This is a genomic window from Sedimentimonas flavescens (assembly GCF_025154035.1).
Lineage (GTDB): Bacteria > Pseudomonadota > Alphaproteobacteria > Rhodobacterales > Rhodobacteraceae > Rhodobacter > Rhodobacter flavescens.
Map to the genome: position 1 here is coordinate 1 of NZ_JAOALJ010000007.1, position 53,367 is coordinate 53,367.

Genomic DNA, 53,367 nt, shown 5'->3' on the forward strand with positions numbered 1-53,367 from the left:
CCGTTGCAGCGTCTGCCGCGTCGGTGAGGGGCTATTTACGGATCACCGACAACCTCCGCAAGGCCCTTTTTCAAAAATCACAAACTTTTCTCTCTCAAATCACAAAAATCCCTTGTTTCGTTGGGAAAAGAAAAAGCCGGGTCAGATGGCTCGGGTCATCCGCAGCCCGTACGCCCCCCCTCCCCCAAGGGGCCTGAGGGCCGGAATCGGGGTATCAGCGGCGAGTCGGCAAGGCCCGGGCGGCGACTCGCGCCACCATCAGCGCCGTGAAAGCGGCGGCCCAGGCCCATCCCTCGGCCGTGACGACCTTCATCTGCATCAGATAGTGAACCACCCCCAGCCCCACGGCCGGGTACACCAGCCAGTGCAGGCGTCGCCAGTTACGTCCCAGCTTGCGCACGGACCGATTGTTCGAGGTCAGCGCCAGCGGGATCAGCGCGGCAAACCCGGTGAGGCCAAGATAAAGATAGGGGCGTTTGACCAGATCGCGCAGGGCCTGCTCCCACAACAGCGTCATATCGAGCACAACCCAGGCGGTCAGGTGCAGGCAGAGATAAAAGAAGGCGATCAGGCCGATCGCGCGGCGATAGCGGATCAGGTTCAAACCGAAAAACCGGCGCGCGGGGGTGATGGCCAGCCCGCCCATCAGGAACCACAGCGCCACCTTGCCCAGTCGGTGCTCGATCTCCTTGACCGGATCAACGCCCAACCCGTTCGACAGGCCAAGCCAGACGATCCAAGCCAGAGGGATCAGCCCCGCCAGATAGATCCAGCCGGGCGAGACCCTGCGCAGACTGCCATTCACCGTTGCGGCCATCATCAATAGTTCACCCTCAGGTCCATCCCGGCATAGAGGCCGGCGACCTCATCGGCATAGCCGTTGAACATCAGCGTCGGCTCGCGCTTGGCAAAGAGGCCCGCACCGATCCGGCGCTCGGTCGCCTGCGACCAGCGGGGGTGATCCACCTCCGGGTTCACATTGGCGTAGAAACCGTATTCGCGCGGTTGCAGGGCTTTCCATGTGGTGCGCGGCATCGCATCGGTCAGGGTGATCCTGACGATGCTCTTGATCGACTTGAAGCCATACTTCCACGGCACGACCAGTCGCAGCGGGGCGCCGTTCTGCTTGGGCAGCTCTTCGCCATATAGCCCCGAGGCAAGTATCGTGAGCGGATGCATCGCCTCGTCGAGGCGTAGCCCCTCGACATAGGGCCAGTCGATCCCGCCGCCGCGCTGGCCGGGCATTTCCTCGGGGCGCAGCAAGGTCTCGAACGCCACATATTTCGCACCGGGCTGCACGCCCGCGCGGTTCAGCAGGTCGGCCAGCGGGAAACCGATCCACGGGATCACCATGGACCAGGCCTCGACGCAGCGCAGCCGGTAGATCCGCTCTTCCAGGGTCACGTTCTTCAGGATGTCATCGAGCGCATAGCTGCCGGGGCGCTCGACCAGTCCGGCGATCTCGACCGACCAGGGATCGGTGCGCAGCTTGCCCGCATGGCGGGCCGGGTCAGTCTTGTCCCAACCGAACTCGTAGAAGTTATTATAGGTGGTGATCTCTTCGAAGGTATTGGGCGTGGCATCGGTCGAATAGGCCGAGGGTCGCGCCGCGATCTTGGCCTGCGCGGGTAGCGCGCCGAGCACCGCACTTGCCCCGATCCCCGCCAGCAGCGTCCTGCGCTGCAGGAATTGGGCCTTGGGGGTCACATCGGACCAGCTCAGCTTCGCGCGTTCATGTGCCATCGGAACTCCTCCTGTCGGGACTATAAAAGGAATACGTTCCCAACAGGCCCGCCGTTACACAGCTAGCGCGATTGTTACCTCTTCCCACGGCGCTTAAATATATTAAAAATGGAATACGAAAGCCGCCGCAGCGGCAGGGAAAAGGGAGAAATCATGAAACACCCGATACTGGCCGCCGTCGCGGCCTGTGCCCTCGCGGGGGCCGCGCAGGCGCAAGATGCCCATAGCTGGGACGTCGAGGACGATTTCGGCAGCGTCGCCTTCGCGGTCGAGAACGCGATCATCGGCGCAGGCCTTGTGGTCGATCACGTCAGCCATACCGGCGCGATGCTGGAGCGCACGCGCGCCGATGTCGGCTCGGACAAGGTGATCTTCACCGCCGCCGATGTGTTCTCGTTCTGCTCGGCCAAAGTGTCGCGCGCGGTGATGGAGATCGATCCGACGAATGTGCAGTTCTGCCCCTACAACATCTTCGTCTATGAAACCCCCGAGCGCCCCGGCGTGATCACCGTGGGTTTCCGGGACTACCCCGAGGGCGAGATGGACATGGTCGAGGAGATGCTCGGCGGCATCGTCGCCGAGGCGCTGATGCTCGATCCGTAAGCTCAACCCTCGCCTCGTTTAAGGTGCGCCTGCAACTGGCTCAGGCGCACCTGACGCAGCGCCTCGACCAGAAGCGCCGTCAGCAGGCCGATGTTCAGCAGACCATTGGCCGCCGCCATCCCCCCGAGGATGCGCCATTCATGGGTCAGCAGGATGTCGCCGTAGCCAAGCGTCGTGTAGGACACGAGCGCGAAATAGACCGCGGCCTCCATGGTGATGAAGATCCCGAGCGCGCGGAAACAGAAGGCCCAGAGCCAGACCCCCGCCGTTACCATGGCCAGCGCCCAAAGCGCGGTGACCAGCACCACCAGGATGAGCTTGGGCCGGTGCGGCTCGCGCAGCAACCAGGGACGCGAGCGCGCAAAAGCCCACTCCATCCCCCAGGCGCTGAGAGCGGCGATGATCACGGTCATCACCATGATGACCGACCCGATGAACAGCTGCAGAAACATGCGATCTCTCCCTGAATCGCGCCTATACGTTGCGGGGCGCGGCGGTCAAGGTCCGCGCTGTCGCACTGGACAGATGCCCTGCCCTGCCCTATCTCGGTGTGACCATGGCCCAGAAGTCCGATCCCAATTCCAAGCTGATCGCCGAAAACCGGCAGGCGCGTTACCACTATGCCGTCGAGGACACGCTCGAGGCGGGCATCGTGCTGACCGGCTCCGAGGTGAAATCGCTGCGCACCGGACAGTCGAACATCGCCGAAAGCTATGCCTCGGTCGAGAATAGCGAGCTGTGGCTGATCAACTCCTACATCGCCGCCTATAAGGAGGCGGGCGTCTTCGGCCACGAAGAGCGCCGCCACCGCAAGCTGCTGGTCTCCAAGCGCGAGCTGTCGCGACTGTGGCAGGCAATCGGGCGCGAGGGGATGACCATCGTGCCGCTCAAGATGTATTTCAACGACAAGGGGCGGGTGAAGCTGCTCCTGGGCATCGCCAAGGGCAAGAAGGTGGCCGACAAGCGCGAAACCGAGGCCAAGCGCGACTGGAATCGGCAAAAACAGCGCCTGCTCAAGCAGCATAGCTGACCCAGAGACAGTTGCGGGCCGCTTTTCGCTCTCGGACCGCCCAGAACTCTTGCCTCCCTTGGCCCTCTGAGGCTAAGGACGTTGAAGCAAACGGAGGGCGCGCAATGGCGATGGATGATCCTAAAACCCTTGTTTCCACGGACTGGCTCGAGGCACATCTGCACGACCCGGATCTGCGGATTATTGACGCCACATGGTTCCTGCCGACCGATCCGCGCAATGCCAAGGCCGGCTATGACGCCGCGCATATTCCCGGCGCGCGGTTCTTCGACATCGACGAGATCGCCGATTCGCGCTCGGAACTGCCGCATATGGCGCCTCCGGTCGAGAAGTTCGTCTCGCGGATGCGGGCCATGGGCATCGGCGACGGCCATCAGGTCGTGGTCTATGATCAGGCGGGCGTGTTCTCGGCGCCCCGCGTGTGGTGGACCTTCCGCCTGATGGGCAAGACCGATGTCGCCGTGCTCGACGGCGGTCTGCCGAAATGGCAGGCCGAGGGCCGCGAGATCGAGGATCTGCCCCCGGTCATGCGCGATCGCCACATCACCGTCCAGCGTCAGGCCAGCCTGATCAAGGACGTCACGCAGGTCGCCCATGCCTCGAAGCTGGGCGATTACGAGATCATCGACGCGCGCGCCCATGGCCGCTTCATCGGCGTCGATCCCGAACCCCGCCCCGGCCTGCGCCAGGGCCATATTCCCGGCTCGAAGAACGTCCAGTGGATGGATCTGCTGACCCCGGCGAATACGCTCAAATCCCCCGATGATCTGCGCGCCGCCTTCGAGGCCGCCAAGGTCAATCTGTCGAAGCCCGCGATCTGCAGCTGCGGCTCGGGCGTGAATGCGGCGATCCTTGCGCTGGCGCTGGAACGTCTGGGCCACCGCAACTGGTCGGTCTATGACGGGGCCTGGGCCGAGTGGGGCATGTATAACGACCTCAAGGTCGCAACCGGAGAAGCATGATGTTCAACTCTCTCAAGCCGCAGGCGCCGGACAAGATCCTGGCGCTGATGGGCATGTTCCGCGCCGACCCCCGGACGGACAAGGTCGATCTCGGCGTCGGTGTCTACAAGGACGCCGAGGGCCGCACGCCGGTGATGCGTGCGATCAAGGCCGCCGAGAAGCAGCTTTGGGACAAGGAAACCACCAAGACCTATACCGCGCTGGCAGGCGAACCCGAGTTCCACGCCGCGATGGCGGGCATGGTGCTTGGCGCCGACTATCCGCAGGATCGTCTTTCCGCGCTGCAAACCGTGGGCGGCACCGGCGCCTGCCGCATGGGCTTTGAGCTTGCGCGCATGGCCAACCCGGATGTCACCATCTGGGTGTCGGACCCGACCTGGCCGAACCACCTGTCGATCCTGTCCTTCATGAAGCAGGACTACAAACTCTATCGCTACTTCGACGCGGCTTCGCGCTCGGTCGATTTCGACGCGATGATGGCGGACCTGGAGGGCGTGAAGGCGGGCGATGTTGTCCTGCTGCACGGCTGCTGCCACAACCCGACCGGGGCCAACCTGACGATCGAGCAGTGGGGCGTCGTCGCCGACCTGCTCGTGGCCAAGGGCGCGATCCCGATGATTGACCTCGCCTATCAGGGCTTCGGCGACGGGCTTGAGGCCGACGCCGCGGGCACCCGCCTGATCGCGTCGCGCCTGCCCGAGGTGATGATCGCGGCTTCCTGCTCGAAAAACTTCGGTATCTACCGCGAGCGCACCGGCTGCCTGATGGTCCTGTCCGACGCCGCATCGAAAGAGGTCACGCAGGGCACGCTGGCCTATCTGAACCGCCAGACCTACTCGTTCGCCCCCGATCACGGCGCGCGCCTGGTGACCATGGTGCTGACCGACCCGGCGCTGCGTGCCGATTGGGAGGCCGAACTCGAAGAGGTTCGCAACGGTATGCTCGGCCTGCGCGAGGCGCTGGCGGCTGAGCTGCGCCAGCTGTCGAACTCGGACCGGTTCGACTTCGTGGCACAGCACCGCGGCATGTTCTCGCGCATCGGCGCCAGCCCCGAGCAGGTCGAGAAGATGCGCCTCGACAACGCCATCTACATGGTCGGCGACTCGCGCCTGAATATCGCGGGCCTGAACGCCAAGACCGTGCCGCTTCTGGCCCGCGCGATCATCGACGCCGGCGTCTGATCCGCCAAGGGATTGAAACGACAAGAAACGCGGGGGCCGCAACGCCCCCGCGTTTTTCATTGCGGTCCTCATCAGCAATGCAATCCGCATGCTCAAAGCGCTGTCCCCATACCTTTGGGGTCCGCCGTGGAGGAGGTCGGGGGGGAAACGCAAAAAGGCCCGGATACCCCCGGGCCTTCTCATTTTTTACGTGTTGCGGATTACGAGTGGTAGGCGCTTTCGCCATGGGCCGAGAGGTCGAGGCCCTGACGCTCGTCATCGGTCGAGACGCGCAGCCCGGTAATCGACTTGGTGATGTAGAGCAGCACCAGCGAGGCAACACCCGACCACACGATGGTCACGGCGACACCCTTGATCTGCGCCGCGACCTGAGCCCCCATGGTGCCAGCTTCGACCACGAAACCCGTGCCACCCAGAGCCGGGGCGCAGAGCACGCCGGTCATGATCGCGCCGACGATGCCACCCACGCCGTGCACACCGAACACGTCGAGCGAGTCGTCGTAGCCGAACTTCGACTTCACCGAGGTCACGAAGAAGTAGCAGACCGGCGAAACCATCAGGCCCAGAACGATCGCACCGACAGGGCCGGTGGTGCCGCAGGCAGGGGTGATGGCAACCAGACCAGCGACCAGACCCGACGCCGCACCCAGCCCGGAGGCCTTGCCGCGGAAGATCGCTTCGATGGCAGCCCAGCTGACGATCGCTGCGGCGGTGCAGACAAAGGTGTTGATCATGGCAAGCGTCGCACCGGCGGTCGCTTCGAGGTTCGAACCGGCGTTGAAGCCGAACCAGCCAACCCACAGCATCGCCGCGCCAACCATGGTCAACGTCATCGAGTGCGGAGCCATCATGTCCTTGCCAAAGCCAACCCGCGGGCCGATCACGATGGCTGCGACCAGGGCCGCGACACCAGCGTTGATATGCACGACCGTACCGCCGGCAAAGTCGATGGCGCTCCAGTTGAAGATCAGGCCGGCGCCGTCCCAGACCATATGGGCGATCGGGAAGTAGACGACGGTCAGCCACATCACCGTGAACAGCATCACCGCCGAGAACTTGATGCGCTCTGCAAAAGCACCGACGACAAGCGCCGGGGTAATGGCGGCAAAGGTCATCTGGAACGCGATGAAGACATACTCAGGCAGCACATAGCCATCCGAGAAGGTCGCCGCGACCGAGTCGATCGTCACGCCGGACAGGAACAGCTTGCCCAGGCCGCCCCAGAACGGCGAAGTGCCGCCCCCGAAGGCGAAGGAATAGCCATAGAGGATCCAGACCACCATCGCCACGGCGGCGATCATGGTGCACTGCATCAGCACCGACAGCATGTTCTTGGTGCGCACGAGGCCGCCATAGAACAGCGCGAGGCCCGGCACGATCATGAACAGCACCAGCAGCGACGAGGTCATCATCCAGGCCACGTCGCCCTTGTCCACGACCGGAGCAGCGGCCTCGACGGCTGCTTCTGCGACGGCCGTGGTTTCCTGCGCGAAGGCGGGCAGGGCAGCCAGCAGCGCCGCTGCCGTCAGGCCCGTGATTTTCGAGAGGTTTTTCATTGATTCACTTCCCCTGAGCTTTACTTAGAGCGCGTCATCGCCGGCTTCGCCGGTGCGGACGCGGACCGCCTGGTTGACGTCGAGAATGAAGATCTTGCCGTCGCCGATCTTGTCGGTCTTCGCCGCCTTGAGGATCGTGTCGACAACTTCGTCAGCCAGAGCGTCGGCCACGACGATCTCGAGCTTGACCTTGGGAACGAAGTTCACAGCATATTCCGCACCGCGATAGATCTCGGTGTGGCCCGACTGCGCCCCAAAGCCCTTGATTTCGGTCACCATCATTCCGCGCACGCCGATCGAAGTGAGCGCCTCGCGCACCTCCTCGAGCTTGAACGGCTTGATTGCTGCAATGATCAGTTTCACTGGTTCGCCCTTCCCTTTGTCAGCAACTTTCGATGCCACGCAGGGCATCCATGCCCTTCAAAAGCGCGAATATGCATCTGCAGCACAAGAAATCGCGCCCGCAGAAACACGTCAAAACAGCCTGAAGCCGCTCCTATCTGCACAAATTGTGCGCATCGCCCGTTTTTTGGGCGCCAAGCAAACCGAATCGTGATCTCTTGTTGCTCCACAAGCCGAGGCAGAGCGTGTAGTGTCCCGAAAAACGGCAGGCATCGGATCACGGCAATGGCAGGAACAGGTGGGCGGCAGGGGCCGTTGGTGGCAGACAAGCGCTACAAAGCGGCGGCGCAGCCCGCTGCGCCCAAGAAAGCCGCCAAGCGCCGCAGGGCTCCGCGCGCACCGCACAAGCGCGGCCCGATCATGGGGCTCCTGCATCTGATCTGGCGCGCGATCTGGGGCATGACCTGGCGCGCCGGAGCCCTGGTTGCGATGGTCGTCGGCCTTGCCACCTTCTACTTCTACGCTGGCCTGCCCGACGTCTCGGCGCTGCTCGACGGGCGTTATCGCGGCTCGGTCACCATGCTCGACCGCAACAACCAGGTCTTTGCCTGGCGTGGCGAAACCTTCGGCGGCCAGATCACGGCCGAGAACGTCTCGCCGCATCTCAAGAACGCCGTCATCGCGACCGAGGACCGACGCTTCTATCGCCATTTCGGCGTCAGCCCGCGCGGCATCGCCTCCGCGATCAAGATCAACCTGTCCGAGGGGCGCGGCCCGCTTGAGGGTAACGGCGGCTCGACCATCACCCAGCAGGTCGCGAAACTGCTCTGCCTCGGCGTCGAATACGACCCCGCGATCTGGAAGACCGAGGCCGCCTATGAGGACGACTGCCGCTCGGGCGGGATCAAGCGCAAGATCAAGGAGATCCCCTACGCACTGGCGATGGAGGTCAAATATTCCAAGGAGGAGATCCTGACGATCTACCTCAACCGCGCCTATCTGGGCGCGGGGGCGCGCGGCTTCGAAGCCGCGGCGCAGCGTTATTTCGGCATCTCGGCGGCGAATGTGAACCCGCAGCAGGCCGCGATGCTGGCAGGGCTGCTCAAGGCACCCTCGCGCTATGCGCCCACGACCAATCTGACCCGCTCGCAAGAGCGCGCGGGTATGGTTTTGGCGCTGATGCATGAGCAGGGTTACCTGGATGACGGCGAATGGCAGGCCGCACGCGCCAACCCGGCAACGCTGTCCGAGGCCGCACAGGCCCGCGCGGGCGGCTATTTTGCCGACTGGGTGATGGATACGACGCCCGACTTCCTGTCGAAGGATACGACCGAGGACGTGATCATCCACACCACGCTCGACCAGCGCATCCAGAGCGCGGCGGAAGAGGCGCTGAAATCCGTCTTCGAAACCAAGGTCAAGGAAGGCTCCGAGGCCGAGGCCGCGATTGTCGTCATGTCGGCAGACGGCGCGGTGCGCGCAATGGTGGGCGGGCGAGCCACGAAAGTGTCGGGCGCGTTCAACCGCGCAACGCAGGCCAAGCGGCAGACCGGCTCGACCTTCAAACCCTTCGTCTATGCGGCTGGTCTCGACATGGGCATGACGCCCGATACGACCGTTCTGGACGGCCCGCTGACGGTGAACGTGCGCGGATCGGGCCACTGGTCGCCACAGAACTACACCAAGGAATTCCTGGGGCCGATCCCGCTTTGGATGGCGCTGGCACATTCGATCAACACCTCCACGGTGCGCGTGGGGCTTGAGGTCAGCTTTGACCAGGTGCGCAAGGTCGCGTCGGATTTCGGCTTTGCCTCGGATCTGGCCCCCGGCCCCGCCGTTGTGCTGGGCGTTTCCGAATCCACCCTGCTTGAGATGACGGGTGCCTTCGCGGGCATCCTGAACGGTGGCAGCTCGGTTGAGCCCTTCGGCATGAACGAGCTGCGCATCAAGGGCGATGCCGAGCCGCTTTTCGGCGCGGGCGGCGGTATGGGCGAGCGGGTGATCTCGGAAAGAGCCGCGCGCGAGCTGATGTGGATGATGCATCAGGGTATCGAGCAGGGCACCGGCCGCCGCGCCCGGATCGAGGGGCGCCAGATCGCAGGCAAGACCGGCACCACCCAGGCCGCGCGCGACGCCTGGTTCATCGGCTTCACCGCCGATTACGTGACCGGGGTCTGGATGGGCTATGACGACAACCGCCCGCTGTCGGGCGTGACCGGGGGCGGCCTGCCTGCCGATATCTGGCGCGAGGTCATGGTGCGGGTCGAAGACGGCCTGCCCGCGCGGCCCCTGCCGATGGCGGACCCGTCCGAGTGGCGCAACAGTGGCGGTCAGGTCTGGTCTTCGGGCGACCCGATCCCCGAGGGCGGCGTGCCCGTGATCAACGGCGAGCTCGTTCGCCGCAGCACCCAGCCCGACCGCAACGAAACCCTTGGTCAGGCCATCGAGAATCTGCTGCGCTCGCTTTACTAAGCGGGCTCAGCCAGCAGTCTTGAGATCCGCAATCAGCGCGTCGATATCACCCCGGCGCCGATCAAGCATGGCGCCGATCTCGGTGCGCTCGGAGGCCAGCATGTTCACCCCTTCGATGATGAGGTTGAAGAACAGATCGCGCCCCGACTTGTCCGAGACATGCCAGAGCACCTCGAACGGCGCCTGACCCGGCATATAGGCAATGGTCTTGACCTCGTAGAAGGTCTTGACCGCCCGCGCGCCTTGCACCTCGAAGCGAGAGCCGAAGAACTCGCGGAAGCGCTTGCCATACTTGCGCGACAGATACCCCCGGAAGGCGGTGGTGAAGGCCGACATCTGCGCCGAACTGGCCGAGCGCGCGGCCGTTCCAAGCGCCGAGCGCGCGATGACCGGCACATCGGCGTAACGGGTGAAGATCTTCTCGAAATCCGCGTAAAGCGCCGCGCCGCTCTTGCCCGAGGCAATCGCCGCGTTCACATCGTTGACCGCGCGCTGGATCAGCGCGCTCGCCTCGGCATCGTTCAGCGCCAGCGCCGGGGCGGGCAGCGCAAGGGCGGCAACCCCCGCGACGCCAAACGCCAGCAGGCTGCGGCGGGTCGGTTCATTCCGCATAGGGGTCCTCATAGGGGTCATAGGCATCTGCATCGTTTTCCTCCCTGCCGGAAAGCTGGTAGCGGCGGCTTTGCAGGTAAAGCAGCCGGGTCTGGGCGTAGCTATCGGCGCTTTCATGCAGCACCGAATCCACCGTGTCGCCAAAGCGCTTGCGATTCGCGATCTTGCCCGCGATCCGCACGCCGGTGACGGCAACGGCGTCCTGCCCTTCGAATGCCACGTTCACCGGGTCGAGGACGAAGTCGACGAGCCAGCCGATCGCATCGCGCTCGGTCGAGGCACCAACAACCGGCAGCACGACATAGGCGCCCTCGCTCCAGCCCCAGACATAGAGCGTCTCGCCGAAATCGGTATCTGTCTCGTGCAGGCCGAAGACAGCGCCCGCCGGGTCGAACAGACCGCCGATCCCGATGGTGGAGTTGATCACGAAGCGCAGACTGTTCTCGACCGCCGGTTCCGCGCGCCCCTGTAGCACCGAGTTGACCGCCTTGCTGGGCAATCCGAGGTTGCGCGACGCATTGGCCAAACCGTCGAAGACCGGCTCGGGCAACACGATCGGCTTGATGGCCGTCACGAAAACACGGTCGAGCTTCTTGTTGAACTCATGCGTGGAGCGATTCTGCTCTTCATGGGGGTCCCAGAACTCACCCTCATGCGGCGGTGTCCCGCCACAGCCCGCCAGCACGACGCACATGGCCAACGCCCCGGTCTGCAAGGTCAGCAACTGCATCTCACCCCCCATCCCGGCCGCCGCCGGTCAATATTCAAATGCCGGGAGTCCAATTCAACTTATCCTCTAAAGTTAGGTCTATGCATAGGCGGAAACAAGGCGTGCCAGCGTCACAACCGAGACAATAGCGCCGCAGTCGGCCAGGCATCGGCGGGCAGCCCCAGGCGCGTCTGTTCGCGCTGCACGGCGTCGCGCGTGCGGGCCCCCAGAATACCGTCGATCGCACCGACATCATGACCGCGCGCAGCCAGCTTTTGCTGCAAGACCTTCATCTGCTCGGCACTCAGGCCAGCCTCGGGGCGGCCCGGATCGAATCGAGCGGCGCCCTCCAGTCGCGTCGCGAAATAGGCTGCGGTGGTGACGTAGACGAAGCTCTTGTTCCACTCGAACAACACCTGAAAATTCGGGTAGACCATAAAGGCCGGCCCCTTGCGCCCCATCGGAAGCAGCACCGATCCCTTGCCCGACGCCAGCGCGCCTGCGCGCGCCTTGACACCCATGCGCGCCCATTCGGATGTATCGAGCGCGACTTTCATTCCCGTCTTCGACCAGTCGAGCCCCTCGGGCACCACGATCTCCTGCATCCAGGGCTCACCCTTGCGCCAACCCAGATCGCGTAGCATCCGCGCCCCCGACATCAGTGCATCAGGCGCCGAGGTCTTGAGCGTTACATGCCCGTCGCCATCGCCATCGACCCCGTTGCGCAGGATATCTTCGGGCAGCATCTGCACCTGCCCGATCTCGCCCGCCCAGGCACCGATAGTGCGCTGCGGGTCGAAATCGCCGCGCCGGAACAACTCTGCGGCCGCCAGAACCTGCGGCCGGAACAACTCGGGGCGGCGGCAATCATGGGCCAGCGTGACCAGCGCATCGCGTGTGTTGAAATCGCCCTGCACCGCGCCGTAATCGGTTTCAAGCGCCCAGAACGCCAGTAGCACCCCGCGTGACACGCCATATTCGCGCTCGATCCGGTCGAAGACCGCCTTGTACTTCTGGCTGTTCTTCGCCCCGTTCGTCAGTCGGTTCTGGCTGATCAGAGATTGTGAGAACTCAATGAAATTCTTGCGAAAAACGCCCTGCGCACGATCGGCTTTCAGAACGCGCGCATCCTGGCGCACACCACGCAGAAAAGCGTCCGCCTGCGCCTCGCTCAGCCCCTGAGCGCGGATCTCGGCCTTGAGGCCCTGCACGAAGGTGCCGAAATCGCCCCCGCATTGCGCGGCCACGGGTAAAGGCAGGCAAAGGCCCCAGATCAGGGCCGCAACAAAGGGACGCATGAAATCCTCCGGTAGTCGAATGGCTCAAGGCTAGTCGCTGCGCGGCAGCATCGCAACAGCGTTGCGCTCAGACCCCGCATCACCCCGATCTCAGCGTCATACTTTTGATAAACTTGATTTTTATACAGTCAGGCGCAGGATGTCCCCTAGGGGGATTCGTCGTAGGAGGGGGAGATGGAGTTTCTGCCGAAAGATCTCGTGGCGGCTCTGCGTGCCGCCTACCGGCCCGAGGGGGGCCGCAAATCGCGTTTGCGCATTCACACCGGCGACGAGGTGCTGCCGGTGCTGCGCCGCTGGCGTGGCGGCTTTGCGCTCGATGCGACGCGGGTGACCCATCTGCGCGGGCATGTCGAGCTGTACGAAGGCGGGCGGCATATCGCCAGCGCGCTGATCGTGGCCTCGGACATCGACGGGGATGAGCTGATCTGCACGGTCAAGCGCGAAACCCCGGTGGCCGACCGCGCGCCGCTGGATTTCGTGCGCCCCGACGATGCGCCGGTTGGATATCTGCCCTCGGCCTGAGGGCTCAGGGCAGGATCTCGACGCGCGCACCCACGGGGGTTGCTGCGAACAGCTCCTCGATCTCGGCATCGGCCAGCGCGATGCAACCGGCCGTCCAGTCATGGCCAAGCGTTATACCGCGCGGCAGGATGTTGGGCTGACCGTGAAAGAAGATATCGCCCCCCGGATCGACCCCGGCCGCTGCGGCGCGGGCGCGGTCTTCTTTCTGCGGGTAGTCGATGCCCAGTGACAGGTGATAGGCGCTGGAGCCATTGCGCCGGTCGATACGGAAGACGCCCTCGGGTGTGCGCCCGTCGCCCTCGCGCAGCTTGTCGCCCTCAGGCGCGAAGCCGAGTCGAATGCGATAGACCCGCGCCACCTGATCGCCGGTATAGACCGTCATCCGGCGCGCGGCCTTTTCAACGACAATACGGCTGACCGGTCCCGCAAGCGGCGGCAAAGGCGGCTGCGGGCGCGGCAGCACAATCGCCACCACGCCCGCCAATAACACCGCCAGCGTGAACGCTGAAAAGATCCGCGCCAGCCGCCGCAGCATCACTGCAAGTCGGCGAAGGCGTCTTTCAGCCGCGCCACGGCCTCTTCGACACGGGCGCGCGGCGTCGCCAGGTTGAAGCGCAGGAAATTCTCGCCGCCCAGACCGAAGGTGACGCCATGGTTGGCGGCGATCTTCGCATCTTTCTCAACCCGCGCGATGAACTCGGCCGGTTCCATCCCGGTATCGGCGAAATCAACCCAGGCGAGATAGGTCGCCTCAAGCGGCATCGAGCGCAGGCCAGGGATCGCGTTCACGCCAGCATCGAAGATCTTGCGATTGCCGTCGATATAGGCCAGCAGCGCATCGACCCAGGCCGCACCCTCGGGCGAATAGGCCGCCGTGGCCATCGCCAGACCAAAGCTGTTGGGCGAAATCCCCATCGCCATCATGCGCGCGCCGAACCGCTTGCGCAGTTCGGGGTCGGCGATGATGACATTGCCCGTCAGACCGCCCGCGATGTTGAAGGTCTTGGTGGTGGCGGTCATCATCACCAGCGGCATGTCGGGCTCGACCACGGCCATCGGGATATGCTTGCGCCCGCCCGGCATCACCAGGTCATGGTGGATCTCGTCCGAGACCAGCACGAGGTTGTGGCGGCGTGCGAAATCGGCGGCGGCGCGCAGCTCATCCTCGGTCCAGACCCGGCCACCGGGGTTATGCGGCGAGCACAGGATCATCATCTTGGCCGAGCCGTCCATCTGCGCGTCCCAGGCGTCGAAATCCATCTCGTAGCGGCCATCGACGCGCTTGAGCGGGCATTCCACCACGGTGCGCCCGGCGGCGCGAATGACGCGTGCAAAGGCGTGATAGACCGGGGTCATCAGCACCACCCCATCGCCCTGCGCGGTGAAGGCATCGACGCAAAGCGCGGTGCCGTTCACGAGGCCATGGGTGGTAAAGATCCACTCCGGCTCGACATGCCAGCCGTGGCGGTTGGCCATCCACCACTGGATCGCGGCATGATAGGCGCGGTTGTCGCCCCAGTAGCCATAGACCCCGTGCGCCGTCATGCCCTCAAGCGCGCGCTGCACGCAGGCGGGGGGGCGAAAGTCCATGTCGGCGACCCACATCGCGATCCCTTCGCGCGGGCTGACGCCGTAGATGCCTTGCATTCCGTCCCATTTGGACGAATGGGTGCCCACCCGGTCGATCACTTCGTCGAAATTCGGGGCGGCCGTCAGGGCGGCACGATTCGGGGCCTGGTTCATGTCTCCACCTTTCCAGAGGCAAGATTTTCCTGATTTGCTAGGTAATATAGCACACCCTCCCAATGCATCATAAATTATTGGAACTTTGTTCCTATATCACCAGCCATGATGGAAAATCATTCCATCCGAACCCGACCATTGCACCATGGGCGCCCATCGCCTAAATCACGGGCTATGACCATTCGCCCGATCCTGATCCATCCCGACCCGAGGCTCAAGAAGCTTTGCGACCCCGTCGCCTGCGTGGACGACGAGATTCGCAAGCTTGCCGACGACATGCTGGCCACCATGTATGACGCGCCCGGCGTGGGCCTTGCCGCGCCGCAGGTGGGCGTGCTCAAGCGGGTTTTCGTGATGGATTGCGTCAAGGACAACACCGCCGCGCCGCAGCCCATGGTGCTGATCAACCCCGAGATCACCTGGACCTCGGAAGAGACCAACGTCTATGAGGAAGGCTGCCTGTCGATCCCCGAGCAATATGCCGAGGTCACCCGCCCGAAAGAGGTGCGGATGCGCTGGCTGGGCCTTGACGGGCAGATGCACGAGGAACAGTTCGACGGCCTCTGGGCAACCTGCGCGCAGCATGAAAACGACCATCTCAACGGCAAGCTCTTCATCGACTATCTGGGCGCGATGAAGCGCTCGATGATCACGCGCAAGATGGAAAAGCTCAAGCGCGAGCGGGCGCGCGGCGTGAAGGAAGCCTGATGGCCGTCCGCCCCTTCATCCCCTACGAGGACAAGCGCCTGCACACCGCCGCAGAACCGGTTGAGCAGATCACCGAGACCGTGCGGATGATCTGGGACGACATGATCGAGACGATGGAGGCGATGCCCGGTGTCGGCCTTGCCGCGCCGCAGATCGGCATCATGATGCGTCTGGCCGTCGTCGATGCCTCGGACAAGCGCGGCCAGGCCGTGCGTATGGCCAACCCCGAGGTGCTGCATGCCTCGGTGCAGATGCGCCGCCATGATGAGGCCAGCCCCAACCTGCCCGGCATCTTCGCCACGATCGAGCGCCCCCGTGCCGTCACCGTGCGCTTCCTCAACTACCAGGGCGAGATCGAAGACCGCGATTTCGTCGGCCTCTGGGCAACCTCGGTGCAGCACCAGATCGACCATCTGAACGGCAAGACCTTTGTCGATCACCTCTCGCCCCTGCGGCGCAAGATGCTGGTGCAGAAGTCGGCCAAGCTTTCGAAAAGGTAAGCCATGCGCGTGATCTTCATGGGCACTCCCGATTTCTCGGTTCCCGTGCTTGAGGCGCTGGCGGCCGAACATGAGGTTGTCGCCGTCTATTCGCAGCCTCCGCGCCCGGCGGGCCGGGGTAAGAAGGAACGCCCCTCGCCCGTCCATGCCCGCGCCGAGGCGCTTGGCATCGCGGTGCGCACGCCGCTGAACTTCAAGGCTGAGGAAGACCGCGCCGCTTTCGCCGCGCTGCACGCAGATGTGGCCGTCGTCGTGGCCTATGGGCTGATCCTGCCGCAGGCGGTGCTGGACGCGCCGCGCCGTGGCTGCCTGAATATCCATGCCTCGCTCTTGCCGCGCTGGCGCGGAGCCGCGCCGATCCATCGCGCGATCATGGCGGGCGACGCCGAGACCGGCATCTGCATCATGCAGATGGAGGCGGGCCTCGACACCGGCCCGGTCCTGCTGCGCGAGGCCACGCCGATTGGCGAGACCGAAACCACCGGCGCGCTGCATGATCGCCTTTCGACCATGGGCGCGCGGATGATCCTTGAGGCACTGGATCGCCTTGAGACCTTGACGCCCGAACCGCAGCCCGAGGCGGGCGTGACCTACGCGTCGAAGATCGACAAGGCCGAGGCTCGGATCGACTGGTCCCGCCCCGCGTCCGAGCTGGTGCGGCAGATCAACGGCCTTTCGCCCTTCCCCGGCGCCTGGTGCGAGATCGCGGGCGAGCGGGTCAAGATCCTGCGCGCCGCACCGACCACAGGCCAAGGCTCGCCGGGTGAGGTTCTGGGCGGCTTCACCGTCGCCTGCGGCCAAGACGCGCTTGAGGTGCTCGATGCGCAGCGCGAGGGCAAGCGTCCGATGCCCGCGGCCGAGGTTCTCAAGGGTCTGAGCCTGCCCGCGCGGCTCTGAGCGGCCCGGAACGGGGGAAATCCTGACCCCCGCTCCCCTTTTCGTGCGGCCCTCCCTGCCCCATATTGATCGGACCAACGGAGGCGCCCATGAACATCATCGCTCTCATCATCATCGGCGCGGCGGCGGGCTTTATCGCCACGCGCGTCATGAAACTGGAAACCGATATCCCGACGACCATCGCGATCGGGATCTTCGGCGCGCTGATCGGCGGGCTGACACTGCGCTTCTTGCTGATGGTCACCGGCTGGATGTCAGGCTTTGCGGGCGCTGTGCTGGGGGCGATGGCGCTGATCTGGCTCTGGCGCCGTTACGTGGCGCGCTGATGCCCGCCTTTCTTGCGATCCTCGGGCTCGGCGCCTCGCGCCTTGTGCTCTGGATCATCGCCATCTCGATCTGGCTGATCAGCCGCCCCGGTGGCTGGGCGGTGCTGGCCGTTCTGGCGCTGGTGGGGGTGAAGCTGCTGCCCGCGAAATAGGCCTTTTCAGAGTTTTGCTGCGCCCGCATAATCCCGGGCGAATTTTGAGGGAGACATAGTCCATGCCACTTGAGACCATCAGCGGCGGCAATATCGTACTTCTGGCGCTTGCCGGCTTTATTGCCCTCGCGGTATTTCTGGGCGTCCGCATCGTTCCGCAATCCGAAAAGCACGTGGTCGAGCGTTTCGGCCGGTTGCGCGCCGTTCTGGGGCCGGGCATCAACTTCATCGTCCCCTTCCTTGACCGGGTCGCGCATCGCATCTCGATCCTTGAACGCCAGCTGCCCTCGACGCGGCAGGATGCGATCACCGCCGACAACGTGCTGGTGCAGGTCGAAACCTCGGTCTTCTACCGCATCACCGAGCCGGAAAAGACCGTCTACCGCATTCGCGACGTGGACGCGGCCATCGCCACCACCGTGGCGGGCATTGTGCGCTCGGAGATCGGCAAGATGGAACTGGACACCGTGCAGTCGAACCGCGCGGGGTTGATCGGCACGATCCAGGACAACCTCGCCAACGTCGTCGATGACTGGGGGATCGAGGTCACCCGCGCCGAGATCCTCGACGTGAACCTAGATGAGGCCACCCGCGCCGCGATGCTGCAGCAGCTTAACTCCGAACGCGCCCGTCGCGCCCAGGTGACCGAGGCGGAGGGCCGCAAGCGCGCGGTCGAGCTGCATGCCGACGGCGAGCTTTACGCCGCCGAGCAACAGGCCAAGGCCCGCCGCATTCTGGCCGAGGCAGAGGCTTTTGCTACCGGCGTCATCGCCGAGGCCATCGCCAAGAACGGACTTGAGGCCGCGCAGTATCAGGTCGCACTCAAGCAAGTCGAGGCAATCTCTGAGGTCGCCAGCGGCAATGGCAAGCAGACCGTAATCCTGCCCGCCGCCGCGCTAGAGGCCTTCACCAATGCGTTCACGCTGATGAAGGGGAAATCGTGATGCTGTGGCAACAAGCCTGGTTCTGGGTCGCTGCCGGGGTCGTTCTGGGCGCGCTTGAGATGCTGATCCCCGGCTTCTTCCTGCTGGGTTTCGCGATCGGCGCGCTGGTTGTGGGCTTTCTGGTCTGGCTCGACCTCATGGGTTCCAGCCTGCCGGCATTGCTGCTCGTGATGGCGGCCACTGCCGTGCCCGCCTGGCTGATCGCGCGGCGCATCGCCGGGGTGCGCAGCGGCCAGAACAAGATCTGGGATCGCGACATCAACGAGAACTGATGCAGCGAAAGAAGAAACGGCGGCCCTCGGGCCGCCGTTCTTGATTCAGACTGCGCGGATCTCTGACAAGATCGCCTGCGCGGCGGCCACCGGATCGGGCGCATCCCAGATCGGGCGACCCACCACCAGATGATCGGCCCCGGCGGCCAGCGCCGTCGCCGGCGTCTCGACCCGCTTCTGGTCACCGAGCGCCGCACCCGCGGGGCGCACGCCCGGCGTCACGATCAGCTTGCCCGCTGCCTGCGGCAGCGCGCGGATCACCGCCGCCTCACGCGGCGAAGCGATCACGCCATCCGCCCCGGCCTCGAACGCGCGCGCGGCGCGTTCGGTCACCAGATCGGCGATCTCGCCTTGCTTGATCAGCGCCCCGTCCAGATCGCTGCGGTCGAGCGAGGTCAGGATCGTCACCGCCAGGATCTTGAGGTTCTTGCCCGACGCGCCCTCTTTGGCGGCCTTCACCACATAGGGGTCGCCATGCACCGTCAGGAAATCCAGATCGTATTGCGCGATGCCCTTCACGGCCTTCTCGACCGTCGCGCAGATGTCGAAGAATTTCATGTCGAGGAAGATCTTCTTGCCGAGTTCGAGCTTGAGTTCGTTGGCCAGCGCCAACCCCCCGCCCGTCAGCATCCCCAGACCGATCTTGTAGAACGACACGCTGTCACCAAGCGCCTTGGCCAGCTCCAACCCGGCAAGGGCGTTCGGCACATCAAGGGCGACAATCAGCCGGTCGTCGGCGGGCAGCATCTGGGTCATGGCAATTCTCCGGGGGAAGGGCAAACGGTGGCCTTTTGCGCCCGAACCGCGCGCCGGTCAAGAAAAAGCCGCCCGCGCGCCGGGCCAACTTTTTGCCGCACACCCGGTCGCACCCCCTTGAACCGGTGCCGCGCAAAAACCAACTCAGTCTCAAGACCCGGAGCGGGGCGCGCCAGAATTGGGCGCCTCAAGGACCGGGGGCTTTAGGAAAGGAGATACCCGATGAACATGGAAAAGTTCACGGAACGGTCGCGTGGTTTCCTGCAGGCAGCCCAGACCATCGCGATGCGCGAGGGACACCAGCGCGTGGTTCCCGAACATCTGCTCAAGGCACTCATGGATGACGAAGAGGGGCTGTCGGCCAACCTCATCCGCCGCGCAGGGGGCGAACCCAAGCGCGTGCAGGAAAGCGTCGATCTGTTCGTCTCGAAGCTGCCCAAGGTCTCGGGCGGCGACGGTCAGGTCTATGTCGAGCAATCGCTGGTGCGTGTGCTTGATGAGGCCGAGAAAATCGCCAAGAAGGCGGGCGACAGCTTCGTGCCGGTCGAGCGGGTGCTGATGGCGCTGGCCGTGGTCAACACCAAGGCCAAGGACGCGCTGGATGCGGGCGCGGTTACCGCGCAAAAACTCAACACCGCGATCAACGATCTGCGCAAGGGCCGCACGGCCGACTCCGCCTCGGCCGAAGAGGGCTATGACGCGCTCAAGAAATATGCCCGCGACCTCACTGAGGCCGCCGAAGAGGGCAAGATCGACCCGATCATCGGCCGCGACGACGAGATCCGCCGCACCATGCAGGTGCTGTCGCGCCGCACCAAGAACAACCCCGTCCTGATCGGCGAGCCCGGCGTGGGTAAAACCGCCATCGCCGAGGGGCTTGCCCTGCGCATCATCAACGGCGACGTGCCCGAAAGCCTGCGCAACAAGAAGCTGCTGGCGCTCGACATGGGCGCGCTGATCGCCGGGGCGAAATACCGCGGTGAATTCGAGGAGCGCCTCAAGGCAATCCTGAAGGAGATCGAGGCCGCCGCAGGCGAGATCATCCTTTTCATCGACGAAATGCACACGCTGGTGGGCGCGGGCAAATCCGAGGGCGCAATGGACGCCGCGAACCTGATCAAACCGGCGCTTGCGCGTGGTGAGCTGCATTGCGTCGGCGCGACCACGCTCGATGAATACCGCAAATATGTCGAGAAAGACGCGGCCCTTGCGCGGCGCTTCCAGCCGGTGATGGTCGAGGAACCGACCGTCGAGGACACGATCTCGATCCTGCGCGGCATCAAGGAGAAATATGAACTGCACCACGGCGTTCGCATCTCCGACTCGGCGCTGGTGGCGGCTGCGACGCTTTCGCATCGCTACATCACCGACCGCTTCCTGCCCGACAAGGCGATCGACCTCGTGGATGAGGCCGCAAGCCGCCTGCGCATGGAAGTGGACAGCAAACCCGAAGAGCTTGACGCCCTCGACCGCCAGATCCTGCAAATGCAGATCGAGGCCGAGGCCCTCAAGCGCGAGGATGACGTGGCCTCCAAGGACCGTCTCGAAAAACTCGAGAAGGATCTGGCCGAGCTGCAACAGCGCGCCGCCGCGATGACCGCCAAATGGCAGGCCGAGCGCGACGCGCTCGAAGCCTCGCGCGACGTCAAGGAAAAGCTCGACCATGCCCGCGCCCAGCTTGACCAGGCCAAACGCGAAGGCAACTTCGCCAAGGCGGGCGAGCTGCAATACGGCACCATCCCCGAGCTGGAAAAACGCCTCTCGGAAGCCGAAGGCAAGGAAGACGGCCAGATGGTCGAAGAGGCCGTGCGCCCCGAACAGATCGCCGAGGTGGTGGAACGCTGGACCGGCATCCCGACCTCGAAGATGCTTGAGGGCGAGCGCGAAAAGCTGCTGAAGATGGAAGAGGAGCTGCACAAGCGCGTCATCGGCCAGGATACGGCGATCACCGCCGTGTCGAACGCCGTGCGCCGCGCCCGCGCGGGTCTGAACGACGAAAACCGCCCGCTCGGTTCCTTCCTGTTCCTCGGCCCGACCGGCGTCGGCAAGACCGAACTGACCAAGGCCGTCGCCGAATACCTCTTCGACGACGACACCGCGATGGTGCGCATCGACATGTCCGAGTTCATGGAGAAACACTCCGTCGCCCGGCTGATCGGCGCCCCGCCCGGCTATGTCGGCTACGATGAGGGCGGCGTGCTGACCGAGGCCGTGCGCCGTCGCCCCTATCAGGTCGTGCTCTTCGACGAGGTCGAAAAGGCCCACCCTGACGTCTTCAACGTGCTCCTTCAGGTGCTCGACGATGGCGTGCTGACCGATGGCCAGGGCCGCACGGTGGACTTCAAGCAGACGCTGATCGTGCTGACCTCGAACCTCGGCAGCCATGCGCTCAGCATCCTGCCCGAGGGCTCGTCCAGCGATCAGGCCAAGGCCGAGGTTATGGAGGCAGTACGGGCCCATTTCCGCCCCGAGTTCCTGAACCGCCTCGATGAAATGGTGATCTTCGACCGCCTGACCCGTGGCAACATGGACGGCATCGTCGCAATCCAGCTCGCCCGGCTCGAAAAGCGCCTCGCGCAACGCAAGATCGCGCTCGCGCTTGATGAGGCCGCCAAGATGTGGCTCGCCGACGAAGGCTACGACCCGGTCTATGGCGCGCGCCCGCTCAAACGGGTGATCCAGCGCTCGCTGCAAGACCCGCTGGCCGAACTCATCCTGGGCGGTGAAATTCTTGACGGCGCCACCGTCACGATCACCGCCAATGAAAACGGCCTCGTGGTCGGAGGCAAGGTCTCGGCCTCGTCCCGCCGCGCCCCGGCCGATGCCATTCTGAACTGATCCGGCGAAGGGGGCTCCGGCCCCCTTCCCTTCTTCTTGGGTCAAATACCTCGGGGGTGAATTTCGCCCGCCCGGGCGAAAGAGGGGGCAGCGCCCCCTCGCTCCGGCCCCGCCAAGGCGCTAGAATGGGGCAAACCTCGGTGCCCCATGCCCGCCCTTTGCCGCGATTGTCTCACCACTTTCGACACCGCCCCCGCACGCTGCCCGCGCTGCGGCCGCCCGCGCATCCTTTCGCACCCCGAGCTCTTCTCGCTCCCCATCGCGCATATCGACTGCGACAGCTTCTATGCCTCGGTCGAGAAGCGCGACAACCCCGCGCTCTCCTCCCGCCCGGTCATCGTCGGCGGCGGCACGCGCGGCGTCGTCTCTACCTGCTGCTATGTCGCCCGCATCTCGGGCGTGCGTTCGGCCATGCCCATGTTCCAGGCCCTCAAACTCTGCCCCGAGGCCGTGGTCCTCCGCCCGCGCATGGCACATTACGCCGAGGTCTCGGCCCGCATCCGCGCACTCATGGCCGCGCTCACCCCGCTCATTGAACCCCTCTCGCTCGACGAGGCATTCCTAGACCTCACCGGCACCGAGCGCCTCCACAACGCCCCGCCCGCGCTCCTGATGGCCCGCCTCGCCCGGCAGATCGAGACCGAGATCGGCGTCACCGCCTCGGTGGGCCTTTCGCATAACAAGTTCCTCGCCAAGATCGCCTCCGACCTCGACAAACCGCGCGGCTTTTCCGTGATCGGCCGCGCCGAGACGGAAGGCTTCCTGCGCGACAAGCCGGTCTCGCTGCTCTGGGGCGTTGGCGCCGCCACCCGCGTCGCACTCGGCCGCGCGGGCCTGCGCACCCTGGCCGACATCCGCCGCACCGGCCGCGATCAGATGCTGCGCCGCTTCGGCACCCAAGGCACGCGCCTATGGCACCTCGCCCATGGCGAGGACCACCGCCGCGTGAACCCCAATGAGCCGATCAAATCCGTCTCGAACGAAACCACCTTCGCGCAGGACATCGAGGACCGCGAAGAGCTCAAGACCCAGCTCTGGATCATGGCCGAGAAAGCCGCCGCGCGGATGAAGGCCAAGGGGCTTGAGGGCCGCACCGTCACGCTCAAGCTGCGCCGCGCCGATTTCTCGGCCCTCTCGCGCCAGATGCAGCTTGAGGAACCCTCGCAACTCGCCGACACGCTCTATCGCGAAGGCACCCGCCTCCTCGACGCTCTGCCCGAACGCGGTCCCTTCCGGCTGATCGGCATAGGCTATTCCGACCTCACCACCGCCAGCGGCCGCGACCCGGTAGGCGATCTACTAGACCCGCAGGCCCGCGCCCGCGCAGGCGCCGAACGCGCCACTGACAAGATCCGCGCGAAATTCGGCAGCGACGCGATCCGCACGGGCCGCAGCCTGCGCGGGGAGGACTGATCACTCGGCCGCGATGCGCCCCTGCGCCCGGCCCAGTTCCGCGATCTGTGCGACCGCACGCCCCATCACCCCGGCGAAGGCATCGAACTGCGGCGCACGGCGCACCAGCCGCTCATCCATGTAAAGGCTGCGGCAGATCTCCAGCTGGATGACCTCCACACCCTCAGCGGGCCGCCCATAGCGCTGCGCAATATAGGCGCCCGCAAAGGGGCGGTTGCGCGCCACCCGCAACCCCAGCCCACGCAGCACAGCCTCGACCGCCGCAACCGTACTCGCCCGCGCCGTGTTGCCGTGGCGATCGCCCAGAACGATATCGGGGCGCTGCACACCGAAGGCATCCAGCGCCTCACTCGGCATCGAATGCATGTCGATCAGGATCGCGCGCCCGAACTGGCCACGCACCTCCTCGATCAGTTCCGCAAGCGCCGCGTGATAGGGGCGCCAGACCGCATCGATTCGCGCCTGCGCCTCTGCACAGCTAATCTTGCCTGCATAAATCGCCCGCCCGCTTGCCACCACCCGCGGAATCACCCCAAGCCCCGCCGCCACACGCGGCGAGACCGGCGCGCGCCGCCCCAGCCCTTCGATCAGCGCAGGGTCCAACTCATCCGCCGCCCGATTCAGATCGACCCAGGCGCGCGGCAAACGCGCCGCCAGAAGCGCGGCACCCTCCTGCGGCGCGCGCTGCAGCAGATCCTCGACAAATGCATCCTCGGAGGAACGTAGTCTGGCCTCGTCGAGCCCCGTGCGCTCAAGCAACGCCTGCGGATAGTCGCGCCCGGAATGCGGCGACGCGAAGATGACCGAGGTCGTCAGTCGCGCGGGCCGCGTCAGCCGATAGGGCAGCGTTTCTGGCATCGTCTCTCCTCGTTACCTGAGCAGCCTACACCGAATTGATTTCCCGCCAAAACCCTCTTGCAAGCCGCCCCGACTCCTTTTATAGACCCGCAGACCGACGCGGTTCCGCCCCGCGTCCTTTTCATCTGAAAGGGATGCAGCGGCAGAATCACTTAGGCTGTGGGCGGTTAGCTCAGCGGTAGAGCACTACGTTGACATCGTAGTGGTCACTGGTTCGATCCCAGTACCGCCCACCATTCGCCGCTCCCTCGGGGGTTTAAGCTTAAGGCGCACGCGCGCCGCGAAAAGGAGATGGCCAATGAAGGTCCGTAACTCGCTCCGCTCGCTCAAGCAGCGTCACCGCGATTGCCAGGTCGTGCGCCGTAAAGGCCGCGTCTACGTGATCAACAAGACGCAGAAGCGCTTCAAGGCCCGTCAGGGCTGAGGCGCAGAGCCACGGAATTTCAAGGCCGCGCAGGGGCAACCCGCGCGGCCTTTTCCATGCTGGACGCAAAGCAACGCCGCACCCGATCAAGGGTTCGCGCCCATGCCCATTCTTCTTGGAGAAAATACCTCGGGGGTGAGCGGCAGGGCCGCGAGGGGGCAGCGCCCCCTCCCCTCAGTCGTATTTGCGCAGATCGTCGATCACCTTGCCGTCGTTCGGCAGGCTGCCCGGCGCGACCAGTTCGATCACACCTTTCATCTTCAGCGCCTCGACAACGCCGCCATTGAAGCGCGCCGGGTCCGAGGCTTCGGTCTCGATCTGAACCGTCATGACGTCCATCTCGCCGTCGCGCGTGGCGATCACGCGCGCACGCGCGACCTCCGGATGAGCCGCGACAAAGGCCGCGACTTGCTCGGGGCGCACGAACATACCCTTGATCTTGGTGGTCTGATCGGCCCGTCCCATCCAGCCCTTGATGCGCTGATTGGTGCGTCCGCAGGGCGAGATGCCGGGCATGATCGCGCTCAGATCGCCGGTGGCGAAACGCACTAGCGGGTAATCGGGGTTGAGCGTGGTGACGATGACTTCGCCGACCTCGCCATCGGGCACCGGATCGCCGGTGCCGGGGCGCACGATCTCGACGATCACACCCTCGTCGAGGATCATCCCCTCCATCGCGTCGGATTCGTAGGCAATATTGCCCAGATCCGCCGTGGCGTAGCACTGAAGGCACTGGATGCCGCGATCCGCGTATTCCTTGCGCAGGCTCGGGAACAGCGCCCCCCCGCCCACGGCCGCGCGGGTAATGCCCAGGCGTTCCCCCATCTCCTCGGCCTTGTCGAGAATGATCTTGAGATAGTCAGGCGTGCCCGAATAGACCGTCGTGCCGATATCCACCGCGGCGCGCACCTGCAACTCGGTCTGCCCGGTCCCGGCGGGCAGCACCGCTGCGCCAACGGCCCGCGCCCCGGATTCAAAGATCATCCCTGCGGGCGTCAGGTGATAGCCAAAGCAGTTCTGCACGATATCGCCCTGGCCCACACCACAGGCATGCAGGAAGCGGCCCATGCGCCACCAGTCATGGCTCACATCGCCCGGCTCGTAGATCGGACCGGGGCTCTGGAAGATATGGGCAAAGGCATGGGCTGGTTTGCTGGTCAGCCCGCCGAAGGGCGCCTGCGCCTTCTGCGCGGCGCCCAGGTCCGACTTGCGCAGCACCGGCAAGCGGGCCAGCGCCGCACGAGAGGTGATCTGCCCCGCCTCGACCGGGCCCAGATGCGCCGCCATACCCGGCGCGCTCAGCGCCCGCGCGATCACCTGCGGCAGATCCCGAGCCAGCGCAGCCGCGCGCTCATCGACCGAGCGGGTTTCGAGATCGTCGTAGTAGCGGCTCATGTCGGACCCTCCATCGGGGTATAAGTCATCTTTCTGCGCAGCAGCATTCTGCGCAGCAATCGTTTGAATTCAGTCAGTTGCGTTACGCCAGCCAGCGCTTACGACGGCGATAGCTGCGTACTTCGCGGAAGCTCTTGCGCCCATCGTCCGAGACGCCCAGGTAGAATTCCTTCACATCCGGGTTCTCGCGCAGCGCCTTGGCAGGGCCGTCCATCACGACGCGGCCGGATTCCAGAATATAGCCGTAATGCGCGTAGCGCAGCGCGACGTTGGTGTTCTGCTCGGCCAGCAGGAAGGTCACGCCTTCGCCTTCGTTGACCGCTTTCACGATCTCAAAGATCTGCTCAACCAGCTGCGGCGCTAGGCCCATCGAGGGTTCGTCGAGCAGGATCGTCTCGGGGCGCGACATCAGTGCGCGGCCCATGGCGACCATCTGCTGCTCCCCGCCCGACGTATAGCCCGCCTGACTCTTGCGGCGCTCTTTCAGGCGCGGGAAGTAGTTATAGACCATCTCGAGGTCCTTCTGGATCTCGGCGCGCCCGTCGGTGCGGGTATAGGCGCCGGTCAGCAGGTTTTCCTCGACGGTGAGGTGCTCAAAGCAGTGGCGGCCCTCCATCACCTGGATCACGCCCTTGCGCACCAGATCGGCCGGGGACAGTTCCTGCACGCGCTCGCCGCGATAGATGATCGATCCTTTGGTCACCTCGCCGCGCTCGGATTTGAGCAGGTTGGAAACAGCCTTGAGCGTCGTCGTCTTGCCCGCGCCGTTGCCGCCCAGAAGCGCGGTGATACCGCCCTTGGGCACGCTCAGGCTTACGCCTTTCAGAACGAGGATGACGTGGTTGTAGATCACCTCGATGTTGTTGACCTCGAGAAGGGTCTCGGTTTTCCCGGCGTCGAGCATGGCATTCTCCGTGAATGAGGCCCCCGGCCGCGAACGGCCGGGGGGAGGTCAGCTTAGTTGCAGCGCTCGGTGATGCCGGCTTCAGCCGCGAAGGCAGCCGAGTCTTCGGCGACCAGCGGGTCAAGCACGTCGGCGTCCGAGGTGATCCAGTCCGACACCGCGTTCCAGGTCTTGCCACCGGCATCCCACTGGTAGATGCGGGCCGAACCCGGGCCACCGTGATCGGCGCAGTTCGCCGTGATCGGCTGGGCGAAATCGGGCAGGCCAAGCTCGGTCAGACGCTCTTCGGTCAGGTTGAGGTTCTCGAAGCCCTCGCGCACCTGTGCCGCGTTCACCGCCGAGGTGCCGGCGATTTCCTGCGCCTTGCGGATCGCTTCCGAGATGGTCATCGCCGCGTACATGCCGCGCGAATAGAGCACCGTGCCCACCTGATCGCCCGCACCCGAGCCCTTGCCGGCGTCGAGAACGTACTTCTTCAGGTCGTCGTTGATCGGGAAGTTCGCGCCCGTGCCGTGGAAGCTGATGGTCTTGTAGCCATTGGCGCCGTCACCGGCCGGACCCACGTCGTTCTCCGAACCCGACCACCAGATGCCGATGAAGTTCTCCATCGGGAACTTGATGTTCACGGCTTCCTGAATCGCGACCTGGTTCATGACACCCCAGCCCCACATCAGGACGTAATCGGGCTTGTCACGGCGGATCTGCAGCCACTGCGACTTCTGTTCCTGGCCAGGGTGATCGACCGGCAGTTCGACCAGCGTGAAGCCGTGCTTCTTCGACAGCTCGGTCAGGGTGCGGATCGGTTCCTTACCATAGGCCGAGTTGTGATAGACGAGCGCGATTTTCTTGCCGTTCAGATCGCCGCCGTTGACGTCGAGCAGGTGCTTGACCGCAACGCTGGCGCCGTCCCAGTAGTTCGCCGGGTAGTTGAACACCCATTCAAACACCTTGCCGTTGGCGGCCGAGGTACGGCCGTAGCCCGGGGTGTAAAGCGTGATGCCGTCGGCCGAGACCTTCGGGATCAGCTGATAGGTGATACCGGTCGAGAGCGGGTTATAGACAAGCGCGCCCATGCCCTTGGTCGACTCGTAGCATTCCACACCCTTTTCGGTGTTGTAGGCGGTCTCGCATTCCGGAACGACGACCTTCTCGCCGCCGATGCCGCCGTCACGCTCGTTGAGCAGCGTGAAATAGTCGTTGAAGCCATCCGCGTAGGGGATGCCGTTGGCGGCATAGGCCCCGGTGCGGTAGCTCATGTTCGGCACAACCAGGTCGGCCATTGCCGGAGCGGCGGTGGCGGCGATGGTCGCGGCCGCAAGTGCTGCAAAAGTCTTCTTCATACGTCAATCCTCCCAGAACGTATTCAGGTGTCGGTTGCCGGTTGCCCGGTTCTTGGCTGGCCCCTCAGTGCGGGAAGGGCCAGAGTCTCAGTTTTTCTTTCGCCACGCGCCACAGTTGCGCCAGGCCATGCGGTTCCGCGATCAGGAAGATCACGATCAGACCGCCCACGATCATCAGCTCGATATGCGCCGCCAAGTCGGTCGGCCAACCCAGCGTCCCCACGAGCACGTTCTTCAGAAGCACCGGCAACAGGACCAGGAAGGCCGCGCCTGCGAAGCTGCCGAAGATCGACCCCAGACCCCCGATGATCACCATGAAGAGGATCAGGAAGGACTTCTGGATACCGAAGGCTTCGCCCACCTCGGCCGCGCCCAGATAGACCGCGAAGAACAGCGCCCCGGCGATGCCAATGAAGAACGAGCTGACGGCAAAGGCGGTGATCTTGGTGCTCAGCGGGTTCACCCCGATGATCTCGGCGGCGATATCCATGTCGCGGATCGCCATCCACTTGCGCCCCACGGTGCCGCGCGTCAGGTTGCGCGCGATCACCGCGACGATCGTCAGCATGACCAGGCAGAACATGTACTTCGCGGTAGCCGAGGTCTGCGCACCGGTGACAAAGACACCGAAGATCGTGCGGTCGGGCGCGTTGATCTGACCCGAGGCCGAGTAGTTGTAGAACCACGGAACCTTGTTGAAGAGCCACACAAGGAAGAACTGCGCCGCCAGCGTTGCCACCGCAAGGTAGAAGCCCTTGATGCGCAGCGACGGAAGGCCGAACAGAACCCCCACGGCGGCGGTGATGCCGCCCGCGATCAGCACGTGGAAGAAGATCGACACCTCAGGAAAGGCGGTCATCAGCTTGTAGACGGCATAGGCGCCCACGGCCATGAAGCCGCCGGTACCCAGGCTGACCTGTCCGGCAAAGCCGACCAGAATATTCAGCCCGATCGCCGCGATCGAGTAGATCAGGAACGGCACGAACACAGCGTTCGCCCAGTAATCGTTGATGAATAGCGGGATCACCCCGAAGGCGACTGCCAGCACCGCGTAGTAGCGCAGGCGGTCGAACTTGATCGGGAAGGTTTGGCTGTCCTCCCGATAGGACGTTTTGAAATCACCGGCCTCGCGGTAGAACATCAGAGCCTCCCCCCGTCATTGTTGCGGGGGAAGGTCGTTCCGCCCCCGATCAGCAGCCCCGGCGCAACCGCAGCCAGGACCAGAGCCCGACCGCCGCTCCGGCGGCTGCGAGCAGCATGTTGGTGACCTGCAGCCCCATCGGTTCCGAACTCGGCGCGGCAAGCGCGATCCAGCCGAAGGCTAGTGCTGCAGCCCATCCGATAGTGAAGACAGTCGCGCAGGTTTTCATGACCGAAGGACCTCCCAATCCTTGTCGCGGCCATCTGGGGCCGCATATGGCTCCCTTCCCTTCGGCTCAGGCCTCCCTGCCCGTTTGCTGCCGAATCTGCGGCAGGATGTCGCAGCGCGGCGCCCTGATCAACAGATTTCTTTCCGTGAATGTTAGCCATATCGATCACACCCGCTCGATGATCTTTTCGCCGAACAGACCCTGCGGCCGGAACACGAGGAAGATCAGCGCCAGCACATAGGCGAACCAGTTCTCGGTCGCGCCGCCGATCATCGGACCGATGGTGAATTCGAACAGCTTCTCGCCCACACCGATGATCAGACCGCCCACGATGGCGCCCGGGATCGAGGTGAAACCGCCCAGCATCAGCACCGGCAGCGCCTTGAGCGCGATCAGCGACAGCGAGAACTGCACGCCCGACTTCGAGCCCCACATGATCCCTGCGACCAGCGCCACAAAGCCTGCGATCGACCACACGAGGATCCAGATGAAGCGCAGCGAGATGCCTACCGACAGCGCGGCCTGGTGGTCGTCTGCCACGGCGCGCAGCGCGCGGCCCTGTTTGGAGTACTGGCTGAACAGCGTCAGCGCGGTCACCAGCAGCACCGCCACGACGGTGGCCACGATGTCGAGGTTGTCGATGAAGAAACCATAGCCGAACAGGCTGTCGGTCACGCTCTCCACGGTCTCCGAGATACCCTGCGGCAGGCCGACGTCGAGCTTCTTGATATCGGCGCCCCACATGACGTCGCCGAAACCTTCAAGGAAATAAGCCAGACCGATGGTCGCCATGAACAGGATGATCGGCGCCTGGTTGACGAGGTGTTTGAGCACCAGCTTCTCGATGACGATCGCAAGGCCGACCATCACGCCAGCGGTCAGGATGATGGCCAGAATAGAGGGGACGGTCCAGCCGAAGTGGCTGACATGCATCCCTGTCATCGCGTTGATCAGGTGGGCGAAGGGCACCTGACCCTGCTGGATGCCCACCAGCGTCAGCGCCGCGAACAGCGCCAGCACGCCCTGCGCGTAGTTGAAGATGCCCGACGCCTTGTAAATCAGCACGAAGCCAAGGGCGACCAGCGCATACATGACGCCGGCCATCAGGCCGTTCAGCGTCACTTCCATCGCAAAGAGAAGTTGATCAGGCATGGTGCCCTCCCGTCGGCGTCGTCTGCATGATGTCTGCATCAAGGATGCAGGATGTGTGCATGTCCGGTTTGCGGCCCTGAAGCTCAGTCATGGGCCACCCCCAGATAGGCGTCGATAACGTCCTGGTTGTTGCGCACCTCATCGGGCGGGCCGTCGCCGATCTTGCGGCCATAGTCCATGACGACCACGCGGTCGGACAGGTCCATGACGACGCCCATGTCATGCTCGATCAGCACGGTGGTGGTGCCGAACTCGTCGTTCACATCGAGGATGAAGCGGCACATGTCCTCTTTTTCCTCGACGTTCATGCCGGCCATCGGCTCGTCCAGAAGCAGGATCTTGGGCTCAGCGGCCAGTGCGCGCGCCAGTTCGACCCGCTTCTTCAGACCGTAGGGCAGTCGGCCCACCGGGGTCTTGCGGATCGGCTGGATCTCGAGGAAGTCGATGATCTTCTCGACCTTCTCGCGGTGCGCGTCCTCTTCCTTCGAGGCCCCGCCCCACCACATCGCCTGGCTCAGCAGACCCGATTTCATCAGGGTCAGGCGGCCGGTCATGATGTTGTCGAGAACCGACATGCCATCAAACAGCGCGATGTTCTGGAAGGTACGCGCGATACCAAGGCCCGCGATCTCGTAGGGGCGCATCGGCCCGCGCTTGTAGCCCTTGAACCAGACTTCGCCCTCGGTCGGGATGTAGAAACCCGAGATGACGTTCAGCATGGAGGACTTGCCCGCCCCGTTGGGGCCGATGATCGCGCGGATCTCGCCCTGACGGATGTCGAACGAGATGTCGCTGATCGCCGTAACCCCACCGAACTTGAGGGTGATGTTCTTCAGCTCCATCAGAACGCCACCGATCTGGCGGCCGTCTGCGGTGATGTAACCGTCGCTCATGTCGTTCATTCCGCGGCCATCCTCTGTTCGGGGGCGACTTCGGCGTCGGCGATGTTCAGCGTCGCCTTGATCGCGCCCTTGCGGCCATCCTCGTAGGTGACCTCGGTCTCGGTGTAGATGCTGGTACGCCCGTCATAGAGCGCCTCGATAAGGTCGGCGAATTTCTCGGCGACGATATTGCGGCGCACCTTGCGGGTCCGGGTCATCTCGCCGTCGTCGGCATCCAGTTCCTTGTGCAGGATCAGGAAGCGGTGGATCTGGCAGCCCGACAGCATCGGATCGAGCGCGACCGAGGCGTTCACCTCGTTCACATGGCTCTTGATCATCTCATAGACCTTCGGGTGACCCGCCAGTTCCTGATAGGAGGCATAGGCGATGTTGTTGCGCTCGGCCCAGTTGCCGACCGCGTTCAGGTCGATGTTGATGAAGGCCGTGCAGCGGTCCTTGCCCGCACCAAAGACGACAGCCTCTAGGATGTTGGGGTAGAACTTCAGCTTGTTTTCAACGTATTTGGGTGCGAACAGCCGCCCGTCGGCCATCTTGCCCACGTCCTTGGCGCGGTCGATGATACGCAGGTGACCCGAGCCTTCCTCGAAGAAGCCTGCGTCCCCCGTTGCCACCCAGCCCTCGGGATCTTTCGTCGAGGCGGTGCTTTCGGGGTTGTTATAGTATTCGACGAAGGTGCCGGGGCTGCGGTAGAACACCTCCCCGTTGTCGGCGATCTTCACCTCGACGCCGGGCGAGGGCACGCCGACGGTATCGGAGCGCACTTCGCCATCGGGCTGCTGGGTGATGAAAACGCTCGCCTCGGTCTGGCCGTAGAGCTGTTTGAGGTTGATCCCCAAAGAGCGGTAGAAATCGAAGATCTCGGGGCCGATGGCCTCGCCCGCGGTATAGCCCACGCGGATATTCGTGAACCCGAGCGTGTTCTTCAGCGGGCCGTAGATAAAGAGATTGCCAAGCGCATAGCCCAGCCGGTCCGCGCCGCTGACCGGCTTGCCGTCAAGGATCGCCGGTCCCACCTTGCGCGCCAGCGCCATATAGCGGTCGAACAGCCATTTCTTGAACTTGCCCGCGTCTTCCATGCGGATCATGACGTTGGTCAGCTGACCTTCGAACACGCGCGGCGGGGCGAAGAAATAGGTCGGCCCGATCTCGCGCAGGTCGGTCATCATGGTCGAGGCGTTCTCGGGGCAGTTCACGGTGAAGCCCGCCCAATAGGCCTGCCCGACCGAGAAGATGAAGTCGCCCACCCAGGCCATCGGCAGGTAGGCCAGAACTTCCTCGTTCCGGGTCAGCTTGTCGAAGGCGCAGGAATTCTTGGCGGTCTCGATGATGTTGCGGTTCGACAGCACCACGCCCTTGGGCTTGCCGGTGGTGCCCGAGGTATAGAGCATCACGCAGGTCGAGTCGTAGTTCAACTCGGCGATGCGGTGGTTGAGCTCTTCCTCATAGCGGTAGTGGCCCGCGCGGCCTTCGGAAACGACATCCTCCAGCGCGTTCATGCGGGTGTGGTCGTATTTCCGCATACCGCGCTTGTCGGTATACATGACATGCTTGATCGAGTGGATCTGGTCTTCGACCTCGACGACCTTGTCGACCTGCTCCTGGTCGCCGCAGACCACGAAGCGCGCGCCGCAATGGCCCAGCACATAGGCCATCTCTTCGGCCACGGCGTCCTGGTAGAGCGGCACCGGCACGGCCCCGCACATCTGCGCCGCAACCATCGCCCAGTAATGGGCAGGGCGGTTGCGCCCGATGATGGCAATGTGGTCGCCACGCTCGACGCCAAGGCTCAGGAAGCCCATCGCCATGGCGCGGATTTCCTCGGAAGCCTGCGCCCAGGTCCAGCTCTGCCAGATGCCGAATTCTTTTTCACGATAGGCGGGGTATCCGCCGTATCGCTGCACGTTCCGCGCCAAGAGCGCAGGAATCGAATGCGCAGATCCCTCTGCCGCAACTGCGTCAGCCATTGTTCCTCCCTCGCGCCAGTTACCCGGCGTTCTCGCCGCAGGGGCGATTCCTCCTGCGCCCCATAGCGGCACAGTGACACCCTCGCGGTCAAAGTTTTCCTGATTTTTTCTTGAATCTAACGAATTCTTACCGGAGCAACAGGCCCCTTTTTCATCCGGCCCCGGAGTGTTAGCGATGGAAGGGGAGGAACCGATGAGCGCAGAAGACCCACGCGAGCGTCTGACACAGGCGGGGCTGAACCTGATCGGACAGGCTCTGTCGATCTTCGACAGCGATCTGCGGCTGGCCGTTTCGAACCGCCAGTACCAGCGCATGTTCGACCTTCCCGAGGAATATACGCGCCCCGGCACCCTGTTCGAGGACACGATCCGCCTGCTGGCGCTGCGCGGAGAATACGGCCACATCGGCGACATCGAGGAAGCGGTGCGGCTGCGCGCCGAACAGGCCCGCGCCTTCGAGCCGCATTACCTGGAGCGCACCCGCACCAATGGCCGCACCATCGCGGTCGAGGGCGCGCCACTGCCGCAGGGTGGCTGGGTGACCGTCTATACCGACATCACCGAGATCAAGCGCCAGGAAGCATTGCTGCGGGCGCGCTCGGCCGAGCTGTCCGAGCAGGTGCTGGAAAACGCCGAGCGGCTGGCGGGCGCCAACCGCGCGCTGGCCGCAACCAACGCCGCGCTGGAAGAGGCGCAGCGCGAACTGACCGCGATCGAGGCGCGCACCCGGCAGGTGACCGAAATGATGCCCGCCCATATCGCGCATATGGGCCGCGACTTCATCTATACCTTCTCGAACCGGAAGCTGACGGCTGTCATGCCCGGCTCGCTTGACGATCCGGTCGGGAAACATGCGGATGCGGTGCTCGGGCCCGACACTTTTGCGCGGATCGAGCCCGGCTTCGTCAAGGCGCTGGCGGGTCAGGCCAACGTGCTCGAGATCACGCACGAACCCTCGGGGCGGCGCATCCGCATCGCGCTGACGCCCGACCGGGGCGCCTCGGGACAGGTGCAGGGGGTCTATATCCTCTCGACCGACGTCACCCACGAAACGCAGGCCCGCGCAGCACTGGCGCAATCCTCCAAACGCGAGCTGGCGGCACAGCTGACCTCGGGGCTGGCGCATGATTTCGCCAACCTCCTGACGATCATTCTGGGGCTTCAGGGGCGACTTGAGCGGATGCCGGACCTGTCGCCCGACGCGCAGGAGGCCGTGCGCGCAACGCTGGCCGCCGCACGGCGGGGCGGCGCCCTGCTCGACCGGATCGCCGCGATCTCGGGCAAGCGCGAGTTGCGCCCGCAAGCGGTCGAGCTGCGCCCGATGATCGAGGATATCGCCGCGATGGCGCGCCCAACCCTTGGCGAAGCGGTGCAACTGGAAACCTTCGTCGGCGGGATCGAGGGGCCGGTGCTGCTCGATCCGGGGCAATTGCAGGACAGCGTATTGAACCTGCTCCTGAATGCCCGCGATGCGATGGGGCCGCACGGCGGCACAATCCGGGTTGAGGTGCATCCCGTGCGCGACACCTGGGTCGAGATCTCGGTCAGCGACACCGGCCCGGGCTTCTCCGAAGAGGCGCTGAGCCGCGCGCTCGATCCGTTCTTCACCACCAAGGGCGGTGAGGGCTCGGGGCTGGGCCTGTCGATGGTCTATGATCAGACCAAGCTTGCCGGCGGCACGGTGCGGCTGGAAAACACCCCCGAAGGCGCGCTCGTGGCGCTGCGCCTGCCGTTGCGCCCCGCCCAGGCCGAGACCGCGCCAATGCTGGTGCTTCTGGTCGAGGACAATGAAGAGATTCGCGCCCATACCCGCGAAATGCTGCGCAGCATGGAGCACACCGTCGTCGAGGCCAGCAGCGTCGCCGAGGCGGAGGCATTGCTCGCGCTGCCAGATATCGGCATGGTGCTCTCGGACATCCAGCTTCCCGGCGAGGGCTCGGGCGTGGATCTTGCCAACCGCATCGCCGAGCGCCTGCCCGTCGTTTTGATGACCTCGCTGCCGCCGGGCGACGCGCTGCGCGCCTCTGCCCCCTGCCCGGTTCTGCAAAAACCTTTTAACGCGGTAACCCTCGCCGCCACACTCGCCGGAGCACGCCGATGACCGCCCCGCATGTCGCCATCCTCGACGACGAACCCGAGATCCGCCGGATGCTGGCCGACACGCTCGAAGAGGCGGGGTTTCGTACCACGGCCTATTCCCGCGCGACCGAGTTCGAGGCGGCGCTGAAACGCACGGCCTTTGATGTTTGCCTCGTAGACCTCGGCCTGCCCGACCGCGACGGGCTGGCACTGGTGCATCGGCTCGCGCTCGAATCCGGCGCGGCGATCATCATCATCTCGGGCCGCGCGCAGGTGCAGGACCGCGTCACCGGGCTGGAGCTTGGCGCGGATGACTACATCATCAAACCCTTCGACCCGGCCGAGGTCGTGGCGCGCATCCGTGCGCGCCTGCGCAAGTCCCGCACCGAGGCCAGCACGAGCGCCCAGATCGCGCATTTCGCGGGCTGGCGCGCCCATTTCGACCGTTACGTGCTGACCGACGCAGATGGCCGCGAAACCCCGTTTTCCCATGCCGAGGGCGAGGTGTTGCGGCTCTTCCTAGACAGCCCCAACCGGCTGCTGACCCGCGCGCAGATGCAAGAACACCTTGGCGGCGTGGCGGGCGAAAGCTTTGACCGGGCGATGGATGTGCGCATCTCGCGGCTGCGCACCAAGCTGGGCGAAGACCCCAAGAACCCGCGCCTGATCAAGACGATCTACGGTGCGGGCTATATCTTCCTCGGCGAGGTCCGGTGGGAGTGATTTTGCACTGGCGTCAGCCGCCCGGTTCTGATTCCCTGAAGGAACAAGACCAACCCAAGGCCCCGCCATGCTCAGCCTGCTGCTGCACCGCCCCACCGCTCGCGCCTTCTACCGCGTCGAGATCGCCGACAATCTCTTTGGCGAATATTCGGTGCTGCGCGAATGGGGCCGTCAGGGGCGCCGCGCGGGGATGCGGGTGAACTGGTTTTCCAACCTGCGCGAGGCCGCTCGGGCCGCCGACCGCTGGCGCGGACGCGCGATCCGGCGCGGCTATCGGCTGACCGAACGCCGCGCCGCGCAAGGCTAAGGGGCGGCGATGGGGCGTATTCACTGGTGCGGAACGGGGCTGAGTTCGGGGCCGGGCCTGCGGCGCCTGATCGACGCCGGACACGCGGTGACGGTCTGGACCATCGACGAGCCTGCCGCCTACGCCCTTCTGGCCGGGCGCGAGGCTGAGATCAGCGGCTTCTCGCAGCAGGCGCTTGAGGCTACCGTGCAGCCGGGCGAGGTGATCGTCTCGATGCTGCCGCCCGATCTGCATGGTGATCTCGCGCAGATCGCGGTGCGCCGGGGCGCGCATTTCGCCTGCTCGTCCTACCTGTCGAAGCAGTTGCGCGATCTCGATGGCCCTGCGCGCGAGGCGGGCGTGACGATCCTGGCCGAGGTCGGGCTTGACCCCGGCATCGACCACCTGATGGCGCATGATCTTGTGGCGGGCTATCGCGCCTCGGGGAAGGTGGCGGCGGGCAACACCCTATCGTTTCACAGCTACTGCGGTGGCATCCCGGCCCATCCGAACGCGTTTCGCTACAAGTTCAGCTGGTCGCCGCTTGGCGTGCTGCGCGCACTGCGCACGCCCGCACGCTCGATCCGGCATTTCACCGAGTTGAAAGTGCGCCACCCGTGGGAGGCGGTCTCGCGCTTCGACGCGCCCCTGCCGCACCCCGAGACCTTCGAGGTCTACCCCAATCGCGACAGCCTGCCCTTCGTCGAGGAATATCGCTTCGACCCCGCCTGGCGGATCGAGGATTTCGTGCGCGGCACGATCCGCCTTCTGGGCTGGTCCGATGCCTGGGCGCCGGTTTTCGCCGCGCTCGAACGCGATGGCCCCGAGGCCGAGGAGCGGCTGGCGGACATGGCCGACACGCTCTGGCGCGAGAACGCCTATCACAAGGACGAGCCCGACCGGGTCGTGCTGGTCGTCTCGCTTGAGGCCAAGCACGACGGGCGGCCGGTCTGGCATCGAAGCTGGATGCTGGATGCTCAGGGCGACGCGCGCGGCTCGGCCATGGCGCGGCTGGTGTCGGGCACGGTCTCGCTCGCGGTTGAGGCGATCTTGCGCCACGAGATCCCCGCCGGGGTGCATTCGGCGCCGCATGACCCCAAACTGGTCAAGGGCTGGCTCGGGGCGCTCGAAAGCCAGGCGCAGTATCTCGCCCGAATTGACCATCTGGCCTGACGTTCAGAACGGGCGGGGCGCCGTAAAGGTCATGTGCTTGCCGCCGTCGGGATGGCGGATACGCAGGCTCTCGGCATGCAGCATCAGGCGCGGAAAATCGCGCGCGGCGCCTTCGGCATAAAGCGGATCGCCCAGGATCGGGTGCCCAAGCGAGAGCATATGCACCCGCAACTGGTGGCTGCGCCCGGTCAGCGGGTTGAGGCGCGCGCGGGTCGTGCCGTCGGGATCATGTCGCAACACCCGCCAACCGGTCTGCGCGGGCTTGCCGGTTTCATGGTTCACATGCTGCTTCGGGCGGTTCGGCCAATCCACGATCAACGGCAGATCGACGGTGCCCTCTTTCGGCTCCAGATGCCCCCAGAGCCGCGCAAGGTAGTGTTTCTTCGTCTGACGGTTCTCGAATTGCAGGCCGAGGTGGCGCTGCGCATGGGGCGTCAGGCCAAAGATCATCACGCCCGAAGTATCCATATCCAGCCGATGCACCAGCAAGATCGTGGGAAAAGCCGTTCGCAGCCGATTGATCAGGCAATCGGCGCGGTTCTCGCCCTTGCCCGGCACGGACAGAAGACCCGCGGGCTTGTCCACCACCAGGATCTCGTGATCGGCGTGGAGCACGCGGGGCTGCTCGGCGGTCGGGGTATAGACGAAATCGCTCATGCGGCCCAAATGGCCCGGCGGGGCGGCGAAATCAAGCTCAGTCGAGGACGAGCTTGGCGGCAAGGCCCCCGAACATGACCGCCGCGACACGGTTAAGCACCCCCATCCGACGCGCGAGCCGCGCGCCAAGCCAGCCTGCCGTTGCCCCGTAGCCCGCCGTGACGATAGTGCCGGTGGTCATCACGAGCGTGCCCAGGATCAGGATCTGCTGCCAGATCGGGCCGACCGAGGGATTGGTGAACTGCGGCAGGTAGGCCAGCATGAAGAGCATGACCTTTGGGTTGAGCAGGTTGGTGATGATCGCGCGGCGAAAGGCCACTGAGGGGCGTAGCGCGCCCTGGATCGAGCTGGTCGAGGGCGCCGGCGCGCGCCAACAGCGCCAGGCGACCCAGAGCAGATAGCCCGCCCCGAACCAGCGCACGACATCCAGCACGCCGGGATGCGCCGCGACCAACGCGCCAAGCCCGAAGGCCGTGGCCAGCACATGGGCGATACCACCGATACCGACGCCAAGGCCCGCCGCCGCGCCCGCCTTGGGCCCGCCCTGAATGCCCGAGGCCGTGGCGAAAAGCACATCCGATCCGGGAGTGAAGTTCAGCACCAGCGCGCCCACCATGAAGGCCGCCAAGGTTCCGGCCGGAAAGGCCATAAACGTATCCCACATAGCGCGCTCCGGGCATCTGTTTGCGGCACGCTAGATCAGCGCGGCGGCGTCGTCACGCGGGATTTTGCGTCAGACGCCAGCGAAGGTCGCGGCGAGGATCCGCCCAAGTCGTGCAGCGTCCTCCGGCGTGAAGGCGTCGGGCTGGTTGCTGTCGATGTCGAGCACACCGATCAGCCGTCCGCCTTGCCCGAAGACGGGAAGCACGATCTCGGACCGGGTCGAGGAGGAGCAGGCGATGTGCCCGGGGAAGGCGTCGACATCCGGCACGAGCTGGGTTTCACGCGTGCGCGCCGCGGCGCCGCAGACCCCCTTGGAGAAGGGGATGACAAGGCAACCATGGCCGCCCTGATAAGGGCCGATCTTGAGGAGTTCCGGTCCGGTCACGCGGTAAAACCCGGTCCAGTCAAAGCGATCGTCCGCATGATGGATCTCACAGGCAAGCGTTGCCATCAGCGCGACCTCGTCGGTCTCGCCATGGCTGAGTGCGGCTATCTGCTGTTCGAGCTGATCATAATCAACGCGCATCTTACCCTCAAAGGAAGGCCGGGGGTTTCACACCCCCGGACCCCCGTGGGATATTTCGACCACGTTGAAAAGGTCAAGGCCGCTCGATGGCGATGGCCGTGCCTTCGCCGCCGCCGATGCAGATTGCGGCGATCCCGCGCTTGAGGCCGCGCGTTTCGAGCGCGTGCAGGAGGGTGACGATGATCCGCGCGCCCGAGGCACCGATCGGGTGGCCAAGCGCGCAGGCACCGCCGTTCACGTTGACCTTGTCATGCGGCAGGCCCATGCGGCGCATGAAGGCCATGGGCACGACGGCGAAGGCCTCGTTCACCTCCCACAGATCCACGTCCTCGACCGTCCAGCCGAGCCGTCTGAGCAGCTTTTCGGCGGCGGGCACGGGGGCGGTGGGGAACTCGGCCGGGGCTTGGGCGTGGCTGGCGTGACCCAGGATGCGGGCGCGCACGGGCAGGCCTTCGGCGGCGGCCAGTTCGGCCGAGGCAAGGACCAGCGCTGCGGCTCCATCCGAGATCGAGGAAGAGTTGGCCGCAGTCACCGTACCGTCCTTGCGGAAGGCGGGCTTGAGATGCGGGATCTTGTCGGGGCGGGCATTGCCGGGCTGTTCGTCGATGCCGACATCGGTCGCACCCCCTTTGCCCGGAACCGAGACCGCAATGATTTCGGCCTCGAAAGCGCCCGATTTCTGCGCCTCAAGCGCGCGGGTCAGCGAGGCGAGAGCGTAGCTGTCCTGCTCTTCACGCGTGAACTGGAAGGCCTGCGCGCAATCCTCGGCGAAGGTGCCCATCAGGCGGCCCTTGTCATAGGCATCCTCAAGCCCGTCGAGGAACATGTGGTCGATGACCTGCGCATGGCCGAGGCGCGCGCCGCCGCGCATCTTGGGCAGCAGGTAGGGCGCATTGGTCATGCTCTCCATGCCGCCCGCAACCATCAGCCCGGCCCCGCCAGCACGGATCTGGTCATAGCCCATCATCGCGGCCTTCATCCCGGAGCCGCACATCTTGTTGAGCGTCGTTGCCGGAACGTCCTGCGGCAATCCGGCGGCAAAACCCGCCTGGCGCGCCGGGGCCTGCCCCTGCCCTGCGGGCAGCACGCAGCCCATCAGCAATTCCTCGACCCGCTCGGGTGCGACGCCTGCACGACTCAGCGCGGCCGCGATCGCCGCCCCGCCAAGCTCGGGTGCGGTCAAACCGGAGAACGCTCCCTGCATTCCGCCCATGGGTGTCCGCGCGGCCCCGACGATCACGACTTCGGTCATTCTTTTCTCCCTCAAGAAACCCGTACTCCGAATACGGAATGGTAAGCATTCGCCGATAGTGTTGCCACAACTGCACCTGTGCCGGAGGCCCAAATGAACCTGACTACAAAGTTACGTAGCGACACTTTGATTATTCGGGTCGAGGAAGACCGGCTGGACGCGGCCGTGGCGATCCGTTTCAAGGACCGGATGCGCGAGGAAACCGCCCCCGCCTCGGCGCGGGTCGTGCTGGATCTGTCGCGCGTGGTATTCCTGGACAGCTCGGGGCTTGGCGCCGTGGTGGCGGTGATGAAATCGCTCGCGCCAGAGCGGCGGCTGGAACTGGCCGGCCTTACGCCCAATGTCGAGAAGGTCTTTCGCCTGACGCGGATGGATACCGTTTTCCCCATTCATGCCAACGCCGATGCCGCGCTGGCAGAGGGGCTGCGGGATGCTGGCTGAACGTCGAGGCCTGACCGAGGCGCGGCCGAAACGCGGCACCGCACAGGTCTTTCACCTGAGTTTTCTGGCCGACCCGCTGTCGGTCCGCGCGGCGCTTTGCGCCACACGTGCGCGCTTCGCCCGGCAGATGAGCGAGGATGAAACCGGGACGCTGGAGCTTGTTCTGGCAGAGGTGCTCAACAATATCGTCGAGCATGGCTATGGCGCCGATGAGACCGGCACGATCACCCTCTCGATGGTGCGCGACAGGTGCAGCATGATCTGTTCGGTCAGCGACGACGGCGTCGAACTGCCCGCGCGCTGCCTCGATCACCTTTGGGACGGCGCACCGTCACGCCCGGCGCCAGAGGATCTGCCTGAGGGTGGTTTTGGCTGGTTTCTGATCCGGGATCTGGCCGAGGATCTGGGCTACCACCGCGAGGGCGGGCGCAACCTTCTGGCCTTCCGTCTGCCGCTGCAGGCGTTCAGTTCAGATGAAACTGAAGCGGATAGCGGCCATCCGTGAAATCGCCGAAAAGGTCGGGCAGATCGGGATGCTCGACCGGCTCCCCCGAGTAATCGGCCATCAGGTTCTGCTCCGAGACATAGGCGACGTAGTAGCTGTCGTCGTTCTCGGCCAGAAGGTGATAAAAGGGCTGTTCCTTGGACGGGCGGCTGTCTTCGGGAATGGCGTCATACCATTCCTGCGTGTTCGAGAACATCGCGTCCACATCGAAGATCACGCCCCGGAACGGATGCTTCCGGTGACGGACGATCTGGCCGATATGATACTTGGCGTGAGTCTTGTACATGATGGCACCCATAGCTCCACCTAACGCCTAACTCCATCTTATGTCCACAATTTCGCCACAATTTGGCTGGAAACAATCTGTGGCCCGCTGCCCGACAGTCCGCTTTTGCGGCCCTCGTGGCGCTTTGTGATTTCCCCTTTCGACGAAATCCCGTAAAATATCGACAAATAAGCCAAACGGCAAAAGAGCAGTCATGAAGAACATCCTGAAACTGGCCATCGTGCTGCTTGTCGCGGCATGTGGTGGCGGCGACTCGCGGGCACCGCGAAATCTGGACAACGCATGCCTGCTGGCGCGCGAGAAGCCTTCGTATTTTGCGGCCATGCGCAAGACCGAGTCCCGCTGGGGCGTGCCCGTTCATGTTCAGATGGCGACGATTTACCAGGAATCGAAGTTCATCGGCAATGCCAAGACGCCGCATCGCTTCGCCTTGGGAATCATCCCGCTCGGACGCCAAAGTTCGGCCTATGGTTACAGCCAGGCGATCGACAGCACCTGGGATGATTATCGCGAGGCCACGAACCGCCGCAGCGCCAGACGCAACAAGTTTCAGGACGCGAGCGACTTCATGGGCTGGTACATGGACGGTACCACCGAGCGTCTCGGGATCTCGAAATACGACGCGCGCAACCAGTATCTGGCTTATCACGAGGGGCGCTCGGGCTATGCCAGCGGCAGCTACCGGTCGAAAGGCTGGCTGCTGGCGGTGTCCGATCAGGTCGAGGCCCGCGCGCAGATGTACCGCGCGCAGTTGGACGCCTGCGGCCGGTAAGGCTTACTGCCGGCGGCTGCTTTCAACCACGATGTTGAACATCGCCGAGCCCAGATCGACGCCCTTGGTCAGATCGCCGAGGATAACCGTGGTCTGGGCGCCGCTGTCATCGGTGATGATCCACTGACGCAGTTCCGTCGGCTTTTCGGTGAAGACCAGCGTGATCGAGCCATATTCCGGGTGCTCGGGGTCCTGCGCCACGACGCGCGTGGTCTTGTCGTCAGAGCTATGCCCCACCACCATCTTTTCACGCGCCAGATCGACATTGGCGGCCAGAATCAGGTTCAGCGGCGTCTTCGACAGCGGGTATTGCTCGGGGCCCGAGTTCGACTTGGGGTCGAAGATGGCCACCTGCCCCGCGCTTGCCAGAACCAGCGTCTTGTCCGAGGTATATTCGAAGCGCACCCGCCCCGGCCGCTTGATGAAGATCTTGCCGGTCGAGATCGTGCCGTCCGAGTTCACCTGCGTGAAATCGGCCTGCGCGGTTTGCAGCGCGTTCAGATAGCGCGAGATCTCGTTCAGCGGGATTTTCTCGGCAAACGCGGGGGCCGCGAATGCGAGGGCGAGAACGGGCGCAAGGGCAAGGCGAAGCATGTTCATGGGCCTGAATTTATCCGCACCACGCCAAATGAAAAAGCCCCGCCGGATCACGATCGGCGGGGCTTTCATCACGTTCCTGCGGGATCATTGCTCGGGCACAAGGATCTCGCGCTTACCGACATGGTTGGCCGAGCTGACAACGCCCTGATCCTCCATCTGCTCGACCAGTCGCGCGGCCTTGTTATAGCCGATCCCCAGCTTGCGCTGGATGTACGAGGTCGAGCATTTACGATCCTTGATGACGATCGCGACGGCCTGATCGTAGAGCGCATCCTCGCCATCGGTATTGCCGCCAAGGCCAAGCACCTGGTCGATATCGCTGGCGATCTCGTCATCCGGCCCATCGACCACGCCCGACATGTACTCCGGCGGCCCGAAGGACTTGAGGTGATTCACGATCTCCTCGACCTCTTCGTCGCTGACGAAGGGCCCGTGGATCCGGGTGATGCGCGAGCCGGCGCCCATGTAGAGCATGTCGCCCATGCCCAGAAGCTGCTCGGCGCCCTGCTCGCCCAGGATGGTGCGGCTGTCGATCTTCGAGGTCACCTGGAACGAGATCCGGGTGGGGAAGTTCGCCTTGATCGTGCCGGTGATGACGTCGACCGAGGGGCGCTGCGTGGCCATGATCAGGTGGATGCCCGAGGCCCGTGCCATCTGCGCCAGACGCTGGATACAGGCTTCGATCTCCTTGCCCGCGACCATCATCAGGTCGGCCATCTCGTCGACGATGACGACGATATAGGGGAAGGGTTGCGGCTGGAACTCGTCGGTCTCAAAGATCGGCTCGCCGGTTTCCTCGTCAAAGCCGGTCTGGACGGTGCGCTTGAACAGCTCGCCCTTGGCCAGCGCCTCTTTGACGCGGCCGTTGTAGCCCTCGATGTTGCGCACGCCCATCTTGGACATCTTGCGATAGCGCTCTTCCATCTCGCCCACGACCCATTTCAGCGCGACGACGGCTTTCTTGGGATCGGTCACAACGGGGCTCAGCAGATGCGGGATGCCGTCATAAACGGAGAGTTCCAACATCTTCGGGTCGATCATGATCAACCGGCATTCCTCGGGGGAAAGCTTGTAAAGCAGCGACAAGATCATGGTGTTGATCGCCACCGACTTACCCGAACCGGTGGTCCCGGCGATCAGCAGGTGCGGCATCTTGGCGAGGTTGGCGATGACTGCCTCGCCGCCGATGTCCTTGCCGAGCGCGAGCGGCAGGCGCAGGTTCGAGTCGCCGAAATCGCGCGCGGCGAGGATCTCGCGCAGCACAACCTTCTCGCGGTGGGCATTGGGCAGTTCGATCCCGATGACCGAGCGGCCCGGCACCGTCGAGACACGCGCCGACAGCGCCGACATCGAGCGTGCGATATCATCGGCCAAGCCGATCACGCGGCTGGCTTTCAGGCCCGGTGCGGGTTCAAGTTCGTACATCGTGACGACGGGACCAGGGCGGACCGAGACGATCTCACCCTTCACGCCGTAATCGTCGAGCACGTTTTCCAGCATCCGGGCGTTTTCCTCCAACGCCTCGTCGGACAGCGAATGACGCTGGATCGTCGTCGGGTTGGTCAGCAGCGACAGCGGCGGCACCTCATAGGCGGGGTGCTGGGGCGCCTCGAAACGCAGCGTGGGCTGAGCTTCGGCCATCGCCTGCTTCGAGGGCGCGGGCGCCTTCTTGACCGGCATCACCACGCGCCGTTCGGGCGCCTGCGGGATCACCTGGCGGTTCAGTTCCATCCGCGGAGCGGGCGGGATTTCACCGTCGATCTCGGCGAAACCGTCGTCGTAATCGGCGGTCTCGTCCCAATCCTGGGTCTCGGCATCCATCTCGGGGGCCGAGAAATGCGCCTCATCCATGTCGAGGTCGATATCGAAGGGCTCGAACTGTGGCGCGGCGGGCGCGTCCAGCGTCAGGATCGGGCTGTCGGCCTGCATCAGGCTCGGCTCCGGCACCTGCACCTTGCCCGGCATGAAGCGGGGCTTGGCTTGCAGCGGGGGTTCCGCGCGCAGCGCATGCGCCGTCGGGCGACTTGCGGCCACAAGCGGCTTGGGCCCGCGTGCAAGGCGCGCGGCCACCGCGGCCAGAACCGAGGCGGGCGCGGGCGGCGCGGCGGGCGCCTCTTCGACGCGCACCTCGGCGCGCAGCGGTGCCGCGGGCGCGGCAGGGATGGGCGCGGCGGTCGCCGCGCGGGTCTTCACCGCCTCGGCGATGCGGGCGCGAATACGGTCTTCGGAAGGCGCGGCCCCGGCGCTTTGCCAGTCGCGCTGACGCTCAAACAGTTCGGGTTCCAGATCGTCCGGGTCGATCAGCGGCTCATTGTCCTGCGCACGACGAATGCGCGACAGAAGCGAGCCGCGCTCGGGCTGCGCGGCCAGCGGCGGCTCGGCCACCCAGGCCTGTTGCGCGGACCAGGTAGCGTAGTCGTCGGCACGCTCGGCAGCCGCAGCCCGGCGCTGACGCGCGCGTTCGCTTGCCGTCTGCGCAGCGCGGACCGAGGCCGAAGCGCCCTTGCCCAGCAGGGTCATCAGCCCGGCATAGGCCGCCACCGTCCCCAGCATCAGAAAACGCGCGATCAGGCCCCATTCTTCGCGGTCGAAACCCAGCACGAAGGACGACACGGCGATGGTCAGGACCGCCAGCACCAGCGAAAGCAGCTTCAACCCGACCGTCCCCGACACCGGCGAGATCCCCAGAAGCGAGCCTGCGATCATGTCGCCGAAATGCCCGCCCAGACCGAAAGTCTGACCCCAGTCAGCACCCGGCACCAGCAGCGCCGCATAGACCGAGGCGACAGCCACCGCGATCGGCAGCAAAACGGCGCGCTGGCTCAGGCGTTCCTCGCCGCGATGGGTGACGAAACGCGCCCCCCAAACCCACAGGCCAAGCGGCAAGAGCCACGCCCCGCGCCCGACGATCACCACCAGCGGCGAGGCGATGCCCGCACCGATCCGGCCAAGCCAGTTCTGCACCGGCTCTTCCGAGGCGGCCATCCAGCTCGGATCTTCGGGTGAGTAGCTGCCCAGCAGCATCGCCACGAGAACCCCGGCAAAAATCAGCACCGCGCCGACCAGCTCCTTGCCGCGGCGCTCGAGGATCGCCTGCGTGTTCTGGTCCAGTAGGGGGTCGCGCTGTCTCACCTGATAGGATGCCATCTTTACCTGTCCTCACGCATAGAGGCAGTCGCGCAGCTTGATCAGCCCGCGCCGCGTTTCTTCTTTTGGGGCGACCAGGGCCACCCGGATATATCCCTTGCCGGGGTTGAACCCCTCGACCTCACGCGAAAGGTATGCGCCGGGCAGAACCCGCACTCCCGTCTCGCGCCACAGTTTCAGTGCCGCTTCCTCGCCATCCTCGACGGGAAGCCACAGGAAGAACCCGCCCTCTGGCAGGCGGAAGCTGTTCACGCCCTGGAAAATCTCTTCGGCGATCGCGTATTTCTCGGCGTAAAGCGCGCGGTTCTCGATCACATGCGCCTCATCGGCCCAGGCGGCTTCCGAGACGCGCTGGATCGGCAGCGGCAGCGGCGCACCGGCATAGGCGCGCAGCTGGCGGATGCGGCGGATGCACTCGACCCCGCCCGCGCAAAAGCCAGACCGCAACCCCGGCAGGTTCGAGCGTTTCGAGAGCGAGTGGAAGACCATCACGCGCTCGGGGTCGAAACCCTCGTCATTGGCCACTTCGAGCGCGCCGGGCGGCGGCGCGGTCCGCCAGAGTTCCGAATAGCATTCGTCGGCGAAGATGCGGAAATCGTGCTTCTCGGCCAGCGCGAGCAACGTCTTGAGATACTCGCGCGAGGCAACCGCGCCCTGCGGATTGGCGGGCGAGCACAGATAGGCGATGGCGGTGCGGTCAAGCACCTCGGCGGGCAGGCCCGCGTAATCGGGCAGGAAACCCGTGGATTCGGTCGAGGGAACGAACACTGCCTCGGCGCCCACGGTGGCGGTGGCAACGGCGTAAACCTGATAGAACGGGTTCGGGATCAGCACGACGGGCTTCGCGCCGTTCTTGGTTTCCGGGCAAAGCGCCACGGCCGCGTTGAACAGCCCCTCGCGCGTGCCGTTCAGCGCCATGATCCGCTCGGGCGCGACATCGGCGCGGTAGCGGTTCTTGAGCCAGGCCGAAATCGCCGAAAGCAGCTCGGGCGTGCCGTCATTGGCCGGGTATTTGCCAAACTCCGCAAGGTTTTGCGCGAGGATCGGGCCGACGAAATCAGGCATGGCGTGGCGCGGCTCGCCAATGGTCATGGCGATGGGTTCGCCGCCCGGAGCGTGCGAATCGAGAAGCGTCCGCAAACGCGGAAACGCATATTCGGGCAGGTTCGAGAACCGCTCGGGAAACGCCATATTTGCCTCATGTATCGGGGTCGTTTCGCCCCGTTTGATCAACAGGTTACAAAACCGCGCCCGATCCGTCCAGAAAAAGCGCGGGGTCGGTGCGGGAGGGGATTCGCAATTGTGTCTTTTCAGCCAAGCGCGGCTTCGGCGGCGGCACCAAGACGCAGCAGGCGTTCCTCGGCCATGGGTGCGGCCATCAGCGATATGCCACACATCGGCTCGCCCGTGGGCAGGGTCAGCGCACAGAGGCCAAAGATATTGCCGATACGCGTGTTGCGCAGCGCCAGAAGGTTCTCGGCGGCGAAATAGGCCGGATCGGTAAGCAGGCGCTTGGCATCGGGCGGCAGGATCGGCGCGGTCGGGACCAGCACGGCGTCATATTCGGCAGTCTCGGCCAGATAGGCGGCGCGATAGGCGTCGAGCGCCTCCCACGCGGCGATGTAATTCGCCGCCAACGCCGCAGCCCCGGAGCGGAAACGCTCTAGGATGAGCGGATACATCTTGGCGGGGGCGGCCTCGATCACGTCCTTCCAGATGCCGTAAGCCTCGGGCGCGAAAAGGATGCCGGACAGATCCATGGCGGGTTTGACCATCGGCAGGGCGCGCCGCTCGATCCGCGCGCCCGCACGGGCCAAACGCTCCACCGCCGCCTCGAAGCCGCGAACCGGCGCCTCGCGCGCGGCATCGAAGGGCAGACCCTCCAGCACCAGAAGCCGCGCGCCTTTCAGATCGGCGCCACGCAGATCGGCGGCCTTACCCCCCTCGATCAGCGCCAAGAGCGCGGCGCAATCGGCCACCGTACGCGCCAGTGGCCCCACCGTGTCGAACCGGCGGCAGAGCGGCACCACCCCACGGGCCGAAACCCGGCCGTGCGTGGTCTTGAGGCCAACAAGATCGTTCCATGCGGAGGGAATACGCACCGATCCCCCGGTATCCGAGCCGATCGCCCCCGCCGCCAGCCCCAGCTTGACCGACACCGCCGCGCCCGAGCTTGAGCCCCCCGGCGCCAGTTCAGGGCGGATCGCATTGGGCGGCGTCGCCGTCATCGGGTTCACGCCAAGGCCGGAAAAGGCCAGTTCAGTCATATGCGTCTTGCCCAGACAGACCGACCCGGCAAGCGTCGCGCGGGCCAGCACCTCGGCGTCTTCCTCGGGGATACGGCCTTCCAGCAGGCGCGAGCCCGCCTCGGTCGCCACGCCCGCGCTGTCGAAAAGATCCTTCCAACTCAGGCTGACACCATCGAGCAGCCCGCGCCGGGTGCCGTTCTTGGCGCGCGAACGCGCGGCCATCGCCTCGGCCCGGGCGCGTTTGGGCGTGAGCCTCGCATAGACATCGGGCGCGCCCGCGGCGGCCTCCAGATAGGCCTCGGTCAGATCGACGGGGCAAAGCTTGCCCGCCCCGATGGCCTGCCCCTGCTCAACTGCGCTTGCGAACCGATCCATGCCGACCTCCGTTTTCAGCGAGGCTAGCGACTAGGCTGCGCATGGACAATCCCGCGCGTCACGCCATAGTAACGGGCATGAAATACGATTCAGACATCATCATCTCGGGCGGCGGGCTGAACGGCCCGGCCCTAGCGCTTGCACTGGCCCAGACCGGCCTTCGTGTCACCGTCATCGACGCAGCCCCCGCGCGCCAGCGCGCCGAGGACGCCTTTGACGGGCGCGCCTATGCGCTGGCGCTGGCCTCGCACAAGCTTCTGCGCGCGATTGGCGTCTGGCCTGCGGTCGCGGCACAGGCGCAGCCGATGATGGAGGTCAAGGCGGCCGACGGCCGCCCCGGCGAGGGCGCCGCGCCGCTCTTCTTGCATTTCGACGCGCGAGAGCTTGACCAGTCCCCCGTGGGCTACATGCTTGAGGATCGCTTCCTCTACCGCGCCTTTCTGGATGCGATGGAGGCTTCGCCGCAGATCACGCTGATCCCGGCCACCTCGGTCACCGCGCAAGAGGTGCAGCCCGGCGGCATCGCCGTCACACTGTCCGACGGACGGGTGATGACCGCACGTCTGCTGGTCGGCGCGGACGGGCGCCGCTCGGGCGTGGCCGAGCGCGCGGGCATCACACGTGAGGGCTGGGGTTACGGCCAAACCGCACTGGTCGCCGCCATCGCCCATGAAAAGCCGCATCACGGCATCGCCCATCAGTTCTTTATGACCGGTGGGCCGCTGGCGATCCTGCCGCTGACGGGGAACCGCTCATCGATCGTCTGGAGCGAGAGCGACGAGAACGCGCGCACCATCGCCGCGCTCTCGGACGAGGATTTCCTGGCGGTGCTGCGCCCCCGTTTTGGCGATTTCCTTGGCAAGATCGAACTGGCCGGGCCGCGCTTCAGCTATCCGCTGAACCTGACGCTGGCGCGTGCCTATGTGGCGCCGCGCGTGGCGTTGATCGGGGATGCGGCGCATGGCGTGCATCCGATCGCCGGGCAGGGCCTGAACCTTGGGCTGCGTGATGTCGGTGCCCTGGCCGAAGTGCTGGTCGAGGCCACGCGGCGCGGCGAGGATATCGGCGCCATCGACGTGCTTGAGCGTTACCAGGGCTGGCGGCGGTTCGACTCGACTGCGCTCGCGCTTGGCATGGATGCGGTGAACAAGCTTTTCTCGAACGACAACCCGATCCTGCGCGCGGGGCGCGACCTTGGCATGGGGATCGTGCAGGCCATTCCCGGCCTGCGTCAGGGCTTCATGCGGCAGGCGGCCGGCCTGTCGGGGCCGCTGCCACGCCTGCTTCAGGGCCGCGCGCTTTAGTCGAGCGCGCGCGCCTCATCCACCAGCATGATCGGGATACCGCCGCGGATCGGAAAGGCCAGCCGCGCGGCCTTCGAGACCAGCTCCTGCCGCTCGGCATCGTAATGCAGGGTGGTATGGGTCAGCGGGCAGACCAGCGCCTCAAGCATCCGGCGCTCGAACAGGGGTTTTTGATCGCTCATTGCAGGCCCTCCTCGCCGCAGCCACGCAGCGAAAACTCCATCAGCGTCACAAGGGTTTCGCGCCGCGTGGTCAGGTCGGGCGCCTCAAGCAGCGCCTGCTTGTCCTCGGGGTCCAGCGGCAGAAGCATCGAGAGCGTGTTGAGCAACAACTCATCCTCTGCATCCTTCAGCGAATCCCAGTCGGTATCGAGACCCTGCGCGGTGAAATAGCGGCACAGCAGATCCATGAAGGGCGGGCGGTCGAAGCCCGGGTCATGTTCTGCCAGGCCGATGTCGCGCGCGAAGGGCGCCCAGTTCACCCGCGCGCGGATGTAGGGGGTGAAACCCTCCTGCTCCTCGCTGAGCTTGAAGCGCGAGATCCCCGACAAGGTGATCATGTAGCGCCCGTCCTCGGTCTCGGAGAACCCCGTAAGCCGCCCGGCGCAACCGATGGTGCTGAGCCGCGTGGCCCCGCCGGGACAGCGGCAGGGCTGGATCATGCCGATCAGCCGCTCGCGCGTTTTCATGCAGTCTTCAAGCATCTGCAGGTAGCGCGGCTCGAAGATATGTAGCGGCAGGCGTCCCCGGGGCAGCAAGAGCGCCCCGGTCAGCGGGAAAAGGGGAATGGTATCGGGCAGGTCGCCGGGCTTGATCATGCGCATCACATAGCCCGCCGTTCCGTTCAGGCAAATATCATCGACGACAGCCGACGACGGCCCTTGGCCGCGATCGGGTCATTGGGCTTGAGCGCGTCGAAAACGGTGAAAAGCTGCGTCTTGGCGGCGCCCTCGTTCCACTCACGATCGCGACGGAACAGTTCGAGCAACTGCTCGACCGCCTCTTCAACCTGCCCTGCCGCATGGAGCGCCTGCGCATAGTCGAAGCGCGCCTGATGATCGTTGGGATCGGCTTCGACTGCCGCCTTGAGGATATCGAGCGGGCCTGCCTTTTCCGCCTGCCGCGTCAGCGCGATCTGCGCGCGCACGGCCTCGACCGGGGCGGCAGAGGCGATCTTGGTGGGCACGGCGGCCAGCAGTTGTTCGGCCTGCTCAAGATTGCCAAGCGCCAGATGCGCGCGCATCAGCCCGCCATAGGCCTCGGCATTCTCGGCGTCTTCCTCAAGGATCGCAGCGAAGGTCTCGGCGGCATCGACGGCGGCGCCTTCGGCCAGCATTTCCTCGGCGGCGGCAACGGCATCGGCCAGACCGCCATCACCGGCCATGGCCGACAGCTTCTCAACGAATTTCTTCAGCTCCGAGGCCGGCAGCGCACCCTGGAAACCATCGACCGGCTGGCCCTGCCAGAAGGCATAGACCGTCGGGATCGACTGGACCCGCATCTGGCCCGCGATCATCTGGTTTTCATCGACATTGACCTTGGCCATGACAACCTTGCCCTTGGCGTCATTCACCGCCGCCTCAAGCGCCGGGCCAAGCTGACGGCAGGGGCCGCACCAGGGCGCCCAGAAATCGACGATCACCGGGACGGTCATCGACTTGTCCACGACCTCGGCCATGAAGTTGGCTTCGGTCACGTCCTTGACGAGTTCGGGTTGGGCGGGCTTCGTGTCGGTTCCAAACATATGCTTATCCTCTCGGATTCGGTTGTCCCCTATATGCGCGCGCAAGGGCGCCGCGCCAAGGGGCCGGGCGGAATTGTCTCACAGATCGAAGGTCGCAAAGACCGGCGCATGGTCCGAGGGTTGCTCCCACCCGCGGGCGGCGCGCAACACACGGCTGCCATGAGAGGCGTTGGCGATATCGGGCGTGGCCCAGACGTGATCGAGCCTGCGGCCCTTGTCCGCCGCGTCCCAATCCGCCGCGCGATAGGACCACCAGGAATACAAAAGCCCCTCGGGAATGTCCTTGCGGGTCACATCGACCCAGGCGCCCGCATCCTGCGTTTGCGCCAGATGTTCGATCTCGATCGGCGTGTGCGAGACGATCTTGAGCAGCTGCTTGTGGTTCCAAACGTCATCCTCGCGCGGGGCGATGTTCAGATCGCCGACAAGGATCGACTTCTGCGGCTTGGCCGCGTGGAAATCGTCACGCATATGGGTAAGGAAATCGAGCTTCTGGCCGAACTTCTCGTTCTGCGTGCGGTCGGGAATATCGCCGCCTGCCGGGACGTAGAAGTTGTGAATCGTCACGCCATTCTCAAGCCGGCCCGCGACATGGCGGGCATGGCCCAGATTGGCGTAATCTTCGCCGCCCACCTCGGTCAGGGGCAGTTTCGACAGGATCGCCACGCCGTTGTAGCCCTTCTGCCCCCGCGCCACGA

General features: G+C 64.9%; 58 protein-coding genes and 1 tRNA gene (1 of these 59 only partly in view). 26 read left to right on the forward strand and 33 right to left on the reverse strand.

Going from position 1 to position 53,367, the window contains the following annotated elements; translation table 11 throughout:
- Nucleotides 1–214 precede the first annotated feature (214 nt).
- Both msrQ and msrP read right to left on the reverse strand, forming a co-directional pair.
- Nucleotides 215–820: a protein-methionine-sulfoxide reductase heme-binding subunit MsrQ gene (gene msrQ / locus N3C64_RS13160; protein WP_260014816.1), complete on the reverse strand. Its 606-nt coding sequence runs from the start codon at nucleotides 818–820 to the stop codon at nucleotides 215–217.
- Entirely contained in the window at nucleotides 820–1,743 is a 924-nt protein-coding gene (gene msrP, locus N3C64_RS13165) for a protein-methionine-sulfoxide reductase catalytic subunit MsrP (protein WP_260014817.1), read from the reverse strand. The genes msrQ and msrP overlap by 1 nt, the downstream gene beginning before the upstream one ends.
- Before the next feature lie 153 nt (nucleotides 1,744–1,896).
- Here msrP and N3C64_RS13170 point away from each other — a divergent pair, with 153 nt between their 5' ends.
- Nucleotides 1,897–2,346, forward strand: coding sequence for a DUF302 domain-containing protein (locus N3C64_RS13170; protein WP_218630495.1), 450 nt, complete (start codon nucleotides 1,897–1,899; stop codon nucleotides 2,344–2,346).
- Nucleotides 2,347–2,348: 2 nt separating this feature from the next.
- Here the strand turns inward: N3C64_RS13170 and N3C64_RS13175 are convergent, their stop codons facing one another.
- Nucleotides 2,349–2,798, reverse strand: a complete 450-nt coding sequence (locus tag N3C64_RS13175) for an ion channel (RefSeq protein WP_218630494.1) — start codon at nucleotides 2,796–2,798, stop codon at nucleotides 2,349–2,351.
- 104 nt (nucleotides 2,799–2,902) lie between these two features.
- Here N3C64_RS13175 and smpB point away from each other — a divergent pair, with 104 nt between their 5' ends.
- The 3 genes from smpB to N3C64_RS13190 all read left to right on the forward strand — a co-directional run bounded on the left by smpB (nucleotide 2,903) and on the right by N3C64_RS13190 (nucleotide 5,519).
- On the forward strand, nucleotides 2,903–3,376 hold the full coding sequence (gene smpB / locus N3C64_RS13180) for an SsrA-binding protein SmpB (RefSeq protein WP_218630493.1): 474 nt from the start codon (nucleotides 2,903–2,905) through the stop codon (nucleotides 3,374–3,376).
- Between the two features lie 104 nt (nucleotides 3,377–3,480).
- Complete coding sequence (gene sseA, locus N3C64_RS13185; protein ID WP_260014818.1) at nucleotides 3,481–4,338, forward strand: 3-mercaptopyruvate sulfurtransferase; 858 nt, start codon at nucleotides 3,481–3,483, stop codon at nucleotides 4,336–4,338.
- Nucleotides 4,338–5,519 carry an amino acid aminotransferase gene (locus tag N3C64_RS13190; RefSeq protein WP_260014819.1) on the forward strand — a complete coding sequence of 394 codons (1,182 nt, stop codon included), beginning with the start codon at nucleotides 4,338–4,340 and terminating at the stop codon, nucleotides 5,517–5,519. The genes sseA and N3C64_RS13190 overlap by 1 nt, the downstream gene beginning before the upstream one ends.
- Nucleotides 5,520–5,719: 200 nt before the next feature.
- Here the strand turns inward: N3C64_RS13190 and N3C64_RS13195 are convergent, their stop codons facing one another.
- Together N3C64_RS13195 and N3C64_RS13200 are read right to left on the reverse strand one after the other, a co-directional pair.
- A complete protein-coding gene (locus tag N3C64_RS13195; RefSeq protein ID WP_260014820.1) occupies nucleotides 5,720–7,075 on the reverse strand; it encodes an ammonium transporter in 1,356 nt (451 codons plus the stop codon).
- A 24-nt stretch (nucleotides 7,076–7,099) separates the two neighbouring features.
- Entirely contained in the window at nucleotides 7,100–7,438 is a 339-nt protein-coding gene (locus tag N3C64_RS13200; RefSeq protein ID WP_218630490.1) for a P-II family nitrogen regulator, read from the reverse strand.
- Between N3C64_RS13200 and N3C64_RS13205 the strand changes: the two genes are divergently transcribed.
- Nucleotides 7,425–7,631: a hypothetical protein gene (locus N3C64_RS13205; RefSeq protein ID WP_260014821.1), complete on the forward strand. Its 207-nt coding sequence runs from the start codon at nucleotides 7,425–7,427 to the stop codon at nucleotides 7,629–7,631. The genes N3C64_RS13200 and N3C64_RS13205 overlap by 14 nt on opposite strands.
- Nucleotides 7,632–7,702: 71 nt before the next feature.
- The gene (locus tag N3C64_RS13210; protein ID WP_260014822.1) at nucleotides 7,703–9,889 is read left to right on the forward strand and encodes a transglycosylase domain-containing protein; all 2,187 of its coding nucleotides are present in this window, start codon (nucleotides 7,703–7,705) and stop codon (nucleotides 9,887–9,889) included.
- 6 nt (nucleotides 9,890–9,895) lie between these two features.
- Here the strand turns inward: N3C64_RS13210 and N3C64_RS13215 are convergent, their stop codons facing one another.
- From N3C64_RS13215 to N3C64_RS13225, 3 genes are all read right to left on the reverse strand, one after another.
- Nucleotides 9,896–10,501, reverse strand: a complete 606-nt coding sequence (locus N3C64_RS13215) for an MlaC/ttg2D family ABC transporter substrate-binding protein (protein ID WP_236021177.1) — start codon at nucleotides 10,499–10,501, stop codon at nucleotides 9,896–9,898.
- The gene (locus tag N3C64_RS13220; protein ID WP_260014823.1) at nucleotides 10,491–11,231 is read right to left on the reverse strand and encodes an MlaA family lipoprotein; all 741 of its coding nucleotides are present in this window, start codon (nucleotides 11,229–11,231) and stop codon (nucleotides 10,491–10,493) included. Before N3C64_RS13220 ends, N3C64_RS13215 begins: the two co-directional genes overlap by 11 nt.
- Before the next feature lie 110 nt (nucleotides 11,232–11,341).
- Nucleotides 11,342–12,508, reverse strand: coding sequence for a lytic murein transglycosylase (locus tag N3C64_RS13225; RefSeq protein WP_260014824.1), 1,167 nt, complete (start codon nucleotides 12,506–12,508; stop codon nucleotides 11,342–11,344).
- 174 nt (nucleotides 12,509–12,682) lie between these two features.
- On the opposite strand from N3C64_RS13225, the gene N3C64_RS13230 reads away from it, so the two are divergent.
- A complete protein-coding gene (locus N3C64_RS13230) occupies nucleotides 12,683–13,030 on the forward strand; it encodes a hypothetical protein (RefSeq protein ID WP_218630484.1) in 348 nt (115 codons plus the stop codon).
- Nucleotides 13,031–13,034: 4 nt separating this feature from the next.
- Here N3C64_RS13230 and N3C64_RS13235 read toward each other — a convergent pair whose 3' ends face one another.
- Both N3C64_RS13235 and N3C64_RS13240 read right to left on the reverse strand, forming a co-directional pair.
- Nucleotides 13,035–13,565 carry a L,D-transpeptidase family protein gene (locus N3C64_RS13235; protein WP_218630483.1) on the reverse strand — a complete coding sequence of 177 codons (531 nt, stop codon included), beginning with the start codon at nucleotides 13,563–13,565 and terminating at the stop codon, nucleotides 13,035–13,037.
- Nucleotides 13,565–14,773 (reverse strand): MalY/PatB family protein, encoded by a 1,209-nt coding sequence (locus N3C64_RS13240; protein ID WP_260014825.1) that lies wholly within the window; start codon nucleotides 14,771–14,773, stop codon nucleotides 13,565–13,567. The genes N3C64_RS13235 and N3C64_RS13240 overlap by 1 nt, the downstream gene beginning before the upstream one ends.
- A 174-nt stretch (nucleotides 14,774–14,947) precedes the next feature.
- On the opposite strand from N3C64_RS13240, the gene def (N3C64_RS13245) reads away from it, so the two are divergent.
- The 7 genes from def (N3C64_RS13245) (at nucleotide 14,948) to N3C64_RS13275 (ending at nucleotide 18,572) form a co-directional block, all read left to right on the forward strand.
- Entirely contained in the window at nucleotides 14,948–15,481 is a 534-nt protein-coding gene (def, locus tag N3C64_RS13245) for a peptide deformylase (RefSeq protein ID WP_218630481.1), read from the forward strand.
- Entirely contained in the window at nucleotides 15,481–15,981 is a 501-nt protein-coding gene (gene def / locus N3C64_RS13250; protein WP_260014826.1) for a peptide deformylase, read from the forward strand. The genes def (N3C64_RS13245) and def (N3C64_RS13250) overlap by 1 nt, the downstream gene beginning before the upstream one ends.
- Before the next feature lie 3 nt (nucleotides 15,982–15,984).
- Complete coding sequence (fmt, locus tag N3C64_RS13255; protein WP_260014827.1) at nucleotides 15,985–16,878, forward strand: methionyl-tRNA formyltransferase; 894 nt, start codon at nucleotides 15,985–15,987, stop codon at nucleotides 16,876–16,878.
- A gap of 89 nt (nucleotides 16,879–16,967) precedes the next feature.
- Nucleotides 16,968–17,204, forward strand: coding sequence for a GlsB/YeaQ/YmgE family stress response membrane protein (locus N3C64_RS13260; RefSeq protein WP_260014828.1), 237 nt, complete (start codon nucleotides 16,968–16,970; stop codon nucleotides 17,202–17,204).
- A complete protein-coding gene (locus N3C64_RS13265) occupies nucleotides 17,204–17,356 on the forward strand; it encodes a hypothetical protein (RefSeq protein WP_218630477.1) in 153 nt (50 codons plus the stop codon). The genes N3C64_RS13260 and N3C64_RS13265 overlap by 1 nt, the downstream gene beginning before the upstream one ends.
- Nucleotides 17,357–17,418: 62 nt before the next feature.
- On the forward strand, nucleotides 17,419–18,300 hold the full coding sequence (locus N3C64_RS13270; RefSeq protein WP_260014829.1) for an SPFH domain-containing protein: 882 nt from the start codon (nucleotides 17,419–17,421) through the stop codon (nucleotides 18,298–18,300).
- Nucleotides 18,300–18,572 (forward strand): NfeD family protein, encoded by a 273-nt coding sequence (locus N3C64_RS13275; RefSeq protein ID WP_218630475.1) that lies wholly within the window; start codon nucleotides 18,300–18,302, stop codon nucleotides 18,570–18,572. Before N3C64_RS13270 ends, N3C64_RS13275 begins: the two co-directional genes overlap by 1 nt.
- Nucleotides 18,573–18,617: 45 nt before the next feature.
- Here the strand turns inward: N3C64_RS13275 and pyrF are convergent, their stop codons facing one another.
- Nucleotides 18,618–19,328, reverse strand: coding sequence for an orotidine-5'-phosphate decarboxylase (gene pyrF / locus N3C64_RS13280; RefSeq protein WP_260014830.1), 711 nt, complete (start codon nucleotides 19,326–19,328; stop codon nucleotides 18,618–18,620).
- Between the two features lie 222 nt (nucleotides 19,329–19,550).
- On the opposite strand from pyrF, the gene clpB reads away from it, so the two are divergent.
- Together clpB and N3C64_RS13290 are read left to right on the forward strand one after the other, a co-directional pair.
- Nucleotides 19,551–22,166 (forward strand): ATP-dependent chaperone ClpB, encoded by a 2,616-nt coding sequence (clpB, locus tag N3C64_RS13285; protein ID WP_260014831.1) that lies wholly within the window; start codon nucleotides 19,551–19,553, stop codon nucleotides 22,164–22,166.
- 147 nt (nucleotides 22,167–22,313) lie between these two features.
- A complete protein-coding gene (locus N3C64_RS13290; protein WP_260014832.1) occupies nucleotides 22,314–23,579 on the forward strand; it encodes a DNA polymerase IV in 1,266 nt (421 codons plus the stop codon).
- On the opposite strand, the gene N3C64_RS13295 is transcribed toward N3C64_RS13290, so the two are convergent.
- Nucleotides 23,580–24,437, reverse strand: coding sequence for an N-formylglutamate amidohydrolase (locus N3C64_RS13295; protein WP_260014833.1), 858 nt, complete (start codon nucleotides 24,435–24,437; stop codon nucleotides 23,580–23,582).
- Nucleotides 24,438–24,598: 161 nt separating this feature from the next.
- On the opposite strand from N3C64_RS13295, the gene N3C64_RS13300 reads away from it, so the two are divergent.
- Nucleotides 24,599–24,673: transfer RNA gene (locus tag N3C64_RS13300), tRNA-Val, on the forward strand.
- Between the two features lie 62 nt (nucleotides 24,674–24,735).
- Nucleotides 24,736–24,861 (forward strand): type B 50S ribosomal protein L36, encoded by a 126-nt coding sequence (gene ykgO, locus N3C64_RS13305; RefSeq protein ID WP_038074920.1) that lies wholly within the window; start codon nucleotides 24,736–24,738, stop codon nucleotides 24,859–24,861.
- Between the two features lie 174 nt (nucleotides 24,862–25,035).
- On the opposite strand, the gene N3C64_RS13310 is transcribed toward ykgO, so the two are convergent.
- The 8 genes from N3C64_RS13310 to N3C64_RS13345 form a co-directional block, all read right to left on the reverse strand.
- A complete protein-coding gene (locus N3C64_RS13310) occupies nucleotides 25,036–26,256 on the reverse strand; it encodes a phenylacetate--CoA ligase family protein (RefSeq protein WP_218630470.1) in 1,221 nt (406 codons plus the stop codon).
- Between the two features lie 82 nt (nucleotides 26,257–26,338).
- Nucleotides 26,339–27,160 carry an ABC transporter ATP-binding protein gene (locus N3C64_RS13315; RefSeq protein ID WP_218630469.1) on the reverse strand — a complete coding sequence of 274 codons (822 nt, stop codon included), beginning with the start codon at nucleotides 27,158–27,160 and terminating at the stop codon, nucleotides 26,339–26,341.
- Between the two features lie 53 nt (nucleotides 27,161–27,213).
- Entirely contained in the window at nucleotides 27,214–28,500 is a 1,287-nt protein-coding gene (locus N3C64_RS13320; protein WP_218630468.1) for an ABC transporter substrate-binding protein, read from the reverse strand.
- Nucleotides 28,501–28,564: 64 nt separating this feature from the next.
- Nucleotides 28,565–29,641, reverse strand: coding sequence for a branched-chain amino acid ABC transporter permease (locus tag N3C64_RS13325; protein ID WP_218630467.1), 1,077 nt, complete (start codon nucleotides 29,639–29,641; stop codon nucleotides 28,565–28,567).
- Nucleotides 29,642–29,690: 49 nt separating this feature from the next.
- Entirely contained in the window at nucleotides 29,691–29,870 is a 180-nt protein-coding gene (locus tag N3C64_RS13330; RefSeq protein ID WP_218630466.1) for a hypothetical protein, read from the reverse strand.
- A gap of 165 nt (nucleotides 29,871–30,035) precedes the next feature.
- The gene (locus tag N3C64_RS13335; protein WP_218630465.1) at nucleotides 30,036–31,022 is read right to left on the reverse strand and encodes a branched-chain amino acid ABC transporter permease; all 987 of its coding nucleotides are present in this window, start codon (nucleotides 31,020–31,022) and stop codon (nucleotides 30,036–30,038) included.
- Between the two features lie 83 nt (nucleotides 31,023–31,105).
- Complete coding sequence (locus N3C64_RS13340; protein ID WP_218630464.1) at nucleotides 31,106–31,924, reverse strand: ABC transporter ATP-binding protein; 819 nt, start codon at nucleotides 31,922–31,924, stop codon at nucleotides 31,106–31,108.
- On the reverse strand, nucleotides 31,921–33,888 hold the full coding sequence (locus N3C64_RS13345) for a long-chain fatty acid--CoA ligase (RefSeq protein ID WP_218630463.1): 1,968 nt from the start codon (nucleotides 33,886–33,888) through the stop codon (nucleotides 31,921–31,923). Before N3C64_RS13345 ends, N3C64_RS13340 begins: the two co-directional genes overlap by 4 nt.
- A 193-nt stretch (nucleotides 33,889–34,081) precedes the next feature.
- Here N3C64_RS13345 and N3C64_RS13350 point away from each other — a divergent pair, with 193 nt between their 5' ends.
- The 4 genes from N3C64_RS13350 (at nucleotide 34,082) to N3C64_RS13365 (ending at nucleotide 38,149) form a co-directional block, all read left to right on the forward strand.
- A complete protein-coding gene (locus N3C64_RS13350) occupies nucleotides 34,082–35,989 on the forward strand; it encodes a PAS-domain containing protein (protein ID WP_218630462.1) in 1,908 nt (635 codons plus the stop codon).
- Nucleotides 35,986–36,690, forward strand: a complete 705-nt coding sequence (locus tag N3C64_RS13355; RefSeq protein WP_218630461.1) for a response regulator transcription factor — start codon at nucleotides 35,986–35,988, stop codon at nucleotides 36,688–36,690. The genes N3C64_RS13350 and N3C64_RS13355 overlap by 4 nt, the downstream gene beginning before the upstream one ends.
- A 67-nt stretch (nucleotides 36,691–36,757) precedes the next feature.
- Nucleotides 36,758–36,997: a WGR domain-containing protein gene (locus N3C64_RS13360; RefSeq protein WP_260014834.1), complete on the forward strand. Its 240-nt coding sequence runs from the start codon at nucleotides 36,758–36,760 to the stop codon at nucleotides 36,995–36,997.
- A 9-nt stretch (nucleotides 36,998–37,006) separates the two neighbouring features.
- Nucleotides 37,007–38,149 (forward strand): saccharopine dehydrogenase C-terminal domain-containing protein, encoded by a 1,143-nt coding sequence (locus tag N3C64_RS13365; RefSeq protein ID WP_260014835.1) that lies wholly within the window; start codon nucleotides 37,007–37,009, stop codon nucleotides 38,147–38,149.
- Between the two features lie 3 nt (nucleotides 38,150–38,152).
- Here the strand turns inward: N3C64_RS13365 and N3C64_RS13370 are convergent, their stop codons facing one another.
- The 4 genes from N3C64_RS13370 to N3C64_RS13385 form a co-directional block, all read right to left on the reverse strand.
- Entirely contained in the window at nucleotides 38,153–38,806 is a 654-nt protein-coding gene (locus N3C64_RS13370) for a pseudouridine synthase (protein ID WP_260014836.1), read from the reverse strand.
- Between the two features lie 37 nt (nucleotides 38,807–38,843).
- A complete protein-coding gene (locus tag N3C64_RS13375) occupies nucleotides 38,844–39,470 on the reverse strand; it encodes a LysE family translocator (protein ID WP_260014837.1) in 627 nt (208 codons plus the stop codon).
- 69 nt (nucleotides 39,471–39,539) lie between these two features.
- The gene (gene msrC / locus N3C64_RS13380; RefSeq protein WP_218630457.1) at nucleotides 39,540–39,995 is read right to left on the reverse strand and encodes a free L-methionine (R)-S-oxide reductase MsrC; all 456 of its coding nucleotides are present in this window, start codon (nucleotides 39,993–39,995) and stop codon (nucleotides 39,540–39,542) included.
- A 73-nt stretch (nucleotides 39,996–40,068) separates the two neighbouring features.
- On the reverse strand, nucleotides 40,069–41,247 hold the full coding sequence (locus N3C64_RS13385; protein ID WP_260014838.1) for an acetyl-CoA C-acyltransferase: 1,179 nt from the start codon (nucleotides 41,245–41,247) through the stop codon (nucleotides 40,069–40,071).
- Nucleotides 41,248–41,340: 93 nt separating this feature from the next.
- Here N3C64_RS13385 and N3C64_RS13390 point away from each other — a divergent pair, with 93 nt between their 5' ends.
- Together N3C64_RS13390 and N3C64_RS13395 are read left to right on the forward strand one after the other, a co-directional pair.
- Entirely contained in the window at nucleotides 41,341–41,688 is a 348-nt protein-coding gene (locus N3C64_RS13390; protein ID WP_260014839.1) for an STAS domain-containing protein, read from the forward strand.
- Nucleotides 41,678–42,193 carry an ATP-binding protein gene (locus N3C64_RS13395; RefSeq protein WP_260014840.1) on the forward strand — a complete coding sequence of 172 codons (516 nt, stop codon included), beginning with the start codon at nucleotides 41,678–41,680 and terminating at the stop codon, nucleotides 42,191–42,193. The genes N3C64_RS13390 and N3C64_RS13395 overlap by 11 nt, the downstream gene beginning before the upstream one ends.
- On the opposite strand, the gene hspQ is transcribed toward N3C64_RS13395, so the two are convergent.
- Nucleotides 42,153–42,479: a heat shock protein HspQ gene (hspQ, locus tag N3C64_RS13400; protein ID WP_218630453.1), complete on the reverse strand. Its 327-nt coding sequence runs from the start codon at nucleotides 42,477–42,479 to the stop codon at nucleotides 42,153–42,155. The genes N3C64_RS13395 and hspQ overlap by 41 nt on opposite strands.
- A gap of 193 nt (nucleotides 42,480–42,672) precedes the next feature.
- On the opposite strand from hspQ, the gene N3C64_RS13405 reads away from it, so the two are divergent.
- On the forward strand, nucleotides 42,673–43,251 hold the full coding sequence (locus N3C64_RS13405; RefSeq protein ID WP_260014841.1) for a transglycosylase SLT domain-containing protein: 579 nt from the start codon (nucleotides 42,673–42,675) through the stop codon (nucleotides 43,249–43,251).
- A 3-nt stretch (nucleotides 43,252–43,254) separates the two neighbouring features.
- Here the strand turns inward: N3C64_RS13405 and N3C64_RS13410 are convergent, their stop codons facing one another.
- From N3C64_RS13410 to N3C64_RS13425, 4 genes are all read right to left on the reverse strand, one after another.
- Nucleotides 43,255–43,851 carry a LolA family protein gene (locus tag N3C64_RS13410; protein WP_260014842.1) on the reverse strand — a complete coding sequence of 199 codons (597 nt, stop codon included), beginning with the start codon at nucleotides 43,849–43,851 and terminating at the stop codon, nucleotides 43,255–43,257.
- Nucleotides 43,852–43,935: 84 nt separating this feature from the next.
- Nucleotides 43,936–46,998 carry a DNA translocase FtsK gene (locus N3C64_RS13415; RefSeq protein WP_260014843.1) on the reverse strand — a complete coding sequence of 1,021 codons (3,063 nt, stop codon included), beginning with the start codon at nucleotides 46,996–46,998 and terminating at the stop codon, nucleotides 43,936–43,938.
- Nucleotides 46,999–47,010: 12 nt separating this feature from the next.
- Nucleotides 47,011–48,189: an aminotransferase class I/II-fold pyridoxal phosphate-dependent enzyme gene (locus N3C64_RS13420; protein WP_260014844.1), complete on the reverse strand. Its 1,179-nt coding sequence runs from the start codon at nucleotides 48,187–48,189 to the stop codon at nucleotides 47,011–47,013.
- Between the two features lie 119 nt (nucleotides 48,190–48,308).
- The gene (locus tag N3C64_RS13425; protein WP_260014845.1) at nucleotides 48,309–49,622 is read right to left on the reverse strand and encodes an amidase; all 1,314 of its coding nucleotides are present in this window, start codon (nucleotides 49,620–49,622) and stop codon (nucleotides 48,309–48,311) included.
- 77 nt (nucleotides 49,623–49,699) lie between these two features.
- Between N3C64_RS13425 and N3C64_RS13430 the strand changes: the two genes are divergently transcribed.
- Entirely contained in the window at nucleotides 49,700–50,926 is a 1,227-nt protein-coding gene (locus N3C64_RS13430) for an FAD-dependent monooxygenase (RefSeq protein WP_260014846.1), read from the forward strand.
- Here N3C64_RS13430 and N3C64_RS13435 read toward each other — a convergent pair.
- The 4 genes from N3C64_RS13435 to N3C64_RS13450 all read right to left on the reverse strand — a co-directional run.
- A complete protein-coding gene (locus N3C64_RS13435) occupies nucleotides 50,923–51,108 on the reverse strand; it encodes a Trm112 family protein (protein ID WP_218630446.1) in 186 nt (61 codons plus the stop codon). The genes N3C64_RS13430 and N3C64_RS13435 overlap by 4 nt on opposite strands.
- Nucleotides 51,105–51,743, reverse strand: a complete 639-nt coding sequence (locus N3C64_RS13440) for an LON peptidase substrate-binding domain-containing protein (protein ID WP_260014954.1) — start codon at nucleotides 51,741–51,743, stop codon at nucleotides 51,105–51,107. Before N3C64_RS13440 ends, N3C64_RS13435 begins: the two co-directional genes overlap by 4 nt.
- 26 nt (nucleotides 51,744–51,769) lie before the next feature.
- Complete coding sequence (gene trxA, locus N3C64_RS13445) at nucleotides 51,770–52,669, reverse strand: thioredoxin (RefSeq protein WP_260014847.1); 900 nt, start codon at nucleotides 52,667–52,669, stop codon at nucleotides 51,770–51,772.
- A 78-nt stretch (nucleotides 52,670–52,747) separates the two neighbouring features.
- On the reverse strand, nucleotides 52,748–53,367 hold the 3' portion of the coding sequence (locus N3C64_RS13450; RefSeq protein ID WP_260014848.1) for an exodeoxyribonuclease III. It continues 169 nt past the right edge of the window; 620 of the gene's 789 nt are visible here — the last part of the coding sequence; its start codon lies off the right edge, out of view; it ends in the stop codon at nucleotides 52,748–52,750.

What these genes read in the sequence shown, in the direction of transcription:
- msrQ (WP_260014816.1), bottom strand. Translation starts at nt 820, where the DNA reads ATGATGGCCGCAACGGTGAATGGCAGTCTGCGCAGGGTCTCGCCCGGC.
- msrP (WP_260014817.1), bottom strand. Translation starts at nt 1,743, where the DNA reads ATGGCACATGAACGCGCGAAGCTGAGCTGGTCCGATGTGACCCCCAAG.
- N3C64_RS13170 (WP_218630495.1), top strand. Translation starts at nt 1,897, where the DNA reads ATGAAACACCCGATACTGGCCGCCGTCGCGGCCTGTGCCCTCGCGGGG.
- N3C64_RS13175 (WP_218630494.1), bottom strand. Translation starts at nt 2,798, where the DNA reads ATGTTTCTGCAGCTGTTCATCGGGTCGGTCATCATGGTGATGACCGTG.
- smpB (WP_218630493.1), top strand. Translation starts at nt 2,903, where the DNA reads ATGGCCCAGAAGTCCGATCCCAATTCCAAGCTGATCGCCGAAAACCGG.
- sseA (WP_260014818.1), top strand. Translation starts at nt 3,481, where the DNA reads ATGGCGATGGATGATCCTAAAACCCTTGTTTCCACGGACTGGCTCGAG.
- N3C64_RS13190 (WP_260014819.1), top strand. Translation starts at nt 4,338, where the DNA reads ATGTTCAACTCTCTCAAGCCGCAGGCGCCGGACAAGATCCTGGCGCTG.
- N3C64_RS13195 (WP_260014820.1), bottom strand. Translation starts at nt 7,075, where the DNA reads ATGAAAAACCTCTCGAAAATCACGGGCCTGACGGCAGCGGCGCTGCTG.
- N3C64_RS13205 (WP_260014821.1), top strand. Translation starts at nt 7,425, where the DNA reads ATGATCAGTTTCACTGGTTCGCCCTTCCCTTTGTCAGCAACTTTCGAT.
- N3C64_RS13210 (WP_260014822.1), top strand. Translation starts at nt 7,703, where the DNA reads ATGGCAGGAACAGGTGGGCGGCAGGGGCCGTTGGTGGCAGACAAGCGC.
- N3C64_RS13215 (WP_236021177.1), bottom strand. Translation starts at nt 10,501, where the DNA reads ATGCGGAATGAACCGACCCGCCGCAGCCTGCTGGCGTTTGGCGTCGCG.
- N3C64_RS13220 (WP_260014823.1), bottom strand. Translation starts at nt 11,231, where the DNA reads ATGCAGTTGCTGACCTTGCAGACCGGGGCGTTGGCCATGTGCGTCGTG.
- N3C64_RS13225 (WP_260014824.1), bottom strand. Translation starts at nt 12,508, where the DNA reads ATGCGTCCCTTTGTTGCGGCCCTGATCTGGGGCCTTTGCCTGCCTTTA.
- N3C64_RS13230 (WP_218630484.1), top strand. Translation starts at nt 12,683, where the DNA reads ATGGAGTTTCTGCCGAAAGATCTCGTGGCGGCTCTGCGTGCCGCCTAC.
- N3C64_RS13235 (WP_218630483.1), bottom strand. Translation starts at nt 13,565, where the DNA reads ATGCTGCGGCGGCTGGCGCGGATCTTTTCAGCGTTCACGCTGGCGGTG.
- N3C64_RS13240 (WP_260014825.1), bottom strand. Translation starts at nt 14,773, where the DNA reads ATGAACCAGGCCCCGAATCGTGCCGCCCTGACGGCCGCCCCGAATTTC.
- def (WP_218630481.1), top strand. Translation starts at nt 14,948, where the DNA reads ATGACCATTCGCCCGATCCTGATCCATCCCGACCCGAGGCTCAAGAAG.
- def (WP_260014826.1), top strand. Translation starts at nt 15,481, where the DNA reads ATGGCCGTCCGCCCCTTCATCCCCTACGAGGACAAGCGCCTGCACACC.
- fmt (WP_260014827.1), top strand. Translation starts at nt 15,985, where the DNA reads ATGCGCGTGATCTTCATGGGCACTCCCGATTTCTCGGTTCCCGTGCTT.
- N3C64_RS13260 (WP_260014828.1), top strand. Translation starts at nt 16,968, where the DNA reads ATGAACATCATCGCTCTCATCATCATCGGCGCGGCGGCGGGCTTTATC.
- N3C64_RS13265 (WP_218630477.1), top strand. Translation starts at nt 17,204, where the DNA reads ATGCCCGCCTTTCTTGCGATCCTCGGGCTCGGCGCCTCGCGCCTTGTG.
- N3C64_RS13270 (WP_260014829.1), top strand. Translation starts at nt 17,419, where the DNA reads ATGCCACTTGAGACCATCAGCGGCGGCAATATCGTACTTCTGGCGCTT.
- N3C64_RS13275 (WP_218630475.1), top strand. Translation starts at nt 18,300, where the DNA reads ATGCTGTGGCAACAAGCCTGGTTCTGGGTCGCTGCCGGGGTCGTTCTG.
- pyrF (WP_260014830.1), bottom strand. Translation starts at nt 19,328, where the DNA reads ATGACCCAGATGCTGCCCGCCGACGACCGGCTGATTGTCGCCCTTGAT.
- clpB (WP_260014831.1), top strand. Translation starts at nt 19,551, where the DNA reads ATGAACATGGAAAAGTTCACGGAACGGTCGCGTGGTTTCCTGCAGGCA.
- N3C64_RS13290 (WP_260014832.1), top strand. Translation starts at nt 22,314, where the DNA reads ATGCCCGCCCTTTGCCGCGATTGTCTCACCACTTTCGACACCGCCCCC.
- N3C64_RS13295 (WP_260014833.1), bottom strand. Translation starts at nt 24,437, where the DNA reads ATGCCAGAAACGCTGCCCTATCGGCTGACGCGGCCCGCGCGACTGACG.
- ykgO (WP_038074920.1), top strand. Translation starts at nt 24,736, where the DNA reads ATGAAGGTCCGTAACTCGCTCCGCTCGCTCAAGCAGCGTCACCGCGAT.
- N3C64_RS13310 (WP_218630470.1), bottom strand. Translation starts at nt 26,256, where the DNA reads ATGAGCCGCTACTACGACGATCTCGAAACCCGCTCGGTCGATGAGCGC.
- N3C64_RS13315 (WP_218630469.1), bottom strand. Translation starts at nt 27,160, where the DNA reads ATGCTCGACGCCGGGAAAACCGAGACCCTTCTCGAGGTCAACAACATC.
- N3C64_RS13320 (WP_218630468.1), bottom strand. Translation starts at nt 28,500, where the DNA reads ATGAAGAAGACTTTTGCAGCACTTGCGGCCGCGACCATCGCCGCCACC.
- N3C64_RS13325 (WP_218630467.1), bottom strand. Translation starts at nt 29,641, where the DNA reads ATGTTCTACCGCGAGGCCGGTGATTTCAAAACGTCCTATCGGGAGGAC.
- N3C64_RS13330 (WP_218630466.1), bottom strand. Translation starts at nt 29,870, where the DNA reads ATGAAAACCTGCGCGACTGTCTTCACTATCGGATGGGCTGCAGCACTA.
- N3C64_RS13335 (WP_218630465.1), bottom strand. Translation starts at nt 31,022, where the DNA reads ATGCCTGATCAACTTCTCTTTGCGATGGAAGTGACGCTGAACGGCCTG.
- N3C64_RS13340 (WP_218630464.1), bottom strand. Translation starts at nt 31,924, where the DNA reads ATGAACGACATGAGCGACGGTTACATCACCGCAGACGGCCGCCAGATC.
- N3C64_RS13345 (WP_218630463.1), bottom strand. Translation starts at nt 33,888, where the DNA reads ATGGCTGACGCAGTTGCGGCAGAGGGATCTGCGCATTCGATTCCTGCG.
- N3C64_RS13350 (WP_218630462.1), top strand. Translation starts at nt 34,082, where the DNA reads ATGAGCGCAGAAGACCCACGCGAGCGTCTGACACAGGCGGGGCTGAAC.
- N3C64_RS13355 (WP_218630461.1), top strand. Translation starts at nt 35,986, where the DNA reads ATGACCGCCCCGCATGTCGCCATCCTCGACGACGAACCCGAGATCCGC.
- N3C64_RS13360 (WP_260014834.1), top strand. Translation starts at nt 36,758, where the DNA reads ATGCTCAGCCTGCTGCTGCACCGCCCCACCGCTCGCGCCTTCTACCGC.
- N3C64_RS13365 (WP_260014835.1), top strand. Translation starts at nt 37,007, where the DNA reads ATGGGGCGTATTCACTGGTGCGGAACGGGGCTGAGTTCGGGGCCGGGC.
- N3C64_RS13370 (WP_260014836.1), bottom strand. Translation starts at nt 38,806, where the DNA reads ATGAGCGATTTCGTCTATACCCCGACCGCCGAGCAGCCCCGCGTGCTC.
- N3C64_RS13375 (WP_260014837.1), bottom strand. Translation starts at nt 39,470, where the DNA reads ATGTGGGATACGTTTATGGCCTTTCCGGCCGGAACCTTGGCGGCCTTC.
- msrC (WP_218630457.1), bottom strand. Translation starts at nt 39,995, where the DNA reads ATGCGCGTTGATTATGATCAGCTCGAACAGCAGATAGCCGCACTCAGC.
- N3C64_RS13385 (WP_260014838.1), bottom strand. Translation starts at nt 41,247, where the DNA reads ATGACCGAAGTCGTGATCGTCGGGGCCGCGCGGACACCCATGGGCGGA.
- N3C64_RS13390 (WP_260014839.1), top strand. Translation starts at nt 41,341, where the DNA reads ATGAACCTGACTACAAAGTTACGTAGCGACACTTTGATTATTCGGGTC.
- N3C64_RS13395 (WP_260014840.1), top strand. Translation starts at nt 41,678, where the DNA reads ATGCTGGCTGAACGTCGAGGCCTGACCGAGGCGCGGCCGAAACGCGGC.
- hspQ (WP_218630453.1), bottom strand. Translation starts at nt 42,479, where the DNA reads ATGTACAAGACTCACGCCAAGTATCATATCGGCCAGATCGTCCGTCAC.
- N3C64_RS13405 (WP_260014841.1), top strand. Translation starts at nt 42,673, where the DNA reads ATGAAGAACATCCTGAAACTGGCCATCGTGCTGCTTGTCGCGGCATGT.
- N3C64_RS13410 (WP_260014842.1), bottom strand. Translation starts at nt 43,851, where the DNA reads ATGAACATGCTTCGCCTTGCCCTTGCGCCCGTTCTCGCCCTCGCATTC.
- N3C64_RS13415 (WP_260014843.1), bottom strand. Translation starts at nt 46,998, where the DNA reads ATGGCATCCTATCAGGTGAGACAGCGCGACCCCCTACTGGACCAGAAC.
- N3C64_RS13420 (WP_260014844.1), bottom strand. Translation starts at nt 48,189, where the DNA reads ATGGCGTTTCCCGAGCGGTTCTCGAACCTGCCCGAATATGCGTTTCCG.
- N3C64_RS13425 (WP_260014845.1), bottom strand. Translation starts at nt 49,622, where the DNA reads ATGGATCGGTTCGCAAGCGCAGTTGAGCAGGGGCAGGCCATCGGGGCG.
- N3C64_RS13430 (WP_260014846.1), top strand. Translation starts at nt 49,700, where the DNA reads ATGAAATACGATTCAGACATCATCATCTCGGGCGGCGGGCTGAACGGC.
- N3C64_RS13435 (WP_218630446.1), bottom strand. Translation starts at nt 51,108, where the DNA reads ATGAGCGATCAAAAACCCCTGTTCGAGCGCCGGATGCTTGAGGCGCTG.
- N3C64_RS13440 (WP_260014954.1), bottom strand. Translation starts at nt 51,743, where the DNA reads ATGATCAAGCCCGGCGACCTGCCCGATACCATTCCCCTTTTCCCGCTG.
- trxA (WP_260014847.1), bottom strand. Translation starts at nt 52,669, where the DNA reads ATGTTTGGAACCGACACGAAGCCCGCCCAACCCGAACTCGTCAAGGAC.